This window comes from Streptomyces sp. CB00316, from assembly GCF_001905595.1.
In the GTDB taxonomy this organism is placed as follows: domain Bacteria; phylum Actinomycetota; class Actinomycetes; order Streptomycetales; family Streptomycetaceae; genus Streptomyces.
Genome location: NZ_LIXI01000020.1, coordinates 1 through 57671 on the forward strand (window position 1 = coordinate 1; position 57671 = coordinate 57671).

Sequence of the window (57671 nt, forward strand, 5' to 3'; positions counted from 1 at the left end):
TCGGGACGGTCGAAGAGCGCGGTGCTGTTCTCGGGTCAGGGTTCGCAGCGGCTCGGTATGGGTCGTGGGTTGTACGGGGCTTTTCCGGTGTTCGCGGAGGCGTTGGACGCGGTGGTCGCGTTGCTGGACGTGGGGTTGGGGTGTTCGCTGCGTGAGGTGATGTGGGGTGAGGATGCCGGGCTGTTGGACGACACCGGTTTCGCTCAGCCGGCGTTGTTCGCGGTCGAGGTGGCGTTGTTCCGGTTGGTGGAGTCGTGGGGTGTGGCTCCTGATTTCGTGGCGGGTCATTCGATCGGTGAGGTCGCGGCGGCTCATGTGGCGGGGGTGTTGTCGCTGGAGGACGCTTGCGCGCTGGTGGTGGCGCGGGCGTCGTTGATGCGGGCGCTGCCCGAGGGTGGCGCGATGATCGCGGTGCAGGCGACGGAGGCGGAGGTCGTGCCGCTGTTGTCCGACGGTGTGTCGGTCGCCGCGGTCAACGGTCCCGAGTCGGTGGTCGTCTCGGGTGATGAGGATGCTGTGCTGGCGGTTGCCGCGCGGGTGGCGGAGCTGGGGCGGAAGACGACGCGTCTGCGGGTGTCGCACGCGTTCCACTCGCCGTTGATGGACCCGATGCTGGAGGAGTTCCGCAGCGTGGCCGAGCAGCTGGCCTACGCGCAGCCGGTGATTCCCGTGGTCTCGAATCTGACGGGTCGGGTGGCTTCGGCGGGCGAGCTGTGTTCGGCGGAGTACTGGGTGCGGCACGTTCGTGAGGCCGTCCGTTTCGCGGATGGTGTGCGGGTGCTGGGGGAGCAGGGGGTGTCTCTGTTCCTGGAGTTGGGGCCGGACGGTGTGCTGTCGGCGATGGCTCAGGAGTCGGTGCCGGAGGGTGCCGTCACCGTGCCGACCCTCCGCAAGGAACGCCCCGAGGAAACGACCCTCGTCACCGCACTCGCACGGCTCCACGTCCAGGGCGTACGGGTGGACTGGCCGGACTTCTTCGCCGGGACCGGCGCCCGGCCGGTCGACCTGCCGACCTATGCCTTCCAGCACGAACGGTTCTGGCCGAGGACCACCTTCCGGCCGGCCGACGCGACAGGCCTCGGGCTGACCTCGGCGGACCACCCGCTTCTAGGCGCCGCCATGTCCGTCGCGGGCTCCGACGAACTCCTGCTGACCGGCACCCTCTCGCTGACCACCCACCCCTGGCTCGCCGACCATGTCGTCAGCGGCATGGTCTTCTTCCCGGGCACCGGTTTCCTCGAACTCGCCATCAGGGCCGCCGACCAGGCCGGATGCGACCGCGTCGAGGAACTGATGCTGGCCGCCCCGCTCATCCTGCCCAGCACAGGCGCCGTCCAGGTGCAGATCTCCGTCGGCGGCGCCGACGAGGAGGGTCGCCGCGAACTGCGCTTCTACACCCGCCCCGCGGAGGCGCGGGACGACGAGTGGACCCTGCACGCCTCCGGGCGGATCGGTAACGGGGAGCAGGTCCTCGGCTTCGACGGAGCCGTATGGCCGCCCAAGGGCGCCACCGTGGTGGACATCGAGGGCCTGTACGACCGCTACGCGAGCAACGGGCTCGACTACGGGCCGGTCTTCCGAGGCCTGCGCGCCGTCTGGCGCCGGGACGAGGAGATATTCGCCGAGGTCGCCCTCGACCGGAGCGTCAGCGACGCGGACGAGTTCGGGATCCACCCGGCGCTGCTCGACTCCGTCCTGCACAGCACCGTGTTCGCCAGCGCGGACGGAGACGACCGCAGCCTCCTGCCCTTCGCCTGGAACGGGGTGTCCCTGCACGCCTCCGGAGCCGCCACCCTGCGCGTCCGCGTGACCAGCAACGGCAAGGACTCCGTGCGGCTGGCCGCCGTCGACGTCCAGGGCGAACCCGTGATCTCCGTGGACTCGCTGCTTCTGCGCGCAGCGGGCCCGCAGGCGGTCGACGCCGACCGCCGCGACGAACTGAACTCCCTCTTCCGCGTCGACTGGACGCCCACGACCCCGGAGAAGGCCGACACCGACACCATCTGGGCGGTGCTCGGCAGGGATGAACTGGGCCTGACCGCGGCCCTCGCGTCGACCGGCGCCGCCCGGCTCGCCGCCCCGGCCGCCACCCTCGCCGACCTGGCCGCCCGCAGTGACGCGGAGACGCCCGGAATCGTCGTCGTCCCGCTGCGTGGCGACCGTGCGCGCGGCGCGGAGTCGGCCCACGAACTTGCTGAATACACCCTCACGCTGATACAGGAGTGGCTGGCCGAGGAGCGGTTCGCCGGCTCGCGGCTGGTGTTCGTCACGCGCGGCGCGATGACGGTCGCCGACGAGGACGCCGTCGATGTGGCGGCGGCCTCGGTGTGGGGCCTGGTGCGCTCGGCCCAGGCGGAGAACCCCGGGCGCTTCCTGCTGGTCGACGCCGACGACGCCGACGCCTCGGCCTCCGTGCTCCCCGCACTGCCAGGACTGGCGGACGCCGACGAGCCGCAGGCCGTGGTCCGCGACGGCGCGCTGCGCGTCGGCCGCCTCACCAGGCTGGAGTCGGGCACGGGTCTGGTGCCGCCGACCGAGGGGCCGTGGCGACTCGGCAGCCGGGCCAAGGGCAGCCTCGACGGCCTGACCCTCGCACCGTTCACCGAGGTGTTCGAACCGCTACGGGGCCGCGAGGTCCGCGTCGAGGTCCGTGCGGCGGGGGTCAACTTCCGCGATGTCCTCAACGCCCTGGGCATGTACCCCGGCGACGCCGGCCTGTTCGGCTCCGAGGCCGCCGGCGTCGTCGTCGGGACCGGACCCGACGTCACCGGCCTCCAGGTCGGCGACCGGGTCATGGGCATGCTCTTCGGCGGCTTCGGCACCCATGTGGTCGGCGACGAACGCATGATGACCCCCGTCCCCGAGGGGTGGTCGTGGGAGTCGGCGGCGTCGGTGCCGTTGGTGTTCCTGACGGCGTATTACGCGTTGGTGGAGCTGGGTGGGGTGCGTGCGGGGGAGAAGGTGCTGATCCATGCCGGTGCGGGTGGTGTGGGTATGGCGGCGATCCAGGTGGCGAGGTATCTGGGTGCGGAGGTCTTCGCGACGGCGAGTAAGGGCAAGTGGGATGTTCTGCGGTCGTTGGGTGTGGCGGATGATCACATCGCGTCGTCGCGTTCGACGGACTTCGAGGCGGTGTTCGCGGGGGTCGCTGGTGGTGTTGATGTTGTTCTGAACTCGTTGGCGGGTGAGTTCGTGGACGCGTCGTTGCGTTTGCTGGGGGCTGGTGGGCGGTTCCTGGAGATGGGGAAGACGGATGTGCGGGAGGCTGCTGGTCTGCCGGAGGGGGTGGTGTATCGGGCGTTCGACCTGGGCTGGGTGGATCCGGAGGGGATCGGGCGGATGCTGGCCGAGGTGATGGGGTTGTTCGGGCGTGGTGTTCTGGTGCCGTTGCCGGTGCGGTCGTGGGATGTGCGGCGGGCGCGGGATGCGTTCCGGTTCATGAGTATGGCCAGGCATGTGGGCAAGATCGTGTTGAGGATGCCGCGGGTGTGGGATCCGGCGGGCACGGTGCTGGTCACGGGTGGTACGGGTGGTCTGGGTGGTGTGCTGGCGCGGCATCTGGTGGCGGAGCGTGGGGTGCGGCATCTGGTGCTCACGAGTCGGCGTGGTGGGGATGCGCCGGGTGCTGGGGAGCTGGTGGATGATCTGCGGGCGCTGGGTGCTTCGGTGTCCGTCGTGGCGTGTGATGTCGCGGACCGTGGGGCGTTGGCTGGGTTGTTGGACGGTATTGCGGCCGATCGTCCGTTGACGGCTGTGGTGCATACGGCGGGTGTGCTGGATGACGGGGTGATCGGTTCGCTGACTCCCGGGCGGCTGGATGCGGTGCTGCGGCCGAAGGTGGACGCGGCCTGGAACCTCCACGAGCTCACCCAGGGGCACGACCTCGCCGCCTTCGTCCTCTACTCCTCCACCGCCGGCGTCATGGGCAGCCCGGGGCAGGCCAACTACGCGGCCGGTAACACCTTTCTCGACGCGCTCGCCGGACACCGGCGCTCCCTCGGCCTGCCCGGACTCTCCCTGGCCTGGGGCGCCTGGGAACAGGGCGTCGGCATGACCAGCACGCTGGAGGACCAGGACGTGCGCCGGGTCAGCAGCGGCTCCGGAATGCCGCTCCTCTCCGTGGAGCGAGGTCTCGCCCTGTTCGACACGGCACTCGCGAGCGACGAGTCACTGATCGTGCCGCTCGCCCTGTCCGGCAACGCGATCCCGGCCACCGCCGACGTCCCCGCCCTCCTGCGCGGACTCGTGCGCAGCGGCCGCCGCGCCGCCAGGAGCGAGGCCACCGGGGCGTCCCGTGCGGGCCTCGTCGAGAAGCTCGCCGCACTGCGTGAGGACGAGCGGCCCCGGCTGCTCACCGAACTCGTCCGCGCCGAGGCGGCTGTGGTGCTGGCGCACTCCTCGCCCGAAGCCATCGCGGTGGAGCGCGAGTTCCGCCAGCTCGGTTTCGACTCGCTGACCGCCGTCGAACTGCGCAACCGACTGGCGACCGTCACCGGACTGACGCTTCCGGCCACCCTGATCTTCGACTACCCCACACCGGCCCGGCTCGCGGCCTTCCTGCTCGACGAACTGGTGGGAGACGACGCCGTCGCGACCGTCGCCGTGCGCGAAGCGCGCGACGGCTTTGACCCCGGCGACGACCCGATCGCGATCGTCGGCATGAGCTGCCGCTTCCCCGGCGGCGTGGAATCACCGGAAGGGCTCTGGGACCTCGTACTCTCAGGCGGCGACGCGATCTCCGGCTTCCCCGACGACCGGGGATGGCAGGCCGACTCCACCATCGGCGCACGCGAAGGCCAGGGCGGCTTCCTGCGGGACGTCGCCGACTTCGACGCCGGATTCTTCGGCATCTCGCCGCGCGAGGCCATCGCCATGGACCCGCAGCAGCGTGTCCTCCTCGAAGTCTCCTGGGAGGCCGCCGAGCGGGCGGGCATCGACCCGGCCACCCTGCGCGGCAGCCGAACCGGCGTCTTCATGGGCGTCAGCGGCCAGGACTACGCCGGCCTCGTCATGCGGGCGAAGGACGACATGGCGGGCCACGCCACCACCGGCCTCGCGGTCAGCGTCGTCTCGGGCCGGCTCGCCTACGCGCTCGGCCTGGAAGGCCCCGCGATGTCGGTGGACACCGCCTGCTCGTCCTCGCTCGTCTCGCTGCACCTCGCGGCCCAGGCCCTGCGCAGCGGCGAATGCACCCTCGCCCTCGCCGGCGGGGTGACGGTGATGACCACCTCCGCCAACTTCGCCGGCTTCTCCCGCATGGGAGGGCTCGCGGGCGACGGACGCTGCAAGGCGTTCTCCGACTCCGCGGACGGGACCGGCTGGTCCGAGGGCGCGGCCGTGCTGGTCGTGGAACGGCTGTCGGACGCACGGCGCAACGGCCACACGGTGCTGGCCGTGGTCCGCGGCAGCGCCGTCAACCAGGACGGCGCGTCCAACGGACTGACGGCCCCGAACGGACCCGCGCAGCAGCGCGTCATCCGGCAGGCCCTCGCCAACGCCGGACTGTCCCCGGCCGACGTGGACGCCGTCGAGGCACACGGCACGGGCACCCCGCTGGGCGACCCCATCGAGGCACAGGCCCTGCTCGCCACCTACGGACAGGACCGGGAACTGCCCCTGCTGCTGGGATCGGTGAAGTCCAACATCGGCCACACCCAAGCCGCGGCGGGTGCGGCGGGCCTCATCAAGATGGTCATGGGCCTGCGGCACGGCACGCTCCCCAAGACGCTGCACCTCACCGAGCCGTCGAGCCACGTCGACTGGACGGCGGGCTCCGTGGAACTGCTGGCCGACACCACCACGTGGCCGGAGACCGGGCGCGCCCGGCGGGCGGGCGTCTCCTCCTTCGGGATCAGCGGCACGAACGCGCACGTGGTCCTGGAGCAGGCGGAACCGGCTCTCGACGCCGACGACGGCGTGCCCGGGACCACTCCCGACACCGTGCCGTGGCTCGTATCGGCGAAGAGCGAAGCCGCGCTGGAGGGGCAGATACAGCAGCTCCGGGCCTTCGCCCGGGAGCACCCCGACCGCCCGTACACGGACGTCGGCCTCACCCTCGCCACCTGCCGCTCACTCTTCGAACACCGCGCGGTGCTGCTGGCCACCCGCGAGGGCATCACGGAAGCGGCGAGGGGAGCGGCCACCGAGCAGTCGACGGCGGTGCTGTTCTCGGGTCAGGGTTCGCAGCGGCTCGGTATGGGACGCGAACTGTACGAGGCCTTCCCGGTGTTCGCCGATGCGCTCGACGCCGTCCTCCGCCATCTGGACGAAGGGGCGGACGGCTCGCTGCGTGAGGTGATGTGGGGTGAGGACGCCGACCTCCTGAACGAGACGGGCGCGGCCCAGCCGGCGTTGTTCGCGGTCGAGGTGGCGTTGTTCCGGTTGGTGGAGTCGTGGGGTGTGCGGCCCGACTTCGTGGCGGGGCATTCGATCGGTGAGATCGCGGCGGCTCATGTGGCGGGGGTGTTCTCGCTGGAGGACGCCTGCACGCTGGTGGCGGCGCGGGCGCGGCTCATGCGGGCGCTGCCGGTGGGCGGCGCCATGATCGCCGTCCAGGCCACCGAGGACGAGGTACTTCCGCTGCTCTCCGACGGGGTGTCGGTTGCCGCGGTCAACGGGCCGGCTTCGGTGGTGGTGTCCGGTGATGAGGATGCCGTGCTGGAGGTGGCCGCGCGGTTGGAAGGGCTGGGGCGGAAGACGACGCGTCTGCGGGTGTCGCACGCGTTCCACTCGCCGTTGATGGACCCGATGCTGGAGGAGTTCCGTGCCGTCGCGCAGGGGCTGTCGTACGGGGTGCCGGGCATCCCGGTCGTCTCGAACCTGACGGGTCGGGTGGCTTCGGCGGGCGAGCTGTGTTCGGCGGAGTACTGGGTGCGGCACGTCCGTGAGGCCGTCCGCTTCGCCGACGGCATACAGGCCCTGGCCGAGCACGGCGCGACCGCGTTCCTGGAACTCGGCCCCGACGGAGTGCTCTCCGCGATGGCACGCGAAACGCTGCCCGCCTCATCGGTGGTGGCACCCGTGCTGCGCAAGGGGTGGGGCGAGGAAGCGGCCTTCCTGACCGCCCTCGCCCGGTTGCACGCGGCAGGAGCCGTCGTCGACTGGACACCAGCCTTCGCCGGGACGGGCGCCCGGCCGGCCGACCTGCCGACGTACGCGTTCCAGCGGGAGAGGTTCTGGCCCGAGGTGGTCGCAGCGGCGCCCGCCGACGGGGGCGACCCGGTCGACGCGGAGTTCTGGGCCGCCGTCGAACGCGAGGACCTTCAGTCGCTCGCGGCGGGCCTGGACGTGGACGGCGAGTCGCTCGGAGCCGTGCTGCCCGCACTGTCCTCCTGGCGCAGCCGGCACAAGTCCCGCTCGGCCATGGAAGCGTGGCGCTACCGGCAGACCTGGAAGCCGCTGACCGTCAGCGGCGCCGCAGGCTCCCTGCCCGGCTCGTGGCTGGTGCTGGCACCCCCGGAGGGCACCGCCGACACGTGGGTGAACGCGCTGATCAGCGCACTCGGCCCGGCCGTTGTGCGCGTGGACGCCGTCCCCGGCACCCTCGCCGACCGTCTCACCGAGGCCGCCCCCGCCGGGTTCACCGGCGTGCTGTCGCTCCTCGCCCTGGACGAGTCGGCCGGCCCCGCAGCGGTCCCGGCGGGACTCACCGCCACCGCCGCCCTCCTCCGGGCCCTCGGTGAGGCCGGGATCGCGGCCCCCCTGTGGACCGTCACCCGTGGCGCCGTCTCCACCGGCCGCTCCGATGAGCCGGCCCGACCCGCCCAGGCCGCCGTATGGGGGCTCGGGAGGGTCGCGGCGCTCGAACACCCCCGGCGGTGGGGCGGCCTCGCAGACCTGCCCGAAGAGCTGGACGAGCGGTCCGTACGGCGCTTCGTCGCCGTACTGGCCGGACAGGGCGGCGACGACGCGGAGGACCAGATAGCGGTCCGCGCCTCGGGCGTGTTCGGCCGCAGGATGGTCGCCGCGCCCGCCGCCGAGAGCACGGTGGCGACCGAGGACAGGTGGCAGCCCACCGGCACGGTGCTCATCACCGGCGGAACAGGCGCTCTCGGCGCTCATGTCGCACGCCGGCTGGCGAACGAGGGAGCAGAACACCTCGTCCTCCTCAGCCGCCGTGGCCCCGACGCCCCCGGCGCCCAGGAACTGCGTGCCGAACTCACCGCCCTCGGCGCCCAGGTCACGCTCACCGCGTGCGACGCGGCCGACCGGGACCAGCTGGCACAGGTACTCGCCGCCCTACCCGAGGACCGCCCGCTGACCGGTGTGGTGCACACGGCCGGCGTACTCGACGACGGGGCGCTGGCCGGGCTGACGGCCGACCGTTTCGATGCGGTCTTCCGCTCCAAGGTCGCCTCCGCCCTCCTGCTCGACGAACTGACCCGGGACCTCGACCTCTCGGTCTTCGCCCTGTTCTCCTCGGTCGCCGGTGCGGTCGGCAACCCGGGGCAGGCCAACTACGCGGCGGCCAACGCGGTCCTCGACGCGCTCGCCGAGCGACGCCGGCACCTCGGTCTGCCCGGGACCTCGATCGCCTGGGGCGCCTGGAGCGGCGGCGGCATGGCCGAGCGCGCGACGCGCAACGGACGCATCACCCGGTTGCTCGATCCCGGACTGGCCGTCTCCGCACTCCTGCGCACCGTCGTGGAACCCGAGCCCACCGTCGTCCTCGCCGACCTCCGGCAACCGGACCTGCTCCACGCCCTGCTCACGCCGCGGCCGAGCCCTCTGCTGTCCGACCTGCCCGAGGCCCGCAGGGCCATGGCAGCCCTGCGCGAGACGCGGAACACGTCCTCATCGGCCGCCGCCGAACTGCGGGAGCGCCTGCGGGCAGCCACCGCATCCGAACGGACCGCCGTACTGCTGGGCGCCGTCCGTGCCCGGGCGGCCGTCGTACTCGGGCACGCCGACGCCGACGCGATCAAGGGCGACAAGGCGTTCCGCGACCTCGGCTTCGATTCGCTGACCGCTGTCGAACTCAGCAGCCGGCTGACGGAGCTCACCGGCCTGGAGCTCCCGGCGAGCCTCGTGTTCGACTACCCGAACCCGCAGGCGCTGGCACGCCACCTCCTCGCGGAGATCCTCGCGGAACTCGACGGCGCCCCCGGGGAGGGGCACGACGGGTCGGCCGCCGCCGTCCCCGCCACCACCGCGATCACCGACGATCCGGTCGTCATCGTCGGCATGGCCTGCCGCTTCCCCGGCGGGGTGCGATCGCCGGAGGACCTGTGGCAGATGCTCACGGACGGCCGCGACGGCATCGACGCGTTCCCCACGGACCGGGGCTGGGACCTCGACGTGCTCGCCGGCGCCGGCCAGGGCCGCAGCGTGACGCACGAAGGCGGATTCCTCTACGAGGCCGCCGACTTCGACCCGGGCTTCTTCGGCATCTCCCCGCGTGAGGCCCTCGCCATGGACCCCCAGCAGCGACTGCTGCTGGAAACCGCGTGGGAGGCGTTCGAACGCACAGGGACCGACCCGACCACGCTCCGCGGCAGCCGGACCGGAGTGTTCGTCGGTACGAACGGCCAGGACTACGCCGGTCTGATCCTCCGCACCGACGAGGACGTCGAGGGCCACGCCGGCACGGGACTCGCCGCCAGCGTCATCTCCGGCAGGATCTCCTACGCCTTCGGCTTCGAGGGCCCCGCCGTCACCGTGGACACGGCCTGCTCGTCCTCCCTGGTCGCCCTGCACTGGGCCGCCCAGGCGCTCCGCGCGGACGAGTGCTCCCTGGCACTGGTCGGCGGCGTCACCGTGATGTCCACCGCCACGAGCTTCGCCGGGTTCACCCGTCAGGGCGGGCTCGCCCCCGACGGGCGCTGCAAGGCCTTCTCCGAATCCGCCGACGGCACCGGCTGGTCCGAGGGCGTCGGCCTGATCGTCGTCGAACGGCTCTCCGACGCCCGGCGCAACGGCCACGAGGTCCTCGCGGTGCTGCGTGGCTCCGCCGTCAACCAGGACGGCGCGTCGAACGGGCTCACCGCCCCCAACGGCCCGTCCCAGCAGCGGGTGATCCGCCAGGCGCTCGCCAGCGGCGGCCTCACCCCCGCCGACGTGGACGCCGTCGAGGCACACGGCACCGGAACCGTTCTGGGCGACCCCATCGAGGCCGGGGCCCTGCTCGCCGCCTACGGCCGCGACCGGGACCCCGAGCGGCCCCTGCTGCTCGGCTCGGTGAAGTCCAACCTCGGCCACACCCAGGCCGCCGCCGGCGTCTCGGGCGTCCTCAAGACGGTTCTCGCGCTCCGACACGGCACCCTGCCCCGGACCCTGCACGTCAGCGAGCCCTCCACCCGGGTCAACTGGTCCTCCGGAGCGGTCGAGCTGCTGACCGAGCCGCGCGCGTGGCCCGAGACCGGGCGCGCCCGCAGGGCCGGTGTGTCGTCCTTCGGTATCAGCGGGACGAACGCCCACGTGATCCTGGAGCAGGCACCGGAGACCGAGGCCGCCGAGGAGGCACCCGTGGCCGTCCCCGCGGTGGCGCCCGCGGTCGTGCCCTGGCTCGTGTCGGCCAGGACGGAAGCCGCGCTCGACGCCCAGCTGGACCGGTTGCGGTCCTTCGTCGCGGAGCGCCCCGGGCTCTCCCCGGCCGACGTCGGGCTGTCGCTGATCGAGAGCCGGTCCGCCTTCGAGCACCGGGCCGTTCTGCTCGCACCGGGCGACGGCGCCGACGCACCCGTGCGGCCGGCCGCCAGGGGAGTGGTGACGGAACGGGCGACCGCCGTCCTCTTCTCCGGACAGGGCAGCCAGCGGCTCGGAGCGGGCCGGGAGCTGTACGCACGGTTCCCGGTCTTCGCCGACGCCCTCGACTCCGTACTGGCCCACCTGGACGCCGGGACGGACCGCCCCCTGCGCGACGTGATCTGGGGCGAGGACGCCGGGGCGCTGAACCGCACGGCGTACACCCAGCCCGCTCTGTTCGCCGTCGAGGTCGCCCTGTTCCGGCTGGTCGAGTCATGGGGTCTCACCCCGGACTTCGTGGCAGGCCACTCGATCGGTGAGATATCCGCCGCGCACGTGGCCGGGGTGTTCTCCCTTCAGGACGCTGCCCGGCTGGTGCTCGCGCGGGCCCGGCTGATGGACGCGATGCCCGAAGGTGGCGCCATGGCCGCCGTGGAGGCCGACGAGGACGAGGTCCGGCCGCTGCTCGGCGACCGTCTGGCGATCGCCGCGGTCAACGGGCCCACCTCGCTGGTGATCTCCGGCGACGTGGACCGGGTGGCGGAGGCGGTCGAGCGTCTGGCGGCCGGCGGACGCAGGACGAGCCGGCTGTCGGTGAGCCACGCGTTCCACTCGCCCCTGATGGAGCCGATGCTGGACGCGTTCCGCGAAGTGGCCCAGAAGCTCACCTACCACGCGCCGCACCTGCCGGTCGTCTCGAACGTGACGGGCCGGGTGGCCGAGAACGGGGAGATGCGCTCCGCCGACTACTGGGTGCGGCACGTCCGAGAGGCGGTCCGCTTCGCCGACGGCGTACGCACCCTCGTCGACCACGGCGTGGGCCGCTTCCTCGAACTGGGCCCGGACGGGGTGCTGTCCGCCATGGCCAGCGACTCCGTCCCGGCCGACGCCGTGGTGGTGCCGCTCCTCCGCAAGGACAGGTCGGAGGAACTGACCGCCGTCACCGCGCTGGCCCAGCTGTACGCGCACGGCGCGCCGGCCGACTGGACCGCGGTCCTGGCGGGTGTCGGCGCACGGCGGATCGAGCTGCCGACGTATGCCTTCCAGCGCGAGCGCTACTGGCCGCGCGCGGCGGCGGGCACGGCGGGAGACGCCTCCGGCCTCGGCCTGGTGGCCGCCGGGCACCCGCTGCTGAGCGCGGCGACGACGATGGCGGGATCCGACGACGTGGTCCTGACGGGTCGGCTCTCGCTCCAGGCGCTGCCCTGGCTGGAGGCCCGCCGGGCCCCGGACGGGACCGTGACGCTTCCCGCCGCCGCCTTCGCCGAGCTGGCGGTACGCGCCGGCGACGAGGCGGGCTGCGGGACGGTGGAGGAACTGGCCCTGGAGAAGGCGTTGCTCGTGCCCGACCGGGGCGCGGTCCGCATCCAGGTGCGGGTGGGCGCCGCCGACGTCGGCCGCCGCTCCCTGGACGTCTACGCCCGCCCCGAGGGCGCGGCGGACCTCCCCTGGACCCGGCACGCCACCGGGGTCCTGGCCGCCGGTGTGGAGACGGGCTCACCCGGGACGACGTTCGACACCTCCGTGTGGCCGCCCGCGGGCGCCGAACCCGTCCTGTCGGAGGAGGACGGCGCGGACGCCTGGCGGGTGGGGGGTGCCGTGTTCGCGGAGATCACCCTCCCCGAGGAGGCGGACCGGGACGGCGCGTTCACGTTGCACCCCACCCTCCTGGACGCGGCGGTCCGAGCGGCGCGACTGCTCGACGGCGGCACGGACGGTGTGGGCGACGTGGGCGACTGGCACGGACTGACCCTGCACGCGGCGGCCGCCACGGCCCTGCGGGTACGGCTGACGCCCCTCGGGGAGGACTCCGTGGCGCTGGAAGCCGTCGACGCGAACGGCGATGCGGTGCTGTCGGTACGGTCGATGACGTTGCGTCAGGTGACGGCCGCCCCGGTGGACGAGGCCGTCGTCCCGCTGCTCACAGTCGCCTGGGAGGCCGCGCCCGCCTCGGCGCGGCCCGCGTCTCCGGCCGCTCTGCGCTGGGCCGTTCTGGGCGCGGACCCGGTCGGCCTGGCCGACGGGCTGGGCGGCGCTTCTGTCGCGCACGCCGGGTCGCTGGCCGTGCTCCTGGACGCCGACGGCCCGTTCCCGGACGTCGTCCTGGCTCCGGTATCGGGAGACGGCGACATCCCGGACGCGCTGCGGACCTCGACCGTCGCCGCGCTCGACCTGCTCCGCGCCTGGTCGGCCGACCGGCGTACGCAGGAAGCGACGCTCGTGTTCGTGACCCGTGGCGCGGTCGCCGTAGGCGGCGAGGGCGTGACCGACCTCGGCGCCGCCCCCGTCTGGGGACTGGTCCGCTCCGCCCAACTGGAGGAGCCCGACAGTTTCTTCCTCCTGGACCTCGACGCGTCCGGTTCCGGCACGGCCCTCGCGGCCCTCCCCGGACTGCTGGAGGCCGGTGAGTCCCAGGCGGCCCTGCGCGAAGGGACCGTACGCGTGGCACGGCTGGCGCCCCTGCCCGAGCCCGAGAGGGACGCCGCACCGCAAGCGGACCGGGCCTGGGACCGCGACGGCACGGTGCTCATCACGGGCGGCACCGGCGGACTCGGCAGCCTCCTCGCCAGGCATCTGGTGACCTCGCACGGCATGAAGCACCTGCTGCTCGTCGGCCGACGGGGCCCCGACGCCCCGGGAGCCGGGGGACTGCGGGCCGAACTGGCCGGTCTCGGGGCCGAGGTGACCATCACCACCTGCGACGTGTCCGACCGGTCGGCGCTCGAAGCCCTGCTGGCCGCCGTGCCCGCGGAGCACCCGCTGACCGCCGTGGTGCACACGGCGGGCGTGCTGGCCGACGCCACGATCGGAACCCTGACCCCCGAACTCCTCGACCGGTCCCTGCGCTCCAAGGCGGACGCGGCCTGGTGGCTGCACGAGGCGCTCCGGGACGCCGGCCACGACCTGGCGGCCTTCGTCCTCTACTCCTCGGTCGCCGGAGTGATCGGCGGACCCGGCCAGGGCAACTACGCCGCCTCCAACGTGTTCCTGGACGCGCTGGCCGCCCACCGCGCCGCCCTCGGTCTGCCCGCCGTGTCCCTCGCCTGGGGCCCGTGGGCACAGGACAGCGGGATGACCAGCACCCTGAGCGACGCCGACCAGCGGCGCATACACCGCTCAGACCAGGCCACCCTGTCGGCGGAACAGGGCCTCGCCCTGTTCGACGCCGCGACGGCACGGGACGACGCGCTCGTCGTGCCCGTGAGGCCCGGCAGCGGGGCGGGCCCGACCGCCGCCGGCCCCGCGATCCTGCGCGGACTGGTGCCGGCCGCCCGCCGCACCGCCGCGGCCCGCGACCGCGCGGCCGGTCTGGCCGGGCGCCTGGAAGGGCTGGACGCCCAGGAGCGGGAGACGGCCCTGGTCGAGCTGGTGCGCGCCGACACCGCCGCCGTCCTCGGGCACAGCGGCCCGGACGCCGTCGAGGCCGAACGGGACTTCAGCAAGCTGGGCTTCGACTCGCTCATGGCCGTGGAGCTGCGCACCAGGCTCGCCGCCTCCACCGGCGTACGCCTGGCCACGACCCTGGTGTTCGACCACCCCACCCCGGTCGCCGTCGCCCGGCACCTCGCGTCCGCACTGTTCGTCACGGAAGCCCCCGGCAAGGGCACCTCCCCTCTGGCCGCGCTCGACCGACTGGAGGCCGCACTCACCGAGAGCGGGATCGACGAGGTCACCAGGACCGGCGTCGCCGGACGGCTGCGCCACCTGCTCGCCCGGTGGGAGGGGCCCGCCCCGCAGGCCGGCGGACCGGTCGTCACCGAACGGATCGAGGCCGCGAGCGCCGAAGAGATCCTCGCGTTCATCGACAACGAACTCGGCCGGTCTGCGGATTCCTGACAGGGGCGCAACTCCCCTCGCTAGCGATACATCTGAGGAAGGTTCACGGACGATGCCGGACCAAGAGAAACTCGTCGAATACCTGAAGTGGGTCACCACGGACCTGCACCAGACCCGCAAACGGCTCGAAGAGGCCGAAGCGGGTCGCCACGAACCCGTGGCGATCGTCGGAATGGGGTGCAGGTTCCCCGGCGGCGTCCGCTCCCCGGAGGACTTCTGGGAGCTGCTCTCCTCGGGACGGAGCGCGATCTCCGGGTTCCCCGAGGACCGCGGCTGGGACCTGGAGACCCTCGCCGGCGACGGGGAGGGGCGAAGCGCCACCCTGGAGGGCGGCTTCGTCCACGAGGCGCCGGACTTCGACCCCGCCTTCTTCGACATCTCGCCCCGTGAGGCCCTGGCCATGGACCCCCAGCAGCGGCTGCTGCTGGAGGTGGCCTGGGAGGCCGTCGAGCGTTCGGGCATCGACCCCGGGACACTGCGCGGCAGCAGGACCGGCGTCTTCGTCGGCACCAACTCCCAGGACTACGCCCACCTGGTGCTCGCCTCGGGCGACGACATGGGCGGGTACGCGGGCAACGGACTCGCCGCGAGCGTGCTGTCGGGACGGCTGTCGTTCGTGCTCGGCCTGGAGGGCCCGGCGGTGACGCTCGACACCGCGTGCTCCTCCTCCCTGGTGACCCTCCACCTCGCCGCGCAGGCCGTGCGCAACGGCGAATGCTCGCTCGCCCTGGCCGGCGGTGTGACGGTGATGGCGACCTCCTCCAGCTTCGCCGGGTTCAGCGTCCAGGGCGGTCTCGCCGCCGACGGACGCTGCAAGGCGTTCTCCGACTCGGCCGACGGCACCGCCTGGTCCGAGGGCGCCGGCATGATCGTCGTCGAACGACTGTCCGATGCCCGCCGCAACGGGCACCCCGTCCTCGCCGTCCTCCGCGGCAGCGCCGTCAACCAGGACGGCGCCTCCAACGGACTGAGCGCCCCCAACGGCCCGTCCCAGCAACGGGTGATCCGCCAGGCCCTGGCCGGCGCCGGTCTCTCCCCGGCCGACGTGGACGCCGTCGAGGCGCACGGCACGGGCACCACCCTGGGCGACCCCATCGAGGCGGGCGCCCTGCTGGCCGCCTACGGCCAGGACCGGGCGCCGGATCGCCCGCTGTGGCTCGGCGCCGTCAAGTCGAACATCGGGCACACCCAGGCGGCCGCGGGGGTCGCGGGCGTCATGAAGATGGTGCTCGCGCTCCGCGCGGAAGTGCTGCCCAGGTCGCTGCATGTGGACGCACCGTCCTCGCACGTGGACTGGTCGGCCGGGGACGTACGGCTGCTCACCGAGGAGGTGGCGTGGCCGGCCGGTGAGCGGGTGCGCCGGGCCGGTGTGTCCTCCTTCGGCATCAGCGGAACCAACGCGCACGTCATCATCGAACAGGCGCCGCCCGCCGAGGAGAGCGACGAACCGGCACCGGCCCCCGACCCGAAGACCGTGCCCCGGATCGTCCCCTGGCCTGTCTCCGGCCGTGGTGAGGCCGCGCTCGACGCCCAGCTGAACGCCGTACGCTCCCTGGCCGGAGCGCCCGGCCGCGCACCGCTGGACGTGGGCTTCTCACTCGCCACCACACGCTCCGCCTTCGAGTACCGCGCGGTGCTCCTGGCGGGAGAGAGCGGCGAGTTGGCCGAGGCCGCCCGCGGAACGTCCGCCAAGGGCGGCCTCGCCGTACTGTTCTCCGGCCAGGGCTCCCAGCGCCTCGGGGCCGGCCGGGAGCTGTACGGGCGCTTCCCCGTCTTCGCCGACGCGCTGGACACCGTACTGGCCCGGATGGACCACGAACTGGACCGGCCGCTGCGCGAGGTCATGTGGGGGCAGGACCCCGGCGCGCTCGACGACACGGGCTTCACCCAGCCCGCCCTGTTCGCCGTCGAGACCGCGCTGTACGCGCTGGTGCGCTCCTGGGGCGTCACCCCCGACTTCCTCGCCGGGCACTCGGTCGGCGAGATCACGGCCGCCCACGCGGCGGGGGTGCTCCCGCTGGAGGACGCCTGTCGGCTGGTCGCCGCGCGGGCCCGCCTGATGCGGGCCCTCCCCGCAGGCGGTGCGATGGTCGCCGTCCGGGCCACCGAGGACGAGGTCGCACCGCTGCTCAGCGACGGCGTGTCCCTCGCCGCGGTCAACGGCCCGGACTCCGTCGTCGTCTCCGGCGACGAGGCCGCCGTCCTCGCCCTCGCGGACCGGCTGTCCGCCGAAGGACGTAAGGCCACCCGGCTGTCGGTCAGCCACGCGTTCCACTCCCCGCTGATGGAACCCATGCTCGACGACTTCCGGGACGTCGCCGCGTCGCTGACGTTCGGTGAGATGTCCGTGCCCGTGATCTCCAACCTGACCGGAGAGCCGGCCGTCCCCGGAGAACTCGCCGACCCCGACTACTGGGTCCGCCACGTCCGCCGGCCCGTCCGCTTCGGCGACGGAGTACGGACGCTCGCCGGACGCGGCGTCCGCACCTTCCTGGAGCTCGGCCCCGACGCGGTGCTCTCCGCCCTCGTACCGGAGTCCGCCGAGGACCCGGCCGTGGCCGCCCTGCCCCTCCTGCGCTCCGAGCACCCGGAGGAGACCTCCGCGGTCACCGCGCTCGCCGGGCTCCACACGCGCGGGATCGCGGTCGACTGGGCCCAGTTCTTCGCCGGCACCGGAGCACGCCGGGTGGACCTGCCCACCTACGCCTTCCAGCGCCGCCGCTACTGGCCCACGGTGCGCGCCGTCCCCGCCGACGCCTCCGGCCTCGGTCTGACGGCCGCCGGGCACCCGCTGCTCGGCGCCGCGGTCACCATCGCGGAGTCCGACGAGACCGTCCTGACCGGCAGGCTGTCCGCGCAGTCGCACCCGTGGCTCGCCGACCACCGTGCCGACGGCCGGATCCTCCTGCCGGGCACCGCCCTCGCGGAGCTGGCGATCCGGGCCGGCGACCAGGCCGGAGCGGACCGTGTGGAGGAACTCACGCTGCTCGCCCCGCTGCTGCTCGCCGAGCGCGACGCGCTCACCGTGCAGGTCCGGGTGGGGGCGCAGGACGAACGGGGCCGCCGCGCGGTGACCGTCCACTCCCGCCCCGCCGACGGCGACACGGCCCCGTGGACGGCACACGCCCGCGGCACCCTTGCCCCGGGCGAACCCGCCGGCGACACCGCCGCGTTCGACACCTCAGTGTGGCCCCCGCACGCCGCCGAGCCCGCCGCCGTGGACGCCCTGCACGAGCGGCTCGGCACGGCCGGCATGACCTACGGGCCCGTGTTCCGGGGGCTCACGGGCGGCTGGATCGGCGAGGGCGAGATCTACGCGGACGTGGAGCTGCCCGCCCGGGTCGAGGACGCCGACGCGTATGGGATCCATCCCGCGCTGCTGGACGCCGCGGTCCGCGCCGCGGGCCTGCTCGACGACGCCGGCACCGCCGTCGCCTCGGTCGCCTGGCGCGGGCTGGTCCTGCACGCCGTCGCGGCCTCTGCCCTGCGCGTGCGGATCACCGCCACGGGCCCCCGCGAGGTGGCGCTGAGCGCCGTCGACACGACGGGCGCCCCGGTGCTCACCGTCGACTCCCTGGTCCTGGGCCCGCACACCGGCGAGGGGCGGACCCCGGCCGCGACCGCGACGGGAGGGGCCGGAAACGGCTCGCTCCTCACCCTCGACTGGGTGCCCGTCGCCATACCGGCGGCGCCCACCGGCACCCGCTGGGCCGTCGTCGGCACCGACGAACTCGACCTCGGCTACGCGATGCACCGCGCCGACGAGACCGTCAGCGCCTACGCGGAATCCCTCACCGGCGCGGTCGGCGACAGCGGTGTCGCCCCCGACGTCTTCCTCGTACCGGTGGTCGGCGACCCCGCCCTGCCGGGACCCGATGCGGTGCGCGCCCTCACCTCCCAGGTGCTCGGCCTCCTCCAGGAATGGCTGAACGAGCCCGCACTCGCGCAGTCCCGGCTGGTCTTCGTCACCCGCGGGGCCGTGGCCGCCGACGGCGAACGGATGCACGACCCGGCGGCCGCAGCCGTCCGGGGCCTCGTGCGCTCGGCGCAGACCGAGAACCCCGGGAGCTTCCTGCTGGTCGACATGGACGACACGTTCCTCTCGGCCGGTGTGCTCCCCGGGCTGCTGTCCCTCGACGAACAGCAACTGGTGGTGCGCGAGCACACCGTCAGGGCGGGCCGCCTCACCCGGCTCCCCGAGACCGGCGACGCGTCCCCGTCCGGCACGACGGCCCGTGCCTGGGACCCGGAAGGCACCGTGCTGATCACCGGCGGAACCGGCGGTCTCGGCAGCGAACTCGCCCGTCACCTCGCCACCGGGCACGGCGTACGGCGCCTCCTGCTGGCCAGTCGCAGCGGCCCCGACGCCCCTGGCGCGGACGAACTGGTCGCCTCCCTCGCCGAGTCGGGCGCCGAGGCCACCGTGGTCTCCTGCGACCTGGCCGACCGGGACGCGGTGGCCGCCCTGCTGGCCGGTGTGCCGGACGCGCACCCGCTGACCGCCGTCGTCCACACCGCGGGCGTCCTCGGCGACGCGATGACCGCCTCACTGACGCCACAACTGCTGGACCGCGTCTTCCGGCCGAAGGTGGACGGCGCCTGGAACCTGCATGAGGCGACCCGCGGCCTCGATCTCGCCGCGTTCGTGCTGTACTCCTCGGTCTCCGGCGTGCTGGGCAGCCCCGGACAGGGCAACTACGCCGCGGCCAACACCTATCTGGACGCGCTCGCCCAGCACCGCAGGGACCAGGGCCTGCCCGCCATCTCCCTGGCCTGGGGCCCCTGGGGCCGGGGCAGCGGCATGACCGGTCACGTGAGCGCCGCCGATCTGGAGCGGATGGCGCGGGGCGGCCTGCCGTCCCTGGACCTCGGCCAGGGCCACGCGCTCCTCGACGCCGCGCTCGTCCTGAACCGCGCCACGGTGGCCCCCGCCCGTGTCAACGTCGCCGGGCTCCGGGAACAGCAGGCCCTGCCGGCGCTCTGGCGGGAACTCGTGCCGCGCACCCGCCGGTCCGCCGCCGCGGCCGAGCGCTCGCCCGTCACGCTGCGGGAGCGGCTGCGCCACCTCGGCGCGGCCGAGCAGGAGAACCTGCTCACCGAGCTGGTGGTGGGCTACTCCGCGGCGCTCCTCGGCCACCCGGACCCCAGTGGGGTCGACCCCGAGAAGGGCTTCCTGGAACTGGGATTCGACTCGCTGGTCTCCGTCGGGCTACGCAACCAGCTCGGCGAGGCGCTCGGACTGCGGCTGCCGACCTCCGTCGTCTTCGACAGCGCGACGCCCGTGAAGCTCGCCCGGATGCTCCACGCCGAGCTGGCCGGGCAACTGGCCGCGGGCCCCGCAGGCGGCGCCGCCTCCTCGGGCCCGGCCCACGAGAGCCGGACCGTGAGCACGGAGGAGACGCTGGAGGGGCTGTTCTACGCGGCGGTACGGTCCGGGAAGATGGTCGAGGGCATGCGCATGCTGAAGGCGGTCGCCAACACCCGGCCGACCTTCGACACCCCCGCCGACCTGGAGGAGCTGTCACGGCCCGTCGTCCTCGCGGACGGCCCCGCCGCGCCCCGGCTGATCTTCGTCAGCGCTCCCGGCGCCACCGGCGGCGTCCACCAGTACGCCCGCATCGCGGCCCACTTCCGTGGCCGGCGGCAGGTCTGCGCGCTTCCTCTGATGGGTTTCGCGCCCGGCGAACTGCTGCCCGCCACCAGCGAGGCCGCGGCCCGGATCGTGGCCGAGAGCGCCCTGCACGCCAGCGACGGCGAGCCCTTCGTCCTGGTGGGGCACTCGACGGGCGGCTCACTGGCCTATCTCGCCGCGGGCGTGCTGGAGGAGACCTGGGGTGTCAAGCCCGAGGCGGTGATCCTGCTGGACACCGCGAGCATCCGCTACCAGCCGGGGGAGGGCAAGGACCTCGACAGGACCACGCGGTACTACCTGGCCGACATCGACTCGCCGTCGGTGACGCTGAACAGCGCCCGGCTCTCCGCGATGGCGCACTGGTTCATGGCGATGGTCGACATCGAGACGGCGCCCACCACCGCGCCCACGATGCTCGTCCGCTGCACGGAGTCGCTGGACGGCTTCCTGTTCGACACCGCGGGGGTCCCCGCCGACGACATCCGTGAGATCGAGGCCGACCACCTCTCCCTCGCCAAGGAACACTCCGCGCTGACCGCACGGACGATCGAGGAGTGGCTCGCCGGCCTGCCCGCCGCCGAGGCGTGACCCGCCCCGGCCGCGCCCCCCGCCAGCCGCGGAGAACAACAGCACGCACGCACCACCGTCCAGAGGAGAACCACGCCATGACCACGTCCCACGAGGTGCCGTCGCTCAAGGGAGTGCCGCCGACCGTGCTGCGGCTGAGTCCGCTGCTGCGCGAACTCCAGAGCCGCAGCCCCGTCTGCCGGGTCCGTACCCCCGCCGGTGACGAGGGGTGGCTGGTGACCCGGCACGCCGAGCTGAAGGAACTGCTCCGCGACGACCGGCTGGCCCGCGCGCACCCCGACCCGGCGAACGCCCCGCGCTATGTCCAGAACCCCTTCCTGGACATGCTGGTCAGCGACGACGCCGACGTGGCCCGGAAACTGCACACCGAGACCCGGGCCATGCTCACCCCGAACTTCTCGGCCCGGCGCGTTCTCGACATGATGCCGAAGGTCGAGGTCCTCGCGGAGGCGGTGCTGGAGAGCTTCACCGCCCAAGGTCCGGGCGCGGACCTGCACGGTGGGTTCTCCCTGCCGTTCTCCCTGGCCGTGCTGGGCGAGCTCATCGGCGTACCGCCCGAGGACCGGGGCCTGCTCGTCACCCTGCTGTCGCGGATGGGCGGCCTGGACGACCCGGACACCGTCCAGGGCGGGCAGCAGGACCTCTTCGGCTATCTCGTGGAGCTCGCCGGCCGCAAGCGGGCCGAGCCCGCCGACGACGTCATCTCGCGGCTCTGCGTGAAGGAACCCTCGGACGAACGCATCGGACCCGTCGCGGCGGGGGTGCTGTTCGCCGGGCTGGAAGCCGTCGCCAGCCACATCGACCTCGGGGTGATCCTCTTCGGCCTCCACCCCGAGCAGCGGGACGCGGCGCTGGGCGACCGCAAGCTGATGGCCGACGCCGTGGAGGAGATCCTGCGGTCCGCGAAGGCCGGCGGGTCGGTCCTGCCGCGCTACGCCACCGAGGACGTCGAGATCGGCGGGGTCACCATCCGCCTCGGGGACCTGGTCCTGCTCGACTTCACCCTCTCCAACTTCGACACCCAGGTCTTCGTCGACCCCGAGGTCTTCGACATCACCCGCTCGCCCAACCCGCACCTGACGTTCGGCCACGGCATGTGGCACTGCATCGGCGCCCCGCTCGCGCGCATGCAGTTGCAGACGGCGTACACCCTGCTCTTCACCCGGCTCCCCGCCCTGCGCCTCGCCCGCCCGGTCGAGGAACTGCAGGTGCTCGGGGGGCAGCTCTCTGCGGGCCTCACCGAGGTGCCCGTCACCTGGTAGCACCCGGCATCGCGAAGGGCTCCGCCCCCACCAGCGGTGGGGGCGGAGCCCTTCGCCATACGGCCCTCCTCAGTCCTCGTCGACGGTGATCGCCTGTCCCGGGCAGACGAGCTCCGCCTGCCGCGTGTCCGCCAGGGCCGTCTCGTCCGCCGGCTCCCCCAGCACCTGGACGATCCCGTGGCTATCCTGGTCGAAGACGCCGGGAGCCGACAGCACGCACTGTCCGGCCCCCACGCAGCGGTCGGTGTCCACGCTGATGCGCACCATCATTCCTCCGTCGATCGGCCCGCGGCCCTGCCGCCGCCCTGGCTCGTATGGCTACCGCTACCAGCGGACGGGCAGGGCGTGCAGCCCGTACAGCACCCCGTCGTACTTGAGCGGAAGTTCCTCAACCGGTACGGCCAGTTCCAGCGTCGGGATCCGCTCGAACAGCGTCCGGTAGGCGATGTCCATCTCGACCCTGACCAGGTTCTGCCCGAGGCACTGGTGCACCCCGTAGCCGAACGCCACGTGCGACCGGGCGGACCTGCTGGGGTCGAACTCGTCGGGACGCTCGAAGACGGTCCCGTCGTGGTTGGCCGCGGCGACCAGCGGGATGATCCCCTCGCCCGCCCTGATGAGCTGCCCGCCGATCTCCACGTCCTCGACGGCGACCCGGAAACAGACCAGATCCGCGACCGAGTAGTAGCGCAGCAGCTCCTCCACGGCCCGTTCGTCGCCGATCCACTGCGGATGGGAGAGGAGGGTGACCACACCGAGCCCGATGTTGTTCGCCGTCGTCTCGTGCCCGGCGATCAGCAGCAGCATCGCCACACCGGACAGCTCCTGTCTGCTGAGCGACCCCTCGGCCAGCAGCTGGCTGATCAGGTCGTCGCCCGGCCGCTTCTGCTTGACGGCGATCAGCCGGTTGAGATAGCGCAGCAGCGCCCTGGACGCGTCCTGCCGCTGCTCGTCCGTGGACGTGAGGGTGACCAGTACCCGGGTCTTCGTCTCGAAGAAGTCCCGGTCCGCGTTGGGCACCCCGAGCAGACTGGAGATCACCAGCGACGGCACGGACAGCGCGAAGTCCGCGATCAGGTCCGCGGTGTCGCCCGCCGCGAGCATCGCGTCGATGCGCTCGTCCACGATCTGCTGGATGGCCGGCCGCATCTCCCGCACCTTGCGGACGGTGAACTCGGGGATCAGCGTCTTGCGGAACCGCCCGTGCTCCGGCGGGTCCAGGGCCACGAACCAGCCGGGCACCTCGTCCTGGGACGGCACACCGCCGGTCTTCGCGGCCCGGGGGAAGCCGGGGTGCGAGGGGTTGGAGCTGATCCGGGTGTCGGTCAGCACCTTGCGTACGTCCTCGTGCCGCGTCACCAGCCACACGGGCACCCCGGAGGGCAGCGTGGTGCTCACCAGCCCGGTGCTCGCACGGAAGCCCTGGTACTCCGGAGGAGGAAAGGTCTGGCCGGGCCGCCGCAGCGGGAAGGCGACCGGACACCTGTCGACAGTTGTCATCTTCTCAGTTCCCTGGGGTTCGGACGCGGCTCAGGCGCCGTAGAACGTGCGGATCCTGTCGGTGACGAACTCCTGATCCTCCTGGGTGAGCCCGGTGTGGGTCGGGAGGTAGAAGCCGTCCTCGCTGAACCGGCTGGCGTTCAGCGAGGGCCACCGCGGGTCGAGGTACCCGGGCTGCCGGCTCATGGGCTTGAAGAAGAGCCGGGTCTCGATACCGTCCTCGGCGAGGAACTCCCGCAGTTCGGTGCGGCGTTCGGCCCGCAGGTCGTACATCCAGAGCACGTCGCGCGGAGGCATCAGGGTGATCTCGTCGATGCCGCTCAGCGCCTTGTCGTAGCGCCGCTCGATCTCCCGGCGCTTGTCCAGGATGGCGTCGAGCTGCTCGGTCTGCGCCAGGGCGACGGCCGCCTGCATGCTCGTCATACGGAAGTTGTAGGCCAGCTTCTTGTGCAGGAAGCTGTGGTCCTTCGTGAACGCCATCGCTCGCAGGTGCGCCATCTGCTCCGCGAGGTGCGGGTCGTCGGTCAGACAGACGCCTCCTTCGCCGGCAGTGATGATCTTGTTGGCGAAGAGGGAGAAGCAGGCGATGTCGGCGACCGGACGGACCCCGTGCGCCTCCGCGGAGTCCTCCACGACGCGCAGGTTGTACTCGTGGGCCAGATCCATGATCCGGTCCATGTCGCAGCGGCGGCCATAGACGTGCACCGGCATGATCACCTTGGTGCGCGGGGTGATCTTCTCCTCGATGAGCGCGACATCGATGTTGAGATCGTCCCCGCAGTCCACGAAGACGGGGGTGGCGCCGGTGTAGGTCACCGCCCACGCCGACGCGATCATTGTGAACTCGGGGACGATCACCTCGTCACCAGGGCCGACCCCGAGCGCCCGCAGCGCCAGCGTGAGCGCCGTCGTGCCGGACGAACACGCGACGCCGTACGCGGAGCCGTTGTAGGCGGCGAACGCCTCCTCGAACTTGCGGACGTAGGGCCCCTGTGACGAGATCCAGCCGCCGCTGACGGCGTCCGTCACGTATTCGAGCTCACGCTCGCCGAGCCAGGGCTTGGACACGGGCTGGGTGAATGACATGCAATGCCTCGATCAGTCGTTGGCGGAAGCGGCGGTGGAGGGCGCGGGCGGGATGACCGGCCCGGCTTCGGTGAGGGCGGGCAGGCCGAGAAGCAGGTCCGCAGCCGCGGCACGGCCGCCCGCGTCCCGCAGCAGTGAGGAGAAGTACTCCGCGCGCTTGCGGAAGGCGCTGTTGCCCAGCACCCGGGTCAGCTTGTCGTAGACGTCGTCCGGGTCGACGGTCTCCGGCCGGTCGAGCGTCAGGCTGACGCCGAAGTCCTGGCCCCGCACGGCCTGGTCGTCGCAGTCGACCCAGAGCGGGCGCACCACCAGCGGCTTTCCGAAGTACAGCCCCTCGTGGTAGCCGTTGCCACCCGCGTGGGTGAAGAACACGTCGACCTTGGGGTGCGCCAGCACGTCCAGTTGGGAGGGGACCCACGCCTCGATCCGCAGGTTGTCCGGCAACTGCTCGGGCGGGGGCAGTAGTTCCTGCTGCTCCGCGGGGAGCTTCCACAGGACGGAGCGCCCGCCCTCCAGCCGGCGGGTCACCTCCACCAGCGCGCCGACCTGCTCGCGGGTCAGCCGGGTGATCGTGCCGAACCCCATGTAGACCACGGACTTCTGGCCGTCGAGCCACTCGGACAGACCACCGTCGTCCGGAGCCTGCGGAAGCGGCGGCACCATGGCGCCGACCAGGCGCACCTTCTCCGGCATCGGGAACGGGTAGTCCAGCTCGGGCACCGAGTAGCAGAGCACCATCTCGGCGTGGTCGATCCTGGCCATCATCTGACGCGCCTCGGGAGCGATCCCCAGCTCCGTGCGGATCCGGTTGTCCTCCTCGACCACCTTGCGCATCGAGGAGTTCATGAACATGCCCAGCGTGCGCAACCGGAACAGCTGGTTCTCCGCCCGCTGCGCGTACGTCATGTCGCGAGGCAGCCCGGAGTGCGGCACCGGGAAGCCGCTCGGCGTGTACGACTTGGCGAACGGCACGTGCGAGGTGAGGACGTTGCTCGGCACGAACGGCACGCCGAGCACGAACGGAATGCCTTTCGTGATCGCCAGCTCGTACCCGAACTGACACATCGATTCGACGACCATCAGAGCCGGCCGCACCTCCTCGACCACCGCTTCGAGACGCCGGTACTTCTCGACCCGGGACTCCGGTGCGAAGGAGTGCTTGATGACCGCGCGGTGCGCCTTGAAACGCGAGCGCTGGGTCACCTCACGGTAGGTCTCGTCGTCCCAGGTGACCGCCGACATCTGCGGCACCACATCACCCAGCGACGCGAACTCGACCGGTGTCTTCACCGAGGCCGCACCGATTTCCGCGCGGGCCTTTTCGTCGGTCGCGAACCACAGGTCCTCCACGCCGCGACGGGACAATTCCTGGGCGAGCACCAGCAGTGGGTTGAGAAGACCGCTTTCGGCATAGCTGACGAACAGGACAGGCCGCCGAATCGAGCCCATGGGCAACACCCTCCGGAAGTGGCGGCCCCAACGGCCCGCGCCACAGGTACCCACACGGCGGGTCGCCGGGTGGCTGCCCCGCATGCGTGGAAGCGGAGCAGTTACTTGGTCTCACGCCACGTTCCGGAGAATCCCTAGTCTTCCGCCGGGGACTCTCGAATTCCTTAGGGAAATGTACAGCGCCCGCCGCCATACGATCCGGCACGGAGAGCTGTTCCGTAGCCCCACCTTTCCCCCAGGAGCGTGCGACGTCATGACGATCGGAGCCGACGAAGACCCGGTAGTGGTCGTCGGGATGGCATGCCGCTACCCGGGCGGCGTGCGCTCCCCCGAGGAGCTGTGGGACCTGGTCCTCACGGGCCGTGACGCGATCTCCGGCTTCCCCGCGGACCGCGGCTGGGACCTGGACGCCCTGGCCGGCGACGGCCCGGGGCGCAGCGTGCCCCGCGAGGGCGGATTCCTGTACGGGGCCGCCGACTTCGACGCCGCGTTCTTCGGCATGTCCCCACGCGAGGCGGTCTCCACGGACCCCCAGCAGCGACTGGTGCTCGAAACCGCGTGGGAGGCGTTCGAACGCGCGGGCATCGACCCGCACAGCCTGAACGGCAGCAGCACGGGCGTGTTCGTCGGCACCAACGGGCAGGACTACGCCCTCGTCGCCGACCGCTCCCCGCAGGACATGGCGGGCCACGCCGTGACCGGCCTCTCGCCCGGTGTCGCCTCCGGGCGGCTCGCCTACACCCTCGGCCTCGAAGGCCCGGCGGTCACCGTCGACACCACCTCGTCCTCCTCGCTGGTCGCGCTGCACTGGGCGGCCCGCTCCCTGCGCGCGGGGGAGTGCTCGACGGCCGTCGCGGGCGGCGCCACGGTGATGTCCACCCCCGCGGGCTTCGTCGGCCACTCCCGGCAGGGCGGCCTGGCCCCCGACGGGCGGTGCAAGGCGTTCTCCGACGCGGCGGACGGCACCGCCTGGGCCGAGGGTGTCGGCATGGTCGTACTGGAACGGCTTTCCGACGCCCGTGCGCGCGGGCACGCCGTGCTCGCCGTCCTCCGCGGCAGCGCCGTCAACCAGGACGGCGCGTCCAACGGACTGACCTCCCCGAGCGGACCGGCGCAGGAGCGGGTGATCCGGCAGGCCCTGGCCGACGCGGGACTCACCGGAGCCGACATCGACCTGGTCGAGGCCCACGGCACGGGCACGAGGCTCGGCGACCCGATCGAGGCACACGCCCTGCAGGCCGTGTACGGGCAGGACCGGGCCCCCGGCAACCCGCTGCGGTTCGGCTCCCTCAAGTCCAACATCGGGCACACCCAGGCGGCTGCCGGAGTGGCGGGCCTCATCAAGACGGTGATGGCCCTGCGGCACGGACTGATGCCGCGCACCCTCCACGTCGACAAGCGGACCGGCGAGGTGGACTGGCACGACGGTGCCGTCGAGCTGCTGACCGAACCGGTGCCCTGGCACCCCGAGGGCCGCCCGAGGCGGGCCGGGGTGTCCTCCTTCGGCGTCAGCGGCACCAACGCGCACGTCATCGTGGAGCAGGCCCCCGACGAGACGGTGACGCCCGCCCCCGAACCCGCCGTCGTGCCCGCGGTGGTTCCCTGGCCGGTCTCGGCCAACACCGAGCAGGCACTGACGGACCAACTGAACCGGCTGACCGGCTTCGTGGCGCGTGACCCCGCCCCCGACGCCCTCGACGTCGGCTACTCCCTGGCGACGGGGCGGGCCGCACTGCGGCACCGAGCGGTCCTGCTCGCGGACGGGCAGCGGGTGTCCCGGGCGGCCCGCTCCGAGGCCGGCGCCGGAACCGTCGCGGTCCTCTTTCCCGGCCAGGGCAGCCAGCGCCTGGGCATGGGCCGGGAACTGTACGGACGCTTCCCGGTCTTCGCCCGCGCGCTCGACACCGTACTGAACGAGCTGGACCAGCACCTCGACGGCCCGCTGCGCGCTGTCCTGTGGGGTGAGGACCCCGGCCCGCTGAACAGCACGGGGTGGACACAGCCCGCGCTCTTCGCCGTCGAGACGGCCCTGTACCGGCTGGTGGAATCCCTCGGCGTCCGCCCCGCCGTGGTGGGCGGCCACTCGGTCGGCGAGATCACTGCGGCCCACGTCGCGGGGGTCCTCACCCTGGCCGACGCCTGCCGCCTGGTCGCCGCTCGCGCCGGGCTCATGCAGGCCCTGCCGGCCGGCGGTGCCATGGTGGCCGTGGAGGCCACCGAGGCCGAGCTGGCCCCCCTGCTCGACGGCCGCGAGGACGAGGTCTCCCTCGCCGCGGTCAACGGACCCCGGTCCGTGGTGGTCGCGGGCGACGAGAGCACCACCCTGGAGATCACCGCCCACTTCGCCGGGCAGGGCCGCAGGACCAGCCGGCTGCCCGTCTCCCACGCCTTCCACTCGCCGCTGATGGAGCCGATGCTCGCGGACTTCCGGAGCGTCGTCGCGACACTCACCTTCCACGAGCCGGACATGACCGTCCTGTCCAACCTCACCGGCCGGCCCGCGGGCGCCGAACTGCGCACCCCCGACTACTGGGTCCGGCACGTGCGCCACAGCGTGCGGTTCGCCGACGGCATCGGGGCGCTGCGGGGCGAGAACGTGGACGTGCTGCTGGAGCTGGGCCCCGGGAGCGTCCTGTCCGCGATGGCCAGGGAGGGCCTCGGGGACACCAGCGCCGACGGCGACGCCGTCCGGCCCCTGACCGTCGTCCCCGCCCTGCGCAAGGACCGCCCGGAGGAGGCCGCACTCGTCACCGCGCTCGGCCTGCTGTACGCCGAAGGCGTCCCGGTCGACTGGCGGGTCTTCTTCGCCGGCACGGGAGCCCGGCGGATCGACCTGCCCACCTACGCCTTCCAGCACGAACGCCACTGGCCGGCCCCGCCCGCCGGGCCGGCCGACGGCGGCACGGCCGCCACCGGGCATCCCCTGCTCGGCGCGAGCCTCGAACTCGCCGACGGGGGCGGCCTGGTGTGCACCGGGACGCTCTCCGTCCGCACCCAGCCGTGGCTGGCGCACCACGCGGTCGCCGGACGGATCACGCTGCCGGGGTCCGCCCTGCTGGAAGCCGTGGTCCGGGCAGGCGACGAGGCCGGCTGCGACCGGGTCGAGGAACTGGCCCTCACCCGGCCCTTGGCCCTTCCCGACCACGGCGCGGTACGGCTCCAGGTCCGCGTCGGGGCCGGGGACGGCATCGGACGGCGCTTCGTCACCGTCCACTCACGGCCGGAAGGCGCCACCGGCGAGCCCTGGACCGAACACGCCACGGGGTACCTCGCCCCCGGCGCCCTGGAGCCGGACACCCGCCCGGCGCCGGGCCCCGGGGCGGACGTGTGGCCGCCGGAGGACGCCGAACAGGTCGCTCTGGACGGTCACTACGAGCGGCTCGCCGATCAGGGCCTCGACTACGGCCCGGTCTTCCGGGGGCTGCGGGCGCTGTGGAGGAGGGGCGACCAGACCTTCGCCGAGGTCGCCCTGCCGACGGAGACGGCCGACGCGCCGGCGTACGGACTCCACCCCGCCCTGCTGGACGCCGCACGGCACGCGGCCATGGCGGAGCGCACCGGTGTCCCGGACCTCTGGCGGGACGTGGTCCTGCGTGCACGGGGTGCCACCGCCCTGCGCGTACGGATCGACCCCGTCGAGGACACGGCCGGCACGGTACTGCGGCTGACGGCGACCGACCGCAGCGGCGCCCCCGTGCTCACCGCCGACGCTCTGCGCGTCCGCCCCCTGACCGCCGAGGAACTGCGGCCCGCTCCGGTGACGAGCCCGCACAGGACGCCCCCGCCGTCCGGCGGACCCCGCACCACGGGGCCGTCGGCGACCGCGCCGGGCGCGCCCGGCTCCGGTGCCGTCACTCCGCTCAAACAGCTCGACGGGGTGCCCCCCGCGAAACGGGACCGCCATCTGCTGGACCTGGTGCGCGCCGAGACGGCCGCCGTCCTCGGCCACGGCACCCCGGACTCCGTCGGAGCCCACCACGCCTTCAAGGAGCTGGGCCTCGACTCGCTCGCGGGCGTCGAACTCCGCGACCGGCTCATCGCCCTCACCGGTCGCCGGCTGCCCAGCACACTCGTCTTCAACTACCCGACGCCCGCCCTGATCGCCGGCTACCTCGCGACGGTGCTCACCCCACCGGACGCCTCCGCGGCCGGCTCCGTCGACGACGAACTCGCCCGATTCGAGGCCGTCGTCCACGCCGTACCGTCGGACGGTTCCGAACGCCAGGTGATCGCCGACCGCCTGGAAAGACTCCTTTCCGCCCTTCGGCAGCCCTCGCCCTCCCCGGCGCACGGGCCTGGCGAGGACATCGACACGGTGTCGGTCGACAGACTGCTCGACATCATCGATGAAGAGTTCGAAACCACGTAAAGAACTGCTGCTTTCGCTCGCGACCCGATGATGATGAGGACGGACCGGTGCCAGAAGACCAGCAGGACAAAGTAGTCGACTACCTGAGGCGAGTGACGTCCGATCTCCGTCGTGCACGCCAGCGCATCGGCGAGATGGAACTGAGGGAGAACGAGCCGATCGCCATCGTCGGAATGGGTTGTAGACTGCCCGGCGGTGTGCGCTCCCCGGAAGCTCTCTGGGAACTCGTCGAATCCGGCGGGGACGCCATATCCGGATTTCCCGCGGACCGCGGCTGGGACCTCGACCGGCTCACCGGGGACGGCGAAGGAAACAGCGCAACGCACGAAGGGGGATTCCTCTACGAGGCAGCGGAATTCGACGCCGAATTCTTCGGAATATCGCCGCGCGAAGCGCTCGCCATGGACCCCCAGCAGCGGCTGCTGCTCGAAGTGACCTGGGAGGCACTGGAGCGGTCCGGCATCGCCCCGACGGCACTGCGCGGCAGCAGGGCGGGCGTCTTCGTGGGCGCCTACCACTGGGGTGCGCCCTCGGCGGCGGCCGGCACGGAACTCCACGGGCACGCGCTGACCGGCACCGCCGCCAGCGTGCTCTCGGGACGCCTCGCCTACACGCTCGGCCTCGAAGGCCCGGCCATCACCGTCGACACCGCCTGCTCCTCCTCCCTGGTGGCACTGCACGTCGCGGCCCAGTCGCTGCGCAGCGGCGAGTCCTCACTCGCCGTCGTCGGCGGCGTCACGGTCCTCAGCGAGCCCTCCGTCTTCGTCGAGTTCAGCAAGCAGGGCGGCCTGGCCCCCGACGGCCGCTGCAAGGCCTTCTCCGACGACGCGGACGGCACGGGCTGGGGCGAAGGCGTCGGCGTGCTCGTCGCGGAGCGCCTCTCCGACGCGGTCCGCAACGGCCACCAGGTGCTCGCGGTGCTGCGGTCGTCCGCCGTCAACCAGGACGGCGCGTCCAACGGCCTCACAGCTCCCAACGGCCCCTCGCAGGAACGCGTCGTACGTCAGGCCCTGGCCAACGCCGGCCTGTCGGGCGGCGAGGTGGACGCGGTGGAGGCGCACGGTACGGGTACCCGGCTGGGCGACCCGATCGAGGCGCAGGCGCTGCTGGCCACCTACGGCCAGGGCCGTGAGGAGGGGCACCCGCTGTGGCTGGGGTCCCTCAAGTCGAACATCGGGCACACCCAGGCCGCCGCCGGGGTCGCGGGCGTCATCAAGATGGTCATGGCCCTGCGCAACGGCGTGCTGCCCCGAACGCTCCACTCCGAGAAGCCGTCCTCGCAGGTCGAGTGGGACTCCGGCGCGGTTCGCCTGCTCACCGAATCCGTCGCCTGGCCGGAGAGGGGACGGCCGCGCAGGTGCGCGGTGTCCTCCTTCGGGATCAGCGGCACCAACGCCCACGCCCTGCTGGAGCAGGCCCCGGAGCCCGCCGAGCCGCAGGAGCCCGTACCGGCCGCCCCCTGTGCCGAAGCCGCCACCGTCCCGTGGGTGTTCTCGGGCCGCGGCGAGGCAGCGGTGCGTGACGGGGCCAGGGCCCTCGTGGAGATGCTCGGGGCCGCACCCGGGACGCGTCCGGCCGACGTCGGCCACTCCCTGGTCGCCTCGCGCTCGCTCTTCGAGCACCGGGCGGTCGTGATCGGAGCCGGACGCGAGGAACTCCTCGCCACGACCACCGCGTTGGGCTCCGGAGCACCCGGGACCGGCCTGGTCCGGGGTGTGGCTGATGTGGAGGGGCGGACGGTGTTCGTGTTTCCGGGTCAGGGTTCGCAGTGGGTGGGGATGGGTGCGCGGCTGTTGGAGGAGTCGCCGGTGTTCGCGGAGCGTGTGGCGGAGTGTGCGGCGGTGTTGGGTGAGTTCACCGGTTGGTCGTTGGTGGATGTGTTGCGTGGTGTTGAGGGTGCTCCGTCGTTGGAGCGGGTGGATGTGGTGCAGCCGGCGTCGTTCGCGGTGATGGTGTCGTTGGCGGCTGTGTGGCGTTCGTGTGGTGTGGTGCCGGATGCGGTGGTGGGGCATTCGCAGGGGGAGATCGCGGCGGCGGTGGTGTCGGGTGCGTTGTCCCTTGAGGATGGTGCGCGGGTGGTGGCGTTGCGGAGTCGGGCGATCGGCCGGGTGTTGGCGGGTCGTGGCGGCATGATGTCGGTTCCGCTTCCGTTGGAGGAGGTGGAGGGTCGTCTGGGGGTGTGGTCGGGGCGGGTGTCGGTGGCTGCGGTCAACGGTCCGCGTTCGGTGGTGGTGTCGGGTGAGCCGGAGGCGCTGGATGAGCTGTCGGCGGTGTTGTCGGCCGAGGGGGTGCGGGTGCGGCGGGTCGCGGTGGATTACGCGTCGCATTCGGTGCAGGTGGAGCGTCTTCGTGATGAGCTGGCGGGGGTGTTGGCGCCGGTTGTTCCGCGGGTGGGTGAGGTTCCGTTCTTCTCGACGGTGACGGGTGGGTGGCTGGATACGCGGGAGATGGACGGTGGTTACTGGTTCCGTAATCTGCGGGGGCGGGTGTTGTTCGCGGATGCGGTCGAGGGTTTGCTGGCGGAGGGGTATCGGGCGTTTGTCGAGGTGAGTTCGCATCCGGTGTTGACGATGCCGGTGCAGGACATGATCGACCGGGTCGGGGAGCCGGGTGTGGTGGCCGGTACTCTGCGGCGGGAGCAGGACAGTGTGGCGCGTTTCCTGCGTTCGGCCGCTGAGGTCTTCGTGCGTGGGGTCGACGTCGACTGGGCGGGGGTCTTCGCGGGTACCGGTGCCCGGCGGGTCGACCTGCCCACCTACCCCTTCCAGCACGAGCGTTTCTGGAACATCCCGGCCGTCATCGACCGGGTCGACGCCATCGATCCGCAGGACGCGGAGTTCTGGACCGCCGTCGAACGGGAGGACCTCGCCGCCCTGGCCACGACGCTGCGGACGGACGAGAACGCGATCGCCGCAGTACTGCCCGCCCTCTCCGCCTGGCGCCGCACCCGCAGCGACCGCTCCGCCATCGACTCCTGGCGCTACCGGGTGACCTGGTCACCGGTGGCGAAGGTCCCGCAGAGCACCCTCACGGGGACCTGGCTGGTGGTCAGCGCCGCAGGCGTCGACGACAGCGAGGCCACCGGCCTGCTGACCGGAGCGGGCGCCGAGGTCACCCGCCTCGTCCTGGACGAGGCCTGCACGGACCGCGCGGTCCTCGCCGAACGGCTCGCCGACGCGGGCGAGTTCACCGGCATCGTCTCCGTGCTCGCCGCCGCCGAGGAGCGCGGCACCCGCCATCCGGGCCTCACCCTCGGCCTCGCACTCACCGTCTCCCTGGTCCAGGCCCTCGGCGACGCCGGAGTCGTCGCCCCGCTGTGGTTCCTCACCCGGGGCGCGGTCTCCACCGGTCCGGGCGACCCGCTGACCCACCCGGCGCAGGCACAGGTCGCCGGAGTCGGCTGGACCACGGCCGTGGAACACCCGCAGCGCTGGGGCGGGGTCGTCGACCTCCCGCCGGTGTTCGACCGCCGCGCCGCCGGACGCGTGGTGTCCGCGCTCGCGGGCGCGCTCGGTGACGAGGACCAGCTCGCCGTACGCCCCTCCGGGATCTTCACCCGCCGCGTCGTCCGCGCCCCGGCCGCGCGAGAGGGTCGCGCCCGCGCCTGGACTCCGCGCGGTACGACCCTGGTCACCGGAGGATCCGGAACCCTCGCCCCCGGCCTCGCCCGCTGGCTCGCCGAGCAGGGCGCCGACCATGTGGTGCTCGCCAGCCGCCGGGGCGCCGAGGCGCCCGGCGCCGCCGAACTCGTCGCGGAACTCGCCGAGTCCGGCACCGAGGCCGCCGCCGTCGCCTGCGACGTGACCGACCGCGCCGCGCTCGCCGCGCTCCTCGCGGACCTCAAGGCGGACGGACGCTCCGTACGCACCGTCGTCCACACCGCCGCCGTCATGGAGCTGTACACCCTGGCCGAGACCACGATGGAGTCCTTCGCCGACGTCGTGCACGCCAAGGTGACCGGGGCCCAGCACCTCGACGAACTCCTCGACGACGACGAGCTCGACGACCTGATCCTCTACTCCTCCACCGCCGGCATGTGGGGCAGCGGGCACCACGCGGCCTACGTGGCGGGCAACGCCTACCTCTCCGCTCTCGCCGTGCACCGGCGGGCCCGCGGTCTGCGCACCACCTCCGTGCACTGGGGCAAGTGGCCCGACGACGCCGAACGCGAACGGGCCGACCCGCACCACATCCGCCGCAGCGGACTCGCCCACCTGGACCCGCAGCTCGCCCTGCGCGGGCTGGGCCGGGCCCTCGACGACGACGAGACCGTCATCGGACTCGCGGACATCGACTGGGACACCTACTATCCGGTCTTCACCGCCGGCCGCCCCACCCGCCTGTTCGACGAGGTGCCCGAGGTCGCCCGCCAACTCGCCCCCGCCACCGGACCGGCGGCCGCCCGACCGGCGACGAGCGACCTCGCCGCACGGCTGAACGGCCTGGAAGGCCCCGAGCAGGACCGGCTCCTGCTCACCCTCGTCCGCACCGAGGCGGCCGCCGTCCTCGGGCACGACTCCGCCGAGTCCTTCCCCGAGCGGCGCGCCTTCCGCGACGCCGGCTTCGACTCGGTGACCGCGGTGGACCTGCGCAACCGCATCGTCGCGGCCACGGGTCTGACGCTCCCCTCGACCATGGTCTTCGACCACCCCAGCCCCGTGGCGCTGGCCGCCTTCCTGAAGACCGTCGCCCTCGGCGGCGGCACCGAAGCCGAGACGGCCGCGCGCACCGTCCCCACCGGACCGGGGGCCGACGACGACCCGATCGCCATCATCGGCATGAGCTGCCGCTACCCCGGCGGTGTGAGCTCGCCCGAGGAGCTGATCAGGTTCGCCCTGGACGGCGCCGACGCGATCACCGAGTTCCCCTCCGACCGCCACTGGGACGCCCGGGGCCTCTACGACCCCGACCCCGACCGGCAGGGCCGGACCTACTCAGTCCGCGGCGGGTTCCTGCACGACGCGGCGGAGTTCGACCCCGCGTTCTTCGGCATCTCGCCGCGCGAGGCCCTGTCCATGGACCCGCAGCAGCGCCTGCTCCTGGAGACCTCCTGGGAGGCGTTCGAGCGCGCCGGGATCGACCTGGAGACGCTCCGGGGCACCACCGCCGGCACCTTCATCGGCGCCAGCTACCAGGACTACTCGACGAGCGTGCAGAACGGCGCCGAGGGCTCCGAGGTCCACATGGTCACCGGTACGGCGGCCAGCGTGCTGTCCGGCAGGGTGTCCTACCTGTACGGATTCGAGGGCCCCGCGGTCACCGTCGACACCGCCTGCTCCTCCTCCCTGGTCGCGATGCACCTGGCCTGCCAGTCCCTGCGCAGCGGGGAGAGCTCACTCGCCCTGGCGGGCGGCGCGGCCGTCATGGGCACCCCGCACGCCTTCGTCGGCTTCAGCCGGCAGCGCGCCCTCGCGCTCGACGGCCGCTGCAAGCCGTTCTCCGACGACGCCGACGGAATGACCCTCGCCGAGGGCGTCGGCCTCGTCCTGCTGGAGCGCCTCTCCGACGCCCGCCGCAACGGCCACCGCGTCCTCGCGGTCGTCCGCGGCTCGGCGATCAACCAGGACGGCGCGTCCAACGGCCTCACCGCCCCCAACGGCCCCTCCCAGCAGCAGGTCATCCGCCAGGCCCTGGCCGACGCCGGTCTGTCGGGCGGCGAGGTGGACGCGGTGGAGGCGCACGGTACGGGTACCCGGCTGGGCGACCCGATCGAGGCGCAGGCGCTGCTGGCCACCTACGGCCAGGGCCGTGAGGAGGGGCACCCGCTGTGGCTGGGGTCCCTCAAGTCGAACATCGGGCACACCCAGGCCGCCGCCGGGGTCGCGGGCGTCATCAAGATGGTCATGGCCATGTCCGAGGGGGTGCTGCCCGCTACCCTCCACACCACCACCCCCTCCACGCACGTCGACTGGACCGCCGGAGCGGTGGAACTCCTCACCGCGCGGACCGACTGGCCGGACACCGACCGCCCTCGACGGGCCGGCGTGTCGTCCTTCGGGATCAGCGGCACCAACGCCCACCTGATCCTCGAACAGGCCGGCCCGGACAGCCGCACCGACGAGCACCGGGACCCCGGCGACGACCACCTCGTGCCGTGGCCGGTCTCGGCCAGGTCCGGCCCGGCCCTGCGCGCCCAGGCCGCCCGGCTGCTCGCCCTCACCGACGCCGATCCGGACCTTTCGCCCGCACGGGTGGGCCGGTCCCTCGCCACGACCCGCACGGTCTTCGACCACCGCGCGGTCCTGCTCGGCCGTACCCGGGACGACTTCCGGCACTGCCTCGAAGCACTCGCCACCGGCCGCAGCGCGCCCGGAGTCGTGCACGGCACCCCGGGCGAAGGCTCCCGCGGGCCCGTGTTCGTCTTCCCCGGCCAGGGCTCCCAGTGGTGGGGCATGGGCCGCGAACTGCTGGCGGAGTCGCCGGTGTTCAAGGAGGCCGTGGACGCCTGCGCCGTCGCCCTCGCCCCGTACACCGACTGGTCGCTGCACGACGTCCTGGCCGGGGACGGAGACCCGGAGCTGCTCGAACGTGTCGACGTCGTCCAGCCCGCCCTGTTCTCGATGATGGTCGCCCTGACGGCCCTCTGGCGTTCGTACGGCGTCGAGCCGTCCGCGGTAGTGGGCCACTCGCAGGGCGAGATCGCCGCCGCCCACGTGGCGGGCGCGCTCAGCCTGGAGGACGCCGCCGCCGTCGTCGCCCTCCGCAGCCAGGCACTGCCCCGGCTCTCCGGCCTCGGCGGGATGATGTCCGTCGCGGCGCCCGTCGAGCGGGTGACCGCACTGCTGGAACCCTGGGGCGACCTGCTTTCCGTCGCCGCCGTGAACGGCCCGTCCTCGGTGATCGTCTCCGGTGACGCCGCGGCACTGGACGAACTGCTCGCCGCCTGCACGCGGGAGGACGTCCGGGCCCGCAAGGTGGCCGTGGACTACGCCTCGCACGGCCCGCACGTCGAGGCCGTGCGCGAGGAACTGTCCCGCGTCCTCGCCCCGGTGCGCTCGACGGTGCCGCGCGTGCCGTTCTACTCGACGGTGACCGGCGCCCGGCTGACCGGGGCCGCCTTCGACGGCGACTACTGGTACACCAACCTGCGCACGACGGTCCGCATGGAGGAGGCGACCCGGGCGCTGCTGGCGGACGGGCACCGCGTCTTCGTCGAGGTGAGCCCCCACCCCGTGCTGGCCGCCTCCGTCCAGGAGACCCAGGAGACGGTGGAGGAGGCCGTCGCCGAGTCCGCGGTGGTGCTCGGCACCCTACGCCGCGACGAGGGCGGCCTCCGCCGCTTCCTCACCTCGCTCGCCGAGGCACACGCCAACGGGACGACGGTGGACTGGACCTCGGCGTTCCCGGCCGGATCCGAGACCCCCGTCGACCTGCCCACGTACGCCTTCCAGCGCCGCGCCTTCTGGCCCGAGCCCCGGCCCGCGGACGCCCCCGCCGCGTCCGGCGGGGGCGACGGCGCGGACGCCGCGTTCTGGGAGCTCGTCGAGAAGGAGGACCTGGAGACCCTGGCCGACGAACTCGGCGTCGGCGCGGACGCCGCGCGCTCCTCGCTCGGCGCCGTACTGCCCGCCCTGTCGACCTGGCGGGCCAGGGAGCGCGAGCGCTCGGCCGTCAACGCCTGGCGCTACCGCGTCGACTGGTCCCGGCTGAACGAACCGAACGCCGCCCCGCCGGGCCGCTGGCTCGCCGTCCTCCCGGCCGGCCGCGAGGACGACCCCTGGATCTCCGCCGTGCTCGCCGCACTCGGACCGGACACCGTCCACCTGGAGGCCGAGAACGGGCCGGGCGGCACGGACCGCACCGGCTGGGCCAAGAGGATCGCGGACATCGCCGAGGAAGGACCGGAGTTCACCGGCGTACTGTCCCTGCTGGCCCCCGTGGAGGAGCGCCTGCCGGACCACCCCTCGGTGCCCGCAGGGCTGGCCCTGACCCTCACTCTCGTCCAGGCGCTGGGCGACGCCGGACTCCGCACCCCGCTGTGGTGCGTCACCAGGGGCGCCGTGTCCGTCGGCACGGACGACCGGCTCGCCCGGCCCGTCCAGGGCGCGCTGTGGGGACTCGGCCGCGTGGCCGCCCTGGAGCACCCCGACCGCTGGGGCGGCCTCATCGACCTCCCCGACGTGCTGGACGATCGCGCCGCCGCCCGGCTCGCCGGCGTACTGGCGGCCCCCGGTGGCGAGGACCAGATCGCCCTCCGTCCGTCAGGGCTCTACGGCCGCCGCCTCACGCACGCGGCCCCCACGGCCGAGCGGCCCGAGCGGCGCTGGCAGGGCAGGGGCACGACCCTGATCACCGGCGGCACCGGCGGAATCGGAGGCCGGGTCGCCCGCTGGATGGTCGAACGCGGTGCCGCACACGTCGTACTGACCAGCCGCCGAGGCGAGGACGCCCCCGGGGCTGCCGAGCTCCGCGCCGAACTGGAAGGGCTCGGCGCCCGGGTCACCGTCGCCGCCTGCGACGCCGCCGACCGCGACGCGCTGGCCGGTGTGCTCGCCGCCGTCCCCGCCGGCCTCCCGCTGACATCCGTCTTCCACGCCGCCGGTGTGGCGGAGGGCGACGACACCGTGGACGCCCTGACCCTCGACCGGCTGGACGCGCTGATGCGCTCCAAGCTGACGGCCGCCCTCCATCTGCACGAACTGACCGGCGATCTCGACCTGGACGCCTTCGTGCTGTTCTCCTCGGGCGCCGCGACCTGGGGAAGCGGCGGCCAGCCCGGTTACGCCGCGGCCAACGCCTTCCTCGACGCCCTGGCCCAACACCGCAGGGCGCAGGGGCTCACCGCGGCGTCCGTCGCCTGGGGAACCTGGGCCGAGGTCGGCATGGCCACGGTCGACGAGGTCCACGAACGGCTGCGGCGCCAGGGCGTCATGCCCATGGAACCGCCGCTGGCGCTCGCCGCGCTCCAGCGGATGCTGGAGGACGACGACACGGCGCTCACCGTGACGCTCATGGACTGGGAACGCTTCACCCCGAGCTTCACCGCGACCCGGCCGAGCCCGTTGCTCTCCCGGATCCCGGAGGCGGTCCGGGCACTGGCCGCCGGGGACGGCGCACCGGCCGACGACGACGGGTCCGCCGTCCCGCCGCTCAGGCGGCGCCTCGACGCCCTGCCCACCGCGGAACGTGACCGCGCCCTGCTCGAAGCGGTCCGCACGGAAGCCTCCGCGACCCTCGGTCACGACGCGGCGGAGGCCATCCCCGCCGCCCGTGCCTTCCGCGACGTCGGCTTCGACTCCGTCACGGCCGTAGAACTGCGCAACCGCCTGCGGACGGCCCTGGGCCTGCCGCTGCCGGCGGCCCTGGTCTTCGACCACCCCACCCCGGCCGCTCTCGCCCAGCACATCGGCTCCCTGCTCTTCGGAGCCGCCCAGGGACCGGCCGGGACCGACCGGTCCGACGACCCCGACGCGGAGATCCGCGACGCGCTCGCCGCCATTCCCATCAGCCGACTCCGCAGGGCGGGACTCCTGGACATGGTGCTCGAACTCGCCGCCGACGACACCGCCGACGCGGCCCCCCGGGCGGCCGGGGCCGAGGAATCGCTCGACGACATGGACGCCGAAAGCCTGCTGCGGCTCGCGACCGAGATGTAGTGCCCTCCCGGCGGCGTACGTCCTGCCCGCCGCACGTACGCCGCCGGTCGCACGGCGCCTGCACACTGAATAAGATCTGGAGAGTCCGATGAGCACGTCCCCCAACAAGTACGTCGAGGCGCTGCGGTCGTCGCTGAAGGAGATCGAGCGGCTCCGCCAGCAGAACCAGCAGCTGGTGGCGGCCGCCGAGGAGCCCATCGCCGTCGTCGGGATCGGCTGCCGCTACCCGGGCGGGGTGACCTCCCCGGAGGACCTGTGGGACCTGGTCACCGAGGGCCGCGACGTCATGGCGGGCTTCCCCGCCGACCGCGGCTGGGACCTGGACCGCCTGGCGGGCGACGGCCCCGGCCGCAGCCTCGCCCAGGAAGGAGCCTTCCTCGACGGCATGGCGGACTTCGACCCCGCGTTCTTCGGGATCTCGCCCCGCGAGGCCGTCGCCATGGACCCCCAGCAGCGGCTGCTCCTGGAAGTGGCCTGGGAGGCGTTGGAACGGGCCGGGATCGACCCGGTCACCCTGCGCGGCAGCCGGACCGGTGTGTTCGTCGGCACGGCCGGACAGGACTACGCCTCCGTCATCAAGGCGTCCGACGAGGACGCCGAGCAGTTCTCCACCACCGGGCACGCCGCGAGCGTCATCTCCGGCCGGCTCTCCTACACCCTCGGCGCCGAAGGGCCCGCCGTCACCGTCGACACGGCGTGCTCCTCCTCGCTGGTGGCCCTCCACTGGGCGGCGCAGTCCCTGCGCAACGGCGAGTGCGGCATGGCCCTCGCGGGCGGCGCCTCCGTGATGGCGACCCCCGGCCCCTTCGTCTCCTTCACGGCCCAGAGCGGGCTGGCCGCCGACGGCCGCTGCAAGTCGTTCTCCGAGGACGCCGACGGCACCGGCTGGGGGGAGGGCGCCGCCGTCCTCGTCCTGGAACGGCTCTCCGACGCCCAGCGGGCCGGCCACCCCGTCCTGGCGGTGCTGCGGGGCTCCGCGATCAACCAGGACGGCGCCTCCAACGGCCTCTCCGCCCCGCACGGCCCCTCGCAGCGGCGCGTCATCCGCGCCGCCCTGGAGAACGCCCGGCTGACACCCGCCGACATCGACGTCGTCGAGGCCCACGGGACGGGCACCACCCTCGGCGACCCCATCGAGGCGCAGGCCCTGCTCGCCACCTACGGCCAGGACCGCGAACACCCCCTCCGCCTGGGCTCGGTCAAGTCGAACATCGGTCACACGATGGCCGCCTCGGGAGCCGCCGGCGTCATCAAGATGATCATGGCGATGCGTCACGGGTGGATGCCGCGCAGCCTGCACGTGGGCGAGCCCTCCCACGACGTGGACTGGACGAGTGGATCGGTCGAACTCCTCGACGAAGCGGCCGCCTGGCCCGAGACCGGCCGCGCACGGCGCGCCGCCGTCTCCTCCTTCGGCGTCAGCGGCACCAACGCCCACGTGATCGTCGAAGAGGCCCCCGCCGAACCCGCGAGCGCCCCCGACGATGACGCCACGACCCCCGCCGTCATCCCCTGGGTGCTCTCGGGCCGGTCCGCCGCCGCACTCGCCGAACAGCGCGACCGCCTGGTCGCGCACCTCGGCCGCAATCCCGCACTGCGTCCGGTCGACATCGGCCACTCCCTCGCCGTCGGCCGCTCCGCCTTCGAGTACCGCTGCGTCCTGCTCGCCGACCCCACCGGCGCCACCGCCACCGACGACCTCCCCGAGATCGCCGCCGGAGTCGCCGACGAAGGTCTGCTCGCCGTCCTCTTCTCCGGCCAGGGCTCCCAGCGCCTGGGCATGGGCCGCGAACTCCACGCCCGGTTCCCGGTGTTCGCCGAGGCCTTCGACGCCACCGCCGACGCACTCGACCCCCACCTCGAACGACCGCTGCGCGACATCGTCTGGGGCGACGACCCCGGACCGCTCGACGAGACCCGCTGGACCCAGCCGGCGCTCTTCGCCGTCGAGGTCGCCCTGTACCGCCTCATCGAATCCCTCGGCGTCACCCCCGACTTCGTCGGCGGCCACTCCATCGGCGAGATCGCGGCCGCCCACGTGGCAGGAGTCCTCTCCCTGGAGGACGCCTGCCGCCTCGTCGCCGCCCGCGCCTCCCTGATGGCCGCCCTGCCCACCGGCGGCGTCATGATCGCCGTGCAGGCCACCGAGGACGAGATCACCCCCCTGCTCGCCGGCCAGGTGTCCGTCGCCGCCGTCAACGGCCCCCGTTCCGTGGTGATCGCGGGCGACGAGAGCGCCGTACAGGGCATCGCCGCCCACTTCGAGGAGCGGGACCGTAAAACGCGGCGCCTGCGCGTCTCGCACGCCTTCCACTCGCCGCTCATGGAACCGATGCTCGCGGAGTTCCGCGCCGTCGCGGAGAGCCTGACCTACGCGGAGCCCCGCATCCCCGTCGTGTCCAACGTGACCGGCCGGATCGCCGACGTCACGGAGCTGTGCTCCGCCGCCTACTGGGTACGCCACGTCCGCGAGGCCGTACGGTTCGCCGACGGCGTCGCCACTCTCACCGGACGCGGCGTCACCACCCTGCTGGAGCTGGGCCCCGACGGGGTGCTCTCCGCCATGGCCCAGGACTCCCTGCCGGAGCGGGCGGTGATGGTCCCGCTGCTGCGCAAGGACCGCCCGGAGGAACTCGCCGCCGTAACAGCCCTCGCACGCGTCCACGTCCGCGGCGCCACCGTGCGCTGGGCCGGCCTCTACGACGGGACCGGAGCCCGGCGCGTCGACCTGCCGACCTACGCGTTCCAGCGCAGGCGCTACTGGCCGGCCGCGGGCTCCGGCACCGCGGGCGACATACGCGCTGCGGGACTCGGCTCCGCCGACCACCCCCTGCTCGGCGCGGCCGTCGAACTCGCCGACGGCCAAGGCGCCCTGTTCACCAGCAGATTGTCCGTCCGTTCCCACCCCTGGCTCGCCGATCACGGTGTCCGGGGCCGCGCGCTGCTGCCCGGGACGGCCTTCGTCGAACTGGCGATCCGGGCCGCCGACGAGGTCGAGTGCGACCGCGTCGAGGAACTTGCCCTCGCGGCGCCCCTCGCCCTCCCCGAGGACGGCGCCGTACAGCTCCAGGTGCGCGTCGGAGCCGCCGACGACGCGGGACGCCGCCCGCTCGGCATCTACTCGCGCGTCGAGGACGGCTTCGACCTGCCCTGGTCCCAGCACGCCACCGGCATCGTCGCCCCGGGCCCGGGGATCGCGGAGCCCCGCTTCGACGCCACCGTCTGGCCCCCCGCCGGAGCCGACCCCGTCGACCTCGACGGATGCTACGAGCGCCTGGCGGAACTCGGCTTCGACTACGGCCCCGCCTTCCGGGGGCTGCGCGCCGCCTGGCGACGCGGCGACGAGGTCTACGCCGACGTCGCCCTCCCCGAGGACTCCGGTACCGACGCGAACGACTTCGGCCTCCACCCGGCACTGCTCGACGCGGCCCAGCACGCGGCGGCCTTCGCCGACCTCGGCGCCATCAGCCGGGGCGGTCTGCCCTTCGCCTGGGAAGGCGTCTCACTGACGGCCTCCGGCGCCACGGCCGTACGCGCACGACTGGCCCCCGCAGGGGACGACACCGTCTCCATCGAGGTGTACGACACGGCGGGCGACCCCGTCCTCACCGTGGACTCCCTGGTCTCCCGCTCCGTCCCCTCCGCGGGCCCCGAGGACCACTCCGCAGTCCACCGCGACGCGCTGTTCCGGGTGGCCTGGTCCCCGCTGAAGAACTCCGCCGCCGCCGGGCCCGACGACGTGGCCGTGATCGGCGCCGACCCGCTCGGCACGGCCGACACCCTGCGCGCCGCCGGCACCACGGTCACGACCCACCCCGACCTGGCCGCCCTCGCGGCGTCGGACGCACCCGTCCCCGCCGTAGTCGTCACCACCGTGTCCGGCACGGACGCGAACGCCCTCGCCGCGACCCACTCCCTCGGCGCCGACGCCCTTGCCGGCCTGCAGCGGTGGCTGGACGAGGACCGCTTCTTCGACGCCCGCCTGGTCCTCGTGACCCAGGGAGCCCACACGGGCGACGACCTCGCCGCCGCGTCGGTCCACGGCCTCGTCCGGACGGCCAGGACCGAGAACCCGGGACGCTTCGGCCTCCTGGACATCGACCCCGGCACGGCCTCGCTCCCCCCACAGGCCGTGCCGGCCCTCCTCCGCTCCGCCCTCGCCGCCGGGGCCGACGAACCGGACCTCGCGATACGGGACGGAGAGTTGCTCGCCGCCCGCCTCACCCGGGTCACCGCCCCCCGGGAGCGGACCGTCTGGAACCCCGAGGGCACCGTCCTCATCACCGGAGGCACGGGCGGCCTCGGCGGCGCCCTCGCCCGGCACCTGGTCACCGAACGCGGCGTGCGGCACCTGCTGCTCGTCAGCCGCAGGGGCCTCGCCGCCGACGGCGCCGAAACACTCCGCGCCGAACTGAGCGGACTGGGCGCCCAGGTGACCGTCGCACCCTGCGACGTCACCGACCGGACCGCACTCGAAGAACTCCTGGCGGACGTTCCCGCCGCACACCCGCTCACCGCCGTCGTCCACACCGCGGGCGTCGTCGACGACGGAGTGATCGGCTCCCTGACGCCGGAGCGGCTGACCGCAGTCCTGCGCCCCAAGGCGGACGCGGCGTGGCACCTCCACGAACTGACCCGCGGGCTCGACCTGGCCGCCTTCGTCGTCTTCTCCTCCGTCGCCGCCACCCTCGGCAGCCCAGGGCAGGCCAACTACGCCGCCGGAAACGCCTTTCTCGACGCCCTCGCCACCCACCGCAGGCACCACCGGCTGCCGGCCCACTCCCTCGCCTGGGGCCCCTGGACCCGCAACATCGGCATGACCGGCAGCCTCACCGACATAGACGTGGAGCGCATCACCCGCTCCGGCATGCCCCCGCTCTCCATGGAGCAGGGCCTCGCCCTGTTCGACGCCGCCGTCGCCTGCGACGAGGCGGCTCTCGCCCCGGTACGCCTCGACCTGGCCGTCCTGCGCGCCCAGGGCGACATCGCCCCCCTGATGCGCGGCCTCATCCGATCCCCGGGACGCCGGACCGCGGCCGTACAGACCTCCCAGACGGCGGGAGGCCTCGCCCAACGGCTCACCGCCCTGGACGCCGCCGAACAGCGCGGGACCCTCCTCGGCCTCGTACGCGAACAGATCGCCCGAGTTCTGGGCCACGCCGACGCGACGGAGGTCGAAGCGTCCCGCCAGTTCCAGGACCTCGGCTTCGACTCGCTGACAGCGGTCGAACTGCGCAACGGCCTCAACACCGTGACCGGCCTGCGCCTGCCCGCGACCATGGTCTTCGACTACCCGACCCCGAGCGCCCTCGCCGACCACATGCGCGACGAACTGCTCGGCACGGACCACCCGGCTGCCCTGGCCGCCCTGCCGGCCCCGGCGGCCACGGAGCCCTCGCTCAGCGACGACCCCATCGCGATCGTCGGCATGGCCTGCCGCTACCCGGGCGGCGTGACCTCACCCGAAGACTTCTGGCACCTCGTCACCGAAGGCGTCGACGCCATCACCGGCTTCCCCACCAACCGGGGCTGGGACCTCGACGGACTCTACGACCCCGACCCCGACCAGCCCGGCAGGACCCATGTCCGCGAAGGCGGATTCCTGCACACGGCCGGTGAGTTCGACCCCGACTTCTTCGGCATGTCGCCGCGCGAGGCGATGGCCACCGACTCCCAGCAGCGACTTCTCCTGGAGCTCTCCTGGGAAGCCGTCGAGCGCGCCGGGATCGACCCGGCCAGCCTGCGCGGCAGCCGGACCGGTGTCTTCGCAGGTGTCATGTACAACGACTACGGGCCGCTCCTGACGGGCGAGGAGTACGAGGCCTTCCGGGGCAACGGCAGCGCACCGAGCGTGGCGTCGGGCCGCGTCTCGTACACCCTGGGCCTCGAAGGCCCGGCCGTGACGGTGGACACGGCCTGCTCCTCCTCACTGGTCGGCATGCACCTCGCGGCCCAGGCCCTGCGCAGCGGCGAGTGCTCGCTGGCACTGGCCGGCGGTGTCACCGTGATGTCCACGCCCAGCACCTTCATCGAGTTCTCCCGGGCCCGCGGCCTGGCCCCCGACGGCCGCTCAAAGCCCTTCTCCGAGTCGGCCGACGGCGTCGGCTGGTCGGAGGGCGTCGGCATGCTCGTACTGGAACGCCTCTCCGACGCACACCGCAACGGCCACCAGGTACTGGCCCTGCTGCGCGGCAGCGCGATCAACCAGGACGGGGCTTCGAACGGCCTGACCGCCCCGAACGGCCCCTCGCAGCAGCGAGTGATCAGGCAGGCACTGACGGGTGGAGGACTCCGCCCGGACGACGTCGACGTGGTCGAGGCGCACGGCACAGGCACGACCCTCGGTGATCCGATCGAGGCGCAGGCCCTGCTGGCCACGTACGGGCGCGACCGGGATCCGGAGCGTCCGCTGTTGCTGGGCTCCGTGAAGTCCAACATCGGCCACACGCAGGCCGCCGCCGGTGTCGCCGGTGTCATCAAGATGGTGATGGCGATGCGACACGGTGTCGTACCGCAGACCCTCCACGTGAGCGAACCGTCCTCGCACGTCGACTGGTCGGCGGGCGCGGTGGAACTCCTGACACGGCCGACGCCCTGGCCGGAGACGGACCGGGTGCGGCGTGCGGGTGTGTCGTCGTTCGGGATCAGCGGGACGAACGCGCACGTCATCCTGGAGCAGGCGCCCCCACGCCCCGACAGCACGGTCGCCGCCAACACCGAGGTGAAGCCGAAGGTGGTGCCGTGGCCGCTCTCAGGGCGGACGCCTCGGGCCCTGGCCGATCAGGCGGCGCGGCTGCTGCCCTTCGTCGGGACCGCGTCGACCCCGCGACCGCTGGACATCGGATACACACTGGCCACGAGCCGCTCCCTGTTCGACCACCGTGCGGTGGTCCTGGCGGCCGACCCCGACGGAACCCGGCGGACACTGACCGCCCTGGCGGCCGGTGAACCCGACGCGTCGGCGGTCACGGGCCACGTGGCGAGCGGAAAGCGCGCTTTCCTCTTCTCGGGTCAGGGTTCGCAGCGGCTCGGTATGGGTCGTGGGTTGTACGGGGCTTTTCCGGTGTTCGCGGAGGCGTTGGACGCGGTGGTCGCGTTGCTGGACGTGGGGTTGGGGTGTTCGCTGCGTGAGGTGATGTGGGGTGAGGATGCCGGGCTGTTGGACGACACCGGTTTCGCTCAGCCGGCGTTGTTCGCGGTCGAGGTGGCGTTGTTCCGGTTGGTGGAGTCGTGGGGTGTGGCTCCTGATTTCGTGGCGGGTCATTCGATCGGTGAGGTCGCGGCGGCTCATGTGGCGGGGGTGTTGTCGCTGGAGGACGCTTGCGCGCTGGTGGTGGCGCGGGCGTCGTTGATGCGGGCGCTGCCCGAGGGTGGCGCGATGATCGCGGTGCAGGCAACCGAGGACGAGGTCGTGCCGCTGTTGTCCGACGCGGTGTCGATCGCCGCGGTCAACGGGCCGGCTTCGGTGGTGGTGTCCGGTGATGAGGACGCTGTGCTGGCGGTTGCCGCGCNGAGGCGTTGGACGCGGTGGTCGCGTTGCTGGACGTGGGGTTGGGGTGTTCGCTGCGTGAGGTGATGTGGGGTGAGGATGCCGGGCTGTTGGACGACACCGGTTTCGCTCAGCCGGCGTTGTTCGCGGTCGAGGTGGCGTTGTTCCGGTTGGTGGAGTCGTGGGGTGTGGCTCCTGATTTCGTGGCGGGTCATTCGATCGGTGAGGTCGCGGCGGCTCATGTGGCGGGGGTGTTGTCGCTGGAGGACGCTTGCGCGCTGGTGGTGGCGCGGGCGTCGTTGATGCGGGCGCTGCCCGAGGGTGGCGCGATGATCGCGGTGCAGGCAACCGAGGACGAGGTCGTGCCGCTGTTGTCCGACGCGGTGTCGATCGCCGCGGTCAACGGGCCGGCTTCGGTGGTGGTGTCCGGTGATGAGGACGCTGTGCTGGCGGTTGCCGCGCGGGTGGCGGAGCTGGGGCGGAAGACGACGCGTCTGCGGGTGTCGCACGCGTTCCACTCGCCGTTGATGGACCCGATGCTGGAGGAGTTCCGCAGCGTGGCCGAGCAGCTGGCTTACGCGGAGCCGGTGATTCCCGTGGTCTCGAATCTGACGGGTCGGGTGGCTTCGGCGGGCGGGCTGTGTTCGGCGGAGTACTGGGTGCGGCACGTCCGTGAGGCCGTCCGTTTCGCGGATGGTGTGCGGGTGCTGGGGGAGCGGGGGGTGTCTCTGTTCCTGGAGTTGGGGCCGGACGGTGTGCTGTCGGCGATGGCTCAGGAGTCGGTGCCGGAGGGTGCCGTCACCGTGCCGACCCTCCGCAAGGACCGACCCGAGGAGGAGACCGCGCTCAACGCGCTGGCCCACTTCTACGTACGGGGCGTTCCCATCGACTGGTCAGCAGTCTTCGCCGGAACCGGGGCGTCGGGGGTGGACGTGCCCACCTACCCGTTCCAGCACCAGTGGATCTGGCCGGCAGCTCCGCAGGCCGGCGCCAGGGGTGACGTACGCGCGGCAGGACTGGGCGCGACCGCACACCCGTTGCTGGGCGCCTCCCTCGAACTGGCGGAGGGAGAAGGCGCGCTGTTCACAGGACGGTTGTCCGTCCGGTCGCATCCGTGGCTCGCCGACCACGCGGTCATGGGCCGGGTCCTGCTGCCCGGGACCGCGCTCCTGGAGCTGGCGTTCCGCGCCGGTGACGAGGTCGGCTGCGACCGGATCGAAGAGCTGACGCTCGCGGCGCCGCTCGTACTGCCCGAAAGCGGCGCCGTGCAGGTACAGGTGCGCGTCGGGGCTGCGGACGACGCGTCCCGCCGCTCGATCACGGTGCACTCCCGGCCCGACGGCGACGACGAGCGGTCCTGGACCCAGCACGCCACCGGTCTCATCGCGGCCGGGAGCGGCACACGCTGGGCCGACGGCTTCGATGCCACGGTGTGGCCGCCCGCGCACGCCGAGGAACTGGAAGCCGAAGGATGCTACGACCGCTTCGCCGCACTCGGGTTCGCGTACGGCCCGGTGTTCCGGGGCCTGCGCGCCGCCTGGCGGCGTGACGACGAGATCTTCGCCGAGGTGACCCTTCCGGAAGGCGTACAGGCGGACGCCGCCGCCTTCGGTCTGCACCCCGCACTGCTGGACTCCGCACTGCACGCCTCGCTCCTCGCCGACGACGGTGAGCAGGGCGCGGCGGGGCTGCCGTTCTCATGGGAGGGCGTGTCGCTGCACGCCACGGGAGCCACCACCCTGCGGGTGAGGATCGCCCCGGTCGAGGGCCGGAACGCGGTCTCCCTCGCAGCCGCCGACGCGTCCGGCGAGCCGGTCGCCTCGGTGGACTCCCTTCTCGTACGTGCCGTGACGAGCGAGGAACTGAGCGACGACGCCGCGTTGGCCCGGGACGCGCTGTTCGGTCTCGAATGGGTGCCGGTACCGGCAGGCGCCGATGTGCCCGAAGCGGTCGCGCTGGTGGGCGACGACCCGCTCGGTCTCGCCGAAGCGATGGCCGGGGCAGGGCCCCGGATCGACACGCACCCGGACCTGACGACCCTGGGAGCTGACGGGGCCCCGGTGCCCGGCACCGTGCTGGTGGGGATCGCCCGCACCGCCGACGCCGAGGCCGCGGAGTCCGCTCACGCGCTGACCGGGAGCGCGCTGGCGCTGATACAGGAGTGGCTGGCCGAGCAGCGGTTCGCCGGCTCGCGGCTGGTGTTCGTCACGCGCGGCGCGATGACGGTCGCCGACGAGGACGCCGTCGATGTGGCGGCGGCCTCGGTGTGGGGCCTGGTGCGCTCCGCGCAGACGGAGAACCCCGGCTGCTTCGGCCTGGTGGACCTCGGTCTCACCGACGACCCGTGCGAGCGCCTCGTGGGCGCCCTCACGACGGATGAACCCCAAGTGGTGGTCCGCGACAGCGCGATCCACGCGGGCAGGCTCGCCCGAATCGATTCAGGAACCGGCCTGGTACCGCCCTCCGGCGTGCCGTGGCGCCTGGACAGCGAGACGCAGGGAAGCCTGGACGGGCTGGCGCTGGCGCCCTTCCCCGAGGCCCTGGAGCCCCTGACCGGCCGCGAGGTGCGCATCGAGGTCCGTGCGGCAGGGGTCAACTTCCGCGATGTCCTCAAGGCGCTCGACATGTACCCCGGTGACGCCGGACGCATGGGGCGCGAGGCCGCGGGTGTGGTCACCGAAGTGGGCCCCGAGGTCACCGGACTGCGGCCTGGCGACCCGGTCACGGGCCTCGTTTCCGGCGGCTTCGGCACCCATGTGGTCGCCGACGAGCGGCTCCTCACCAGGCTCCCCGAGGGGTGGTCGTGGGAGTCGGCGGCGTCGGTGCCGTTGGTGTTCCTGACGGCGTATTACGCGTTGGTGGAGCTGGGTGGGGTGCGTGCGGGGGAGAGGGTGCTGATCCATGCCGGTGCGGGTGGTGTGGGTATGGCGGCGATCCAGGTGGCGAGGTATCTGGGTGCGGAGGTCTTCGCGACGGCGAGTGAGGGCAAGTGGGATGTTCTGCGGTCGTTGGGTGTGGCGGATGATCACATCGCGTCGTCGCGTTCGACGGACTTCGAGGCGGTGTTCGCGGGGGTCGCTGGTGGTGTTGATGTTGTTCTGAACTCGTTGGCGGGTGAGTTCGTGGACGCGTCGTTGCGTTTGCTGGGGGCTGGTGGGCGGTTCCTGGAGATGGGGAAGACGGATGTGCGGGAGGCTGCTGGTCTGCCGGAGGGGGTGGTGTATCGGGCGTTCGACCTGGGCTGGGTGGATCCGGAGGGGATCGGGCGGATGCTGGCCGAGGTGATGGGGTTGTTCGGGCGTGGTGTTCTGGTGCCGTTGCCGGTGCGGTCGTGGGATGTGCGGCGGGCGCGGGATGCGTTCCGGTTCATGAGTATGGCCAGGCATGTGGGCAAGATCGTGTTGAGGATGCCGCGGGTGTGGGATCCGGCGGGCACGGTGCTGGTCACGGGTGGTACGGGTGGTCTGGGTGGTGTGCTGGCGCGGCATCTGGTGGCGGAGCGTGGGGTGCGGCATCTGGTGCTCACGAGTCGGCGTGGTGGGGATGCGCTGGGTGTTGGGGAGCTGGTGGATGATCTGCGGGCGCTGGGTGCTTCGGTGTCCGTCGTGGCGTGTGATGTCGCGGACCGTGGGGCGTTGGCTGGGTTGTTGGACGGTATTGCGGCCGATCGTCCGTTGACGGCTGTGGTGCATACGGCGGGTGTGCTGGATGACGGGGTGATCGGTTCGCTGACTCCCGGGCGGCTGGATGCGGTGCTGCGGCCGAAGGTGGACGCGGCCTGGAACCTCCACGAACTGACCCGGGATCTGGACCTCGCCGCCTTCGTCCTCTACTCCTCGGTTTCCGGCGTCATCGGCGGCGCGGGCCAGGCCAACTACGCGGCCGGCAACACCTTCCTCGACGCGCTCGCCGCACATCGACAGGCTGCCGGCCTGCCGGGAACCTCCCTGGCCTGGGGCGCCTGGAACCAGGGCGCCGGTATGACCAGCGGACTCACCGAGGCCGACCTGCGACGAGCCGCCGAGGCGGGCATGCCCCTGCTCTCGGTCGACCAGGGCCTCACCCTCTTCGACGCGGCCCTGGCCACCGGCCACGCCGCCGTGGCGCCCGTCCGCCTCGACCTGGCGGCCCTGCGCGCCCACGGCACCGTCCCTCCGCTGCTGCGCGGACTCGTCCGCACGGCGGCCCGGCGCACGTCGGCCACGGGAGCGGGAGCGAGTACCGAGCGCGGGCTCGCCGACCGCCTCGCCCGATTGGAGCGTGCCGAACGTCATGCCGCACTGCTCACCCTCGTACGCGCCGAGGCGGCCCTGGTGCTCGGCCACCCGAGCGGCGACGGGGTCGACCCGGCTCGCGCGTTCCGCGACCTCGGCTTCGACTCCCTGACGGCGGTGGAGCTGCGCAACCGGTTGAACACGGCGACCGGACTGCGGCTGCCCGCCACGATGATCTTCGACTATCCGACCGTGGAGACGCTGGCCGGTCATCTGCTCGAAGAACTCGTCGGCCCGGACGCGGACCTCGACAGGGAGCCGGCCGCACCGGAACTCCCCGGCACCCTCCTCGACGACGACCCCATCGTGATCGTCGGAATGAGCTGCCGCTTCCCCGGCGGCATCGGCGCGCCGGAGGACCTGTGGCGGCTGGTCACCGAAGGCGCCGACGTCGTCTCCGACTTCCCGACGAACCGCGGCTGGGACCTCGACGCGCTGTACAACCCCGACCCCGAGCACATGGGCACCTCCTACACGCGCTCCGGCGGGTTCCTGCACGACGCCGGAGAGTTCGACCCCGCGTTCTTCGGGATGTCCCCCCGTGAGGCGATGGCGACGGACGCACAGCAGCGGCTGCTGCTGGAGACGTCGTGGGAGGCCATCGAACGGGCTGGGATCGACCCTGTGTCCCTGCGTGACAGCCAGACCGGCGTCTTCGCCGGCGTGATGTACGGCGGCTACAACACCGCCCTGTCCGGTGGGGAGTTCGAAGGCTTCCAGGGGCAGGGCAGTGCGCTGAGCGTTGCCTCGGGACGGGTCTCGTACACCTTCGGGTTCGAGGGCCCTGCCGTGACCGTGGACACGGCGTGCTCGTCGTCGCTCGTGGCCATGCACCTGGCCGCGCAGGCCCTGCGTGGTGGTGAGTGCTCGCTGGCGCTGGCCGGCGGCGTCACCGTCATGTCGATCCCCGACACGTTCGTGGAGTTCTCCCGACAGCGGGGTCTGGCCCCCGATGGCCGTTCCAAGCCCTTCTCGGAGTCGGCCGACGGCGTCGGCTGGTCCGAGGGCATCGGCATGCTTCTCCTGGAGCGGCAGTCGGACGCGGTTCGTAACGGTCACGAGATCTTGGCGGTGGTGCGGGGTTCGGCGGTGAACCAGGACGGTGCGTCCAACGGCCTGACCGCCCCGAACGGTCCTTCGCAGCAGCGGGTGATCCGTCAGGCGCTGGCCAGTGGTGGGCTCACGCCGGATGATGTGGACGCCGTGGAGGCGCACGGTACGGGCACGACCCTCGGCGACCCCATCGAGGCACAGGCGTTGCTGGCCACGTATGGGCGGGACCGTGATCCGGAGCGTCCGTTGTTGCTGGGTTCGGTGAAGTCCAACCTGGGTCACACGCAGGCCGCCGCCGGTGTCGCGGGTGTCATCAAGATGGTGATGGCGATGCGGCACGGAGTGCTGCCGGGTACGGCGCACGTGACCGAGCCGTCGTCGCATGTGGACTGGTCGGCGGGGGCGGTGGAGCTTCTGACGGAGTCCGCCGTGTGGCCGGAGACCGACCGGGTGCGGCGTGCGGGTGTGTCGTCGTTCGGGATCAGTGGGACGAACGCGCACGTGATCCTGGAGCAGCCGTCTCCGGTGATCCGGGGCACGGTGGTCACGGACCCCCCTGTGAAGGAGCCGGCGGTGGTGCCGTGGGTGCTGTCCGGCAAGACCCCCGAAGCGTTGCGCGGTCAGGCCGCCCGGTTGCTCTCCTCGATCCAGGCGCGTCCCGAACTGCGGCCGCTGGACGTCGGGTTCTCCCTGGCGACCGGTCGCTCCGTCTTCGAACACAACGCGGTCGTGCCGGTCGGTGAACCCGCGGACACCGTACGCGCCCTGGCGGCTCTGGCCGCGGGTGATCCGGACGCCTCTGTGGTGTCGGGTGTGCCGGCCGGTGGCCGGACGGCGGTGCTGTTCTCGGGTCAGGGTTCGCAGCGCCTCGGTATGGGACGCGAACTGTACGCACGCTTTCCCGTGTTCGCCGATGCGCTCGACGCCGTCCTCCGCCACCTGGACGAAGGGGCGGACGGCTCGCTGCGTGAGGTGATGTGGGGTGAGGACGCCGACCTCCTGAACGAGACGGGCGCGGCCCAGCCGGCGTTGTTCGCGGTCGAGGTGGCGTTGTTCCGGCTGGTGGAGTCGTGGGGTGTGGCTCCTGATTTCGTGGCCGGTCATTCGATCGGTGAGATCGCGGCGGCTCATGCGGCGGGGGTGTTCTCGCTGGAGGACGCCTGCACACTGGTGGTGGCGCGGGCGCGGCTCATGCAGGCGCTGCTGGACGGCGGTGCCATGATCGCCGTCCAGGCCACCGAGGACGAGGTACTTCCGCTGCTCTCCGACCGGGAGGGGCAGGTCACGATCGCCGCGGTCAACGGACCCTCCTCCGTGGTGATCTCGGGCCACGAGGACGTGGTCCTGGAGGTCTCGGCACGACTGGAACAGCAGGGCCGGAAGGCCACCTGGCTGCGGGTGTCGCACGCGTTCCACTCGCCGTTGATGGACCCGATGCTGGAGGAGTTCCGCAGCGTGGCCGAGCAGCTGGCTTACGCGCAGCCGGTGATTCCGGTGGTCTCGAATCTGACGGGTCGGGTGGCTTCGGCTGGCGAGCTGTGTTCGGCGGAGTACTGGGTGCGGCACGTTCGTGAGGCCGTCCGCTTCGCCGACGGCGTACAGGCCCTGGCCGAGCACGGCGTGACCGTCTTCCTGGAACTCGGCCCGGACGGCGTCCTGACCGCGATGGCCAGGGAATCGGTGACCGACGAGAGCGTCCTCGTGCCGGTCCTGCGCAGGAACCGGTCGGAGGAGCAGTCGGCCGTCACCGCGCTGGCCCAACTCCATGTGCACGGGGTCGGAGTGGACTGGTCGTGGTTCTTCGCCGGGGCAGGAGCCTCACGGGTGGACCTCCCGACGTACGCCTTCGAACATCAGCCGTTCTGGCCCGCGGGTCTGCGGGGCAGGGGGGACGCGGCGGCTCTCGGACTCGTTTCTGCCGGCCATCCGTTGCTGAGTGGTCTGGTGGGGCTGGCTGAGGGCGATGGGGTGTTGTTCACGGGGCGGTTGTCGCTGCGTTCGCATGGTTGGTTGGCTGACCATGTGGTGGGTGGGCGTGTTGTTGTTCCTGGTACGGCGCTGTTGGAGTTGGCGGTGCGTGCGGGGGATGAGGTGGGTTGTGGGTGTGTTGAGGAGTTGACGCTGGCTGCGCCTTTGGTGGTGCCGGAGCGTGGTGCGGTGCGGGTTCAGGTGCGTGTGGGTGTGGTGGACGGGGTGGGGCGGCGTTCGGTTGTCGTTCATTCCCGGGTGGAGGACGGTGTTGAGGGGCCGTGGGTTCTCCATGCGGCTGGTGTGCTGGCTGAGGGTGTCGGGGCTCCGGTGGGTGGGGTGTTCGATGGTTCGGTGTGGCCGCCGGTGGGTGCGGAGCCGGTGGGGCTGGATGGTTTCTATGAGGCGCGTGCGGTGGAGGGTTTTGCGTACGGGCCGGTGTTCCAGGGGTTGCGTGCTGTCTGGCGGCGTGGTGACGAGGTCTTCGCCGAGGTGGGTCTGCCGGAGGGTGTGAGGGGTGAGGCGGGGGCGTTCGGGCTGCATCCTGCTGTGCTGGATGCGGGTCTGCATGCTGCGTGGTTCCTGGGTGGGGCGGAGGATGCGGGGGGTGTTCCGTTCTCGTGGGGCGGGGTGACGTTGCATGCTTCGGGTGCGTCGGTGGTCCGGGTGCGGTTGGTGCGTGCGGGTGATGGTGCGGTGTCGGTCGCTGTGGCCGATATGGCGGGTGCGCCGGTGGCTTCGGTGGAGTCGTTGGCGATGCGGGCCTTGTCCGCGGACGCTCTGGGGGACGAGCGCGCGTTGGTGAACGACGCACTCTTCCGCCTCGACTGGACGCCGGCATCCGGTGCGGTCGTTGACGTTCCGCAGACGGTCGCGCTGGAGGGCCACGACGTCCTCGGCCTGACCGACATCCTGCGCGATGCCGGTGTCACCGTCGAATCTGCCTCGTCCGCATCCGAAGCGCCTGATGTGGTGCTGATTCCGGTGGTGGGTGAGCCGGCGGGGGATGTCACGGATGTGGTGCGGGCGTTGACGTCGCGGGTGCTGGGGCTGGTGCAGGAGCGTTTGTCGGACGGGCGGTTCGCGGAGTCCCGGTTCGTTTTCGTGACGCGTGGTGCGGTGGGCGGCCAGGACCTGGCGGCGGCCGCGGTGCGTGGTCTNCGTTCTCGTGGGGCGGGGTGACGTTGCATGCTTCGGGTGCGTCGGTGGTCCGGGTGCGGTTGGTGCGTGCGGGTGATGGTGCGGTGTCGGTCGCTGTGGCCGATATGGCGGGTGCGCCGGTGGCTTCGGTGGAGTCGTTGGCGATGCGGGCCTTGTCCGCGGACGCTCTGGGGGACGAGCGCGCGTTGGTGAACGACGCACTCTTCCGCCTCGACTGGACGCCGATCAGCGCCTCCTCCTCTGTTTCCTCCGCCTCTGGTTCGCGCGGTGTCGCGGTGGCCGGAGAGGACACGTGGGGCCTCGTAGCGGCCCTGCGGGACGCGGGAATCGATCCCGCGCACGGGGAAGAGCCCCTCGCGCTCGCCGCCGACGATTCGCCCGCGCCTGATGTGGTGCTGATTCCGGTGGTGGGTGAGTCGGCGGGGGATGTCACGGATGTGGTGCGGGCGTTGACGTCGCGGGTGCTGGGGCTGGTGCAGGAGCGTTTGTCGGACGGGCGGTTCGCGGAGTCCCGGTTCGTTTTCGTGACGCGTGGTGCGGTGGGCGGCCAGGACCTGGCGGCGGCCGCGGTGCGTGGTCTCGTACGGTCCGCGCAGTCGGAGAACCCCGGATGCTTCGGGCTCATCGACCTGGACCCGACCGAGCCGGTGACGTTGCCGCTGTCGGCGCTGGACGGTGACGAGCCGCAGCTACTGGTACGGGCCGGTCACGTGCTGGCCGCGCGACTGGTGCGCACGGCCGCCGAGGAGCACGACGCGGGCCTCGTGTGGGCCGGTGAGGGCAGTGTGCTGATCACTGGTGGTACGGGTGGTCTGGGTGCGGTGACGGCGCGGCATCTGGTGGTTGAGCACGGTGTGCGGCGGTTGTTGCTGGTGAGTCGTAGCGGTCTCGGTGCTGAGGGTGCCGAGGCGCTGGTCGATGAGTTGACGGAGCTGGGCGCCGAGATCGTGGTCGAGGCGTGTGACGTGTCGGACCGGGGTGCTCTGGAGCGGGTGCTGTCCCGGCACGAGGTGTCGGCCGTGGTGCACGCGGCGGGTGTGCTGGACGACGGTGTGGTGGGCTCGCTCACCCCGGAACGGCTGGACAAGGTCCTGCGGCCCAAGGCCGACGCCGCATGGCACCTGCATGAACTGACGCGCGACCAGAACCTGTCAGCCTTCGTCGTGTTCTCTTCGATCGCCGCGATGTTCGGGAGTGCGGGGCAGGGCAATTACGCGGCGGGCAACGCGTTCCTGGATGCGTTGATGGAGCGTCGTCGGGCGGAGGGTCTGCCGGGTGTGTCGCTCGCCTGGGGTCCGTGGGACCAGTCGGGTGGGATGACGGGGACCTTGACGGATGCTGATGCGGAGCGGATGGCGCGTGCGGGTGTGCCGGCGTTGTCGGTGGGCCTGGGTGTGGCGCTGTTCGATGCGGCTCTGGCGTCGGGTGGTGCTGTGGTGGCGCCGGTGCGGCTGGATCTTCCGGTCCTGCGTGCGCAGGGTGAGGTGCCGCCGTTGTTGCGTTCGCTGATCCGGGTGCGGTCGCGGCGTGCGGCTGCGGCGGCGGGTTCGGCGACGGCTGCGGGGCTGGTGGAGCGGCTGGCCGCGCTCAGTGTCGTCGAGCGTCAGGAAGTGCTGGTGGACCTGGTTCGCGGGCAGGTCGCCCTCGTACTCGGTCATGCTGACGGCAACGCGGTCAATCCCGGCCGCGCCTTCCGCGACCTGGGCTTCGACTCCCTCACCGCG

The 57671-nt window shown here is 72.7% G+C and carries 8 protein-coding genes and 5 pseudogenes (1 of these 13 running past the window's edge); 9 read left to right on the plus strand and 4 right to left on the minus strand.

Annotated features, from left to right (window positions below; translation table 11 throughout):
- The 4 genes and pseudogenes from AMK21_RS33070 to AMK21_RS33080 all read left to right on the plus strand — a co-directional run.
- Nucleotides 1–14520 (plus strand): type I polyketide synthase (locus AMK21_RS33070; RefSeq protein ID WP_107430035.1); only part of this gene is annotated, 14520 nt, incomplete at its 5' end.
- 91 nt (nucleotides 14521–14611) lie between these two features.
- Nucleotides 14612–19840, plus strand: a pseudogene (locus tag AMK21_RS33075) (type I polyketide synthase); the annotation flags it as partial.
- A 270-nt stretch (nucleotides 19841–20110) separates the two neighbouring features.
- Nucleotides 20111–20740 (plus strand): annotated as a pseudogene (locus AMK21_RS37265) (alpha/beta fold hydrolase); the annotation flags it as partial.
- A gap of 77 nt (nucleotides 20741–20817) precedes the next feature.
- Nucleotides 20818–22002, plus strand: coding sequence for a cytochrome P450 (locus AMK21_RS33080; protein ID WP_073882846.1), 1185 nt, complete (start codon nucleotides 20818–20820; stop codon nucleotides 22000–22002).
- Nucleotides 22003–22071: 69 nt separating this feature from the next.
- Here the strand turns inward: AMK21_RS33080 and AMK21_RS33085 are convergent, their stop codons facing one another.
- From AMK21_RS33085 to AMK21_RS33100, 4 genes are read right to left on the minus strand one after another with little or no spacing between them, the layout of a single operon-like run.
- Nucleotides 22072–22272 (minus strand): ferredoxin, encoded by a 201-nt coding sequence (locus AMK21_RS33085; protein ID WP_251052665.1) that lies wholly within the window; start codon nucleotides 22270–22272, stop codon nucleotides 22072–22074.
- A 54-nt stretch (nucleotides 22273–22326) separates the two neighbouring features.
- Nucleotides 22327–23502 carry a cytochrome P450 gene (locus tag AMK21_RS33090; RefSeq protein ID WP_073882847.1) on the minus strand — a complete coding sequence of 392 codons (1176 nt, stop codon included), beginning with the start codon at nucleotides 23500–23502 and terminating at the stop codon, nucleotides 22327–22329.
- Between the two features lie 30 nt (nucleotides 23503–23532).
- Nucleotides 23533–24588, minus strand: coding sequence for a DegT/DnrJ/EryC1/StrS family aminotransferase (locus tag AMK21_RS33095; RefSeq protein WP_073882848.1), 1056 nt, complete (start codon nucleotides 24586–24588; stop codon nucleotides 23533–23535).
- Nucleotides 24589–24600: 12 nt separating this feature from the next.
- A complete protein-coding gene (locus tag AMK21_RS33100; RefSeq protein WP_073882849.1) occupies nucleotides 24601–26037 on the minus strand; it encodes a glycosyltransferase in 1437 nt (478 codons plus the stop codon).
- A 259-nt stretch (nucleotides 26038–26296) separates the two neighbouring features.
- On the opposite strand from AMK21_RS33100, the pseudogene AMK21_RS33105 reads away from it, so the two are divergent.
- The 5 genes and pseudogenes from AMK21_RS33105 to AMK21_RS33125 all read left to right on the plus strand — a co-directional run.
- A pseudogene (locus AMK21_RS33105) lies at nucleotides 26297–30406 on the plus strand (type I polyketide synthase); the annotation flags it as partial.
- Between the two features lie 74 nt (nucleotides 30407–30480).
- Nucleotides 30481–40002: pseudogene (locus AMK21_RS35225) on the plus strand (type I polyketide synthase); the annotation flags it as partial.
- 88 nt (nucleotides 40003–40090) lie between these two features.
- On the plus strand, nucleotides 40091–47513 hold a 7423-nt coding region (locus AMK21_RS33115), incomplete at its 3' end, for a type I polyketide synthase (protein ID WP_143194914.1).
- Between the two features lies 1 nt (nucleotide 47514).
- A pseudogene (locus AMK21_RS33120) lies at nucleotides 47515–55946 on the plus strand (SDR family NAD(P)-dependent oxidoreductase); the annotation flags it as partial.
- A gap of 276 nt (nucleotides 55947–56222) precedes the next feature.
- The coding region annotated (locus tag AMK21_RS33125; RefSeq protein WP_420712537.1) for a type I polyketide synthase crosses the window boundary (this coding region is incomplete at its 3' end): on the plus strand, nucleotides 56223–57671 show 1449 of its 3049 nt. Its footprint extends 1600 nt past the window's final position.

What these genes read in the sequence shown, in the direction of transcription:
- AMK21_RS33080 (WP_073882846.1), top strand. Translation starts at nt 20,818, where the DNA reads ATGACCACGTCCCACGAGGTGCCGTCGCTCAAGGGAGTGCCGCCGACC.
- AMK21_RS33085 (WP_251052665.1), bottom strand. Translation starts at nt 22,272, where the DNA reads ATGATGGTGCGCATCAGCGTGGACACCGACCGCTGCGTGGGGGCCGGA.
- AMK21_RS33090 (WP_073882847.1), bottom strand. Translation starts at nt 23,502, where the DNA reads ATGACAACTGTCGACAGGTGTCCGGTCGCCTTCCCGCTGCGGCGGCCC.
- AMK21_RS33095 (WP_073882848.1), bottom strand. Translation starts at nt 24,588, where the DNA reads ATGTCATTCACCCAGCCCGTGTCCAAGCCCTGGCTCGGCGAGCGTGAG.
- AMK21_RS33100 (WP_073882849.1), bottom strand. Translation starts at nt 26,037, where the DNA reads ATGGGCTCGATTCGGCGGCCTGTCCTGTTCGTCAGCTATGCCGAAAGC.